The following is a 57671-nucleotide window of genomic DNA, read 5'->3' as shown; positions in this document are numbered from 1 at the left end:
CATCTGGCCAACGACAGCGGCCGTCGGACCACTGATGCCGACGTCTACCTCATCGAAAATCATCGCCGGAGTTTCCATTTTCTGTGCGGTGATCACCTGAATCGCCAGCGCAATACGTGACAGTTCACCCCCTGAGGCCACTTTACCCAGCGGCTGCAGCGGCTGGCCCGGGTTGGTGGTGACACGGAAATCAATACGGCTGGCACCTTCGGCCGTCAGCTGATCGGCATTGAATTCCAGCATGATGGCAAACTCACCGTGCGGCATGGCGAGGGTGCGCATGCTTTGCGTGATCAGCTGGCTCAGCTCCTGCGCCGAGGCAACGCGCTGCTGATGCAGGGCTTCAGCGCAGGCCAGCGCGGCCTGATGATGAGCCACGACATCGCTCTGCAGGCTTTCCTGATCGCTCTCCTGCTGCGACAGCTGTTCCGCTTCATCCAGCAGCTGCTGATACAGTACCGGCAGCGCTTCCGGTGAAACATGGTGCTTGCGTGCCAGCGCAATCTGCCGCGACAGACGCTGCTCCAGCTCGTACAGGCGATTAGGATCGAGGTCGAGCCGTTCACAGTAGTGGCGCAGCTCATCGCTGGCTTCACTCAGCTGAATCGCGGCTTCTTCCAGCAGGTTAAATACGCCGCTGACTTTATCATCCAGCGAGACCAGCTCACTCAGCATATTACGCGCGCTGTAGAGCAGGCTTTGCAGGTTGGTGTCATCGCTGTCGGCAAGAATTTGCAGCGCCTGCTGGCTGGTAGACAGCAGCTGACCGCTGTTCGCCAGGCGCTTGTACTCTTCATCAATCTGCTCAAACTCGCCTGGCTGCGGCGCAAATTCGTTGAGTTCTTTCAGCTGATACTGCAGCAGTTCGCGGCGGGCTTCACGCTCCTGCGACAGCTGCTGATGCTGTGCCAGCGCGCGGCAGCTGTGGTGCCAGCGCTGATAGTGCTGACGCATCTCCGCCAGCCGATCGTCGTGCGCGGCGTAGGCATCCAGCAGGTGTTTCTGGTGATCGGTTTTAAGCAGCAGCTGATGCGCATGCTGACCGTGGATTTGAATCAGTAACTGACCGAGTTCGCGCAGCTGCGACAGCGGTACGGACGTGCCGTTGATAAAGCCACGTGAGCGGCCATCGGCACTGATCACGCGGCGCAACAGGCATTCGTTGCCGTCGTCGAGCTGGTTCTCCGCCAGCCAGCGCTGGGCTGAGGGTGACGCTTTCAGCTGGAAGCGCGCACAGATATCTGCGCGGCTGGCCCCCTGACGCACCATGTCTGCTTCAGCACGGCCGCCAAGGCACAGGCCCAGCGCATCAATCGCGATGGATTTTCCTGCGCCGGTTTCGCCGGTGATCGCTGTCATGCCACGATGAAAGTCGATCTCCAGTTCACGAACGATTGCAAAATTACTGATGGTCAGTTGTGCCAGCATACAATCACCTGTATGTAAAAACAGATATGGTTTTTCATACAGTATAAACTGGTTTTTTATCCAGTAAAGTAGCCGGCAGGCCTTTTCAGAATAATTTTTTTGACCATCCGAGTTTTGAGCTTAAGGTATTAAAATAATTATAATTTTTGGGATGAATTAAATTGAGGTGATTGGCGCTGCGGCGAATCAGCACATCTTCCCCTTCCTGAATCGGCAGGGCGATCTGGCTGTCACAGCTGATCTCCAGGTCGCTGCGCAGCGAGGAAAAACGCAGGCGAATGGTGCTGCTACTGTTGATCACCAGCGGACGCGCCGACAGCGTGTGCGGGAACATCGGCACCAGTGCAATCGCATCAAGTGACGGCGTTAATATCGGCCCGCCCGCCGAAAGCGAATAGGCGGTTGAACCGGTTGGCGTGGAGATAATCAGCCCGTCCGAGCGCTGGGAAAAGGCGAACACTTCGTCGATATAGACTTCAAATTCAATCATGTGTGCCACTTTGCCCGGATGCAGCACCACTTCATTGATGGCGCTGCCGATGCGCGGCGAACACTCTTCTTTGCATACCTGCGCTTCCAGCAAAAAGCGGCTTTCCACGAAATAATCGCCCTGCAGCACGTCATCCAGCTGCTGCTGCGCGTTATCCGGATCGAGGTCCGTGAGGAAGCCGAGATTGCCGCGGTTGATGCCAATCACCTTGATGTCGTAACGAGCCAGCACGCGCGCGGCGCCCAGCATGTTGCCATCGCCGCCGACCACCACCGCCAGATCGGCGTACTGGCCGATGTCCGCCAGGCTGCCGGTACGCACATCCTGCAAATTAAGCTCGCGGGCGATTTGCTGTTCCACGATCACGTCATAGCCTTTGTCAGTCAGCCAGCGCCAGAGCATTTCATGGGTGGTTAACGCAGTGGGATGGCGCGGATGACCGACGATCCCAATGCAGTTAAAGTGTTTGTTCATTTAGCGGGTGTTCCTCATAAGCCAAAACGGCCAGGCAATGTGATGGGTTCACTTGAAACCGTCAAACTGATCCCCATAATAAGCCAACCAGCGAGATGAATGTGCAAAACGCGGAGAAATTCATGAGTAGTAAAGAACAGAACACCCCAAACGAGCAAGTCTCAGACGAAATTCAACAGGAACAACAGCAGCCGGAAGCGGAGACAGCAACTGAGGTGGATCCGCGTGATGAGCGTATCGCCCAGCTGGAAGCGGAATTAGCGCAGGCGCAGGGTGGCGTGCGTGACGCCCAGCTGCGCGCGCAGGCTGAGATTGAAAACATCCGTCGCCGTGCCGAAATGGACGTGGAAAAAGCGCACAAGTTTGCGCTGGAAAAGTTTGCCAACGAGCTGCTGCCGGTGATTGATAGCCTGGAGCGCGCGCTGGAAGTGGCGGATAAAGAGAATACCGAGCTGGCATCGATGATTGAAGGCATCGAGCTGACGCTGAAATCACTGCTGGGTGCGGTGCGCAAGTTCGGCGTGGAAGTGGTGGGCGAAACTAATGTGCCGTTCAACCCGGACGTACATCAGGCGATGTCGATGATGGAGTCTGAAGAAGTGGCGCCAAACCACGTGCTGATGGTGATGCAGCGCGGTTACACCCTCAACGGTCGCCTGCTGCGCCCGGCGATGGTTGCGGTATCGAAAGCCAAAGGCTAAGCCGCTCCCGTGCAACAACGGCCGCTGATGCGGCCGTTTGTGTTTTCAGGGCAGCACCGGCGTCCAGTCAATGGGCGTCTGGCCGGCCTGGCTCAGCAGCGCATTGGCTTTGGAAAAATGCTGACAGCCAAAAAAGCCGCGATGCGCCGATAGCGGCGAAGGATGCGGTGCTTTCAGTACGTGATGACGCTGCGTATCAATAATGCTGCCTTTCTTCTGCGCGTGCGATCCCCACAGCAGGAAAATCACCCCTTCGCGATGGGAGTTGATGGCGCTGATCACGTTATCGGTAAAGGTTTCCCAGCCGAAACGCGCGTGCGAATGCGCTTTGCCGGCTTCCACGGTTAACACCGTATTCAGCAGCAGCACACCCTGTTTCGCCCAGCTTTCAAGAAAGCCGTGCTGCGGACGCTGAAAGCCAGGAATGTCCTGTTCCAGCTCTTTGTACATATTCAGCAGCGACGGCGGAATGGCCACGCCCGGCAGGACCGAGAACGCCAGGCCATGCGCCTGATTCGGGCCGTGGTAGGGATCCTGACCGAGGATCACCACTTTGATATCGCCCAGTTCGGTGAGACGGAACGCGTTGAAGACGTCCTTTTGCGGCGGATAGACCGTCACGCCCGCTGCTCGCTCTTCGGCTACCGCTTTCAGCGTTTCCACGAAGTAAGGTTTTTCTTTCTCTTCAGCCAGCACATCGTGCCAGGTCAGCTTCTCAGCCATCATTGACTCCCTGCAAATTGATGCCTTTAGCTTAGCGTGTCCGGCGGGGCAGCAGAAGGGTAAAAATAAGTTGAACAATTACAGAAAAAGTTAATGATAAAAATTATTATAAATCAATTTATTAGAGTGGGGGCAAAAATTCTGGCCGGACGAAATTGATACAGGTCAAAACGAGCCGGTCAGCGCGGTGATATACCAGAGCATCACATAACCCGAAGAACCGCGCTGTGCTCCTGCCGCAGCGCTAAGCCCTGGAGGCCTCTATGATTACCGGTATTCAAATTACTCAGGCACAAAATCCGCAGCTGCTGAACTCGTTCTGGCTGCTGGACAATGAGAAAGCCGAAGCCCGCTGCCTGTGCGCAAAAGGCGATTTCACGGAAGATCAGGTTGTTGCAGTCAGCGACCTTGGCGAGATTGCTTACCGTGAAATTCCACTGGAGCAGAAACCGCAGGTGCGCGTTGAAGGCGGTCAGCACCTCAACGTTAACGTGCTGCGCCGTGAAACGCTGGAAGATGCGGTGAAGCATCCGGAAAAATATCCGCAGCTGACCATTCGCGTGTCGGGCTATGCGGTGCGCTTTAACGCGCTGACGCCAGAACAGCAGCGTGACGTTATCACCCGTACCTTTACCGAAAGCCTGTAATTGATCGGCTGACGAAAACGCATACAGCAATACAAGCCGCGCCGGTGCTTACTGGCGCGGCTTTTTTTATTTCCTGAAGAGCGAAGAGGGCAGGTTGAGAGATTTTACGCCGCGAAAGTGCTTTTTCAGCAGGCCAGAAAGCAAAAAATCGCCTCAGGGAGGCGATTTAATTGCCGCGATGCTGTTTTATTCCGCACCGCTCTCCGGTGTGCTGCTGCCGCTTGGTTTGCGGCGTTTACCGATATTTTTAGTATCGCGGTGACGTTTCTTCACGCGCGGTTTCTCTTCTTCTTTCGCTTTCTTCTCTTTGCGCTTCTCAAGCGCCTTTTTCGACGGTTTACCGGTGACTTTAGCACTCGGTGCACGCGTTTCCGGACGCAGCTCATCGATTACGCGCGATTTCAGCGGCTCGTTGACGTAGCGGCTGATTTTACCCAGCAGCGGATGATCATGTGCCTCTACCAGCGAGATCGCGGTACCTTTGCGTCCGGCGCGGCCGGTACGGCCAATGCGGTGCAGATAGACATCGGCGGTGCGCGGTAAGTCATAGTTGATGACGTGGGTGACGTTATCAATGTCGATACCGCGCGCGGCGACATCGGTCGCGACCAGCACGTTAACGCGACCGTCATTCAGGCGTTTGATCGCTTCGTTACGGTTCGCCTGTACCATTTCGCCTTCGAGGTAGCTGCTGCGCAGGCCGGCTTCGTGCATCCAGGTCACCAGCTCATGCAGGCGTTCACGTTTGCGCACGAACACGATGGCGCGCTTCACTTCCGGCTGCTTCAGCAGATGCACCAGCAGTTTGGTTTTGTGTTCAAGATTGTCGGCGCGGTAATACCACTGCTGAATCTTCTTGCGCTCGCTTTTGCTCGGATCGGCTTCAATCGCTACCGGATCGTTCAGCAGGCGCTCGGCGAAATCTTTGATGTTGTCGCCTTCCAGCGTGGCCGAGAACAGCAGCGTCTGTTTGCGCCAGCGCGTTTCACCGGCAATGGTCTCGATATCCTGCGCAAAGCCCATGTCCAGCATGCGGTCGGCTTCGTCCAGAATCAGCGTTTCTACCGCGCGGCAGTCAAAGTTCTCTTCTTTGATGTACTGCAGCAGGCGGCCGGTGGTTGCGACCACGATGTCCTGATTTTCACTGAACACTTCCGCGTGGTTCATATAGGCCACGCCGCCGGTGATGGTGGCGATATCGAGATGGGTATGTTTGGCCAGCTCGCGCGCCTGGTCGGCAACCTGCATCGCCAGTTCACGCGTCGGCGTGAGGATCAGAATGCGCGGCGGCCCTGATTTTTTACGCGGGAAATCGAGCAGGTGCTGTAAAGCGGGCAGCAGGTAGGCTGCGGTTTTCCCCGTTCCGGTTGGTGCCGAACCCAGAACGTCACGGCCTTCCAGCGCGGCAGGAATGGCCTCAGCCTGAATGGCAGTCGGGCGCGTGAAGCCTTTATCCTGCAGGGCTTCCAGCAGGCTTTCGTCGAGTTCGAGTTCGGAGAATGTGGTTACGGTCATGGTCTACCTCAGTTTGGGGCGCTGATTATAGACAGTTCAGCCACAATCTTCATCTGTTTGTGTTGCACAGGTGAAGGTGAATTCACTTCGCGACCACGTTACACTTCCGGCAGGAGCAAATTCAATGGTCGTTAAGCATGTCTCAGCCGCAACCGCCAGCGCGGGCGATATTAAGAAAAGATGGGTTCACGTTTAAGCAATTTTTTGTCGCGCACGATCGCTGTGCCATGAAGGTCGGCACTGATGGGGTGCTGCTCGGCGCCTGGGCGCCGGTGGCAGGCGTACGGCGTATACTGGATATCGGCTGCGGCAGCGGCCTGATTGCGCTGATGCTGGCGCAGCGCACGCCGGATGACGTCAGTATCGATGCTGTCGAACTGGAGTGCAGCGCCGCCGCGCAGGCGCAGGAGAACGTCGCCGCGTCGCCGTGGGCGCATCGCATCACGGTGCATGCGCAGGACATCGTCAGCTGGAGTGAGCAGGCAGAAAAACGCTACTCGCTGATTGTCAGCAATCCGCCGTTTTTCACCCCGGGTATGGCCTCGGCCAGCGTCGAGCGCGATACTGCGCGCAGCACGGCAACGCTTGATCATCCCACCCTGCTGCGCTGTGCGGCACAGCTGATTGAAGAAGAGGGGCTGTTTTGCGTGGTGCTGCCCGCGGATGCCGGCGAAAACCTGATTGCACTGGCGCGCGCCGAAGGCTGGCATCTGCGTTATCGCTATGATGTGGCACCTTACGCGCAGCGACCGCCGAACCGGCTGGTGCTGGGCTTTTCACCTGCCGCAGGCGAACTCGTGCAGGAGCGTCTCGCCATTCGTGATGAGGATAAAAGCTATTCGGCGGACTGGCTGAGCCTGGTAACCGATTTCTATCTGTTCCGCTAGGCTACCGGCTGCAGCACCGTTGGCTGTGCCTCGGGCAGCGTATGCGGATAGTCGCGGGTGAAGTGCAGCCCGCGGCTCTCTTTGCGCGCCAGCGCACAGCGCACCATTAGCTCTGCCACCTGTACCAGATTGCGCAGCTCCAGCAGATTGTTGGAGAGGCGAAAGTGCGCATAGTATTCATCAATTTCCTGCTGTAGCAGCGTGATGCGGCGCAGGGCGCGCTCCAGCCGCTTGGTAGTACGCACGATGCCCATGTAATCCCACATTAACAGCCGCAGCTCGTGCCAGTTGTGCTGAATCACCACCCGTTCATCGGCATCGTCGACGCGGCTTTCATCCCACGCCGGCAGGTGATCGACGGCGTGCATCTGCGGCAGACGGCGCACAATATCTTCGGCCGCCGACCAGCCATACACCAGACACTCCAGCAGCGAATTCGATGCCATGCGGTTAGCGCCGTGCAGACCGGTGTAGCTGACCTCACCAATCGCATACAGCCCGTCGACATCGGTGCGACCATGCCGATCCACCATCACGCCGCCGCAGGTGTAATGTGCGGCGGGCACAATCGGAATCGGCTGCTGTGTCAGATCGAGGCCAAACGTCAGCAGCTTGTCATAAATCATCGGAAAGTGGGCACGCACAAAGCTGGCCGGCTGATGGCTGATGTCGAGATACATGCAGTCGACGCCCAGACGCTTCATTTCGTGATCGATCGCGCGCGCCACGATATCGCGCGGTGCCAGTTCGGCGCGCGCATCGAAATCCGGCATAAAGCGCGAACCGTCCGGGCGCAGTAGCCAGGCACCTTCGCCGCGCAGCGCTTCGGTCAGCAAAAAGTTTTGCGCCTGCGGATGAAACAGGCAGGTAGGGTGAAACTGATTGAACTCCAGATTGGCCACCCGGCAGCCGGCGCGCCACGCCATCGCGATGCCGTCGCCGGAAGCGACATCCGGATTAGTGGTGTACTGATATACCTTCGCCGCACCGCCGGTGGCCAGCACCACGCTGCGGGCGCGGCAGGTTTCAACCTGTTCGCGATTGCGATTCCAGATCCATGCGCCCACCACGCGCCGCGTTCCGGGCAGGCCAATTTTATCAGAGAGGATTAAGTCCACCGCGTTGGCACGCTCAATAACGCGAATATTGGGATGGCTGAGCGCCTGGCTGACCAGCGTGGTTTCGACCGCGCGCCCGGTAGCGTCGGCGCTGTGTAAAATACGGCGATGGCTGTGACCGCCTTCGCGCGTCAGGTGATAGCGCGCGTTACCGTTATCCTGGGGCTCGCGATCAAACGCCACGCCGTTATCGATCAGCCACTGTACGCACGGGCGCGCATTGCTGGCGATAAAATTCACCGTCTCGCGATCGCACAGGCCTGCACCGGCAACCAGCGTATCTTCGACGTGTGATTCAATGCTGTCGTTCTCATCAAACACCGCCGCAATCCCGCCCTGCGCATACAGCGTGGAGCCTTCGCTAATCTGCGCTTTACTCAGCACCGTTACCTGATAATGCGGTGCCAGCCGCAGCGCCAGAGATAAACCGGCCGCGCCGCTGCCAACAATCAGTACATCACAGCTATGATCGGGAATGGGGTTCATGGTGTTTAATTTACTAAACAAGAGGTCCCCCGAGCATAAGCCCGGACGCTGCTGGTGTGAAGTATTTTGAACAAAAAACGCGGGATAATTCGACGCAATAATCAGATTGTAATGCGATTTCAGTAAGTTATGTCTGAAAATAAGCGATTAGTGTTTTTTATACCAAACACGCTGAAAATTCAGGGAATAAAGGTGAAAAATGCGGCGTCATAGGGTACTCTGCCAGCGATTATCGGTGCCGCCAACGACACCACCAGTGCGGTAAATCGCTACACTGAAAGACCATCAACAACAATGATGTCAGGGCACCGGTACAGAAAATATCAGGTCGTGGTGAACTTCAGGCCAGAATGGGACTCTAAGCGCATGCTTGCTCACAATAAATGAGATGTGCTGGCAGTTCACTTACGCATAAAAGAGATTTGGGGAGACATTACCTCGGATGAGCGAGCAGTTAACGGATCAGGTTCTCGTTGAGCGGGTTCAGAAAGGAGATCAAAAGTCATTTAATTTACTGGTTATCCGATACCAGCATAAAGTGGCGAGCCTGGTTTCACGTTATGTCCCGTCAGGCGATGTGCCTGATGTGGTTCAGGAATCTTTCATTAAAGCGTATCGCGCACTGGAGTCGTTCCGGGGTGATAGCGCCTTTTACACGTGGCTGTACCGCATTGCGGTCAACACCGCGAAGAATTATCTGGTGGCTCAGGGGCGTCGGCCGCCGTCCAGCGATGTGGACGCGATTGACGCGGAAAATTTCGAAAGTGCGGGTGCGCTAAAAGAAATTTCGAACCCTGAGAACTTAATGTTGTCAGACGAACTGAAACAAATTGTTTTTCGGACGATTGAGGCGTTGCCTGAAGATCTGCGTATGGCCATCACCCTGCGGGAACTGGATGGTCTGAGTTACGAAGAGATCGCCGCCATCATGGATTGTCCGGTAGGTACCGTACGTTCACGTATCTTCCGGGCCCGGGAAGCCATTGATAATAAAGTTCAACCGCTTATCCAACGTCAGTGATAACGGCTACTGGAAGGGTACCAAAACATGCAGAAAGAAAAACTTTCCGCTTTAATGGATGGTGAAACTTTAGATAACGAGCTGCTGGCGTCGTTATCGAAGGATGCAGATCTACAAAAAAGCTGGGAGAGCTACCATCTGATCCGCGACACCCTGCGGGGCGATGTGGGCGAAGTGCTGCATTTTGATATCTCCGCACGCGTTGCTGCCGCGATCGAAAACGAGCCGGTGCGCAAAGTGACTTCGTTGATCCCGGAAGCACAGCCGGAGCCGTCGCGCTGGCAGAAAATGCCATTCTGGCGTCACGGTGGCGGCTGGGTTGCTCAGGTCACGCAGATTGGTGTGGCGGCCTGTGTGTCGCTGGCGGTGATCGTCGGTGTGCAGCACTACAACAGCTCACCAGCGGGTAGTGCGACGGAAACCTCGGATGCACCAGCCTTTAATACCTTACCGATGATGGGTAAAGCGTCACCGGTCAGCCTGGGCGTGCCGTCTGATGCTTTTGACACCAACAGCTCAAATCAGCAGGTGCAGGAGCAGCGTCGACGCGTGAATGCCATGCTGCAGGATTACGAACTGCAACGCCGTCTGCATGCCGATCAGGTGCAGTTTGAAAGCAATGCGCCGCAACAGGCGCAGGCTAACGTTCCCGGAACTCAGTCGTTAGGAACTCAACAGCAGTAATGAAGCAGCTTTGGTGTGCCGTTAGCCTGCTGGCAGGCAGCCTGCTTTGGTCATCTACCGCCCCGGCGCAGACATCTGCGTCCGGGGCGTTGTTACAGCAGATGGAGCAGGCCAGCCAGAACCTTAACTACGAATTCGCCTATATCAATGTCTCACGTCTGGGCATTGAATCCCTGCGTTACCGCCATGCGGTCATCGACAATCGCGTGTTCGCTCAGCTATTACAGATGGACGGACCGCGCCGTGAGGTGATCCAGCGCGGCAACGACATCAGCTATTTCGAACCGGGTCTCGATCCGTTCTCGCTGCCGGGCAACCACATTATTGATGCGCTGCCGGCGCTGATGTTCGCTGACTTCTCGCGCCTCGGCGATGCCTACGATTTTATTCCGGTAGGGCGTTCCCGCATGGCCGATCAGATGTGCGAAGTGGTGCGCATCGTGTCGCGTGACGGCACGCGTTACAGCTACGTGGTGTGGCTGGACGTCGATACCAAATTGCCGCTGCGGATTGATTTGCTGGATCGCGACGGTGAGACGCTGGAGCAGTTCCGCGTCATCAGTTTTGCCGTCGATGAAGGCGTACGCAATCTGATGCAGGGGCTGGAAAAAGCCAACCTGCCGCCGTCGCTGTCGTTACCGGCAGGCGACAAAGTGCAGCTCAGCTGGCAACCGGGCTGGCTGCCGGCCGGTATGAAGCTGATTTCGCAAAGCCGGCGTGATATTCCGGCGATGAACAAAACCGTAGAATCCCGTCTGTACAGCGATGGCCTGTTCAGCTTCGCTATTAACATCACGCCTGCCGATAAAAGCAGTTCGCCACAGTCATTGCGCACTGGGCGTCGTACGGTGCAGACCGAAGTGCGCGATAATCGTGAAATTACCGTGGTGGGCGAATTGCCGCCGACCACTGCCAAACGTATCGCGGACAGCATAGATTCAGGTGCCACAAAATGATGAGAGAATGGGCCACCGTGGTGGCATGGAAAGAGGGCGTCGCTACTCTGCATTCGGAAGCGAAAACCTCCTGCAACAGTTGTTCAGCGCGCAAAGGCTGCGGCAGCCATGCGCTCAACCAGCTGGGACCGAAAAACGCCCATGTAATGACCATCGCCAGTCCGGAGCCGCTACAGCCGGGCCAGCGTATTGAGCTGGGCATTCGCGAAAGCAGCCTGCTCGGTTCTGCGCTGCTGGTGTATATGACGCCACTGTTTGGTCTGTTCCTGGTCGCGGGCCTGTTCCAGATGCTGTTCCACAGCGACCTCGCGGCGGCCTGCGGTGCGCTGCTGGGTGGCGTTGGCGGCTTTATTGTTGCCAAAGGGGTTTCCAGCCGGTTTGGCGATCGCGAAGCGTTCCAGCCGGTGATTCTCAGCGTTGCGCTCCCGCCTGATGCGCTACGGGTGGAAAACCACAGTTGATCCCCGTTCAGGCCGCGTATTGCGCGGCCTTTTCATTTCGTCTTAATCGCTGAATTCTGTTGCGATTCCCCGCAGTTCCATTCTTTAACGCGCGGCGTTAACAGTGTAATATGCGTCGTCATTAATGAGGCTGACAGGGTTCCGGGTAAAGCTCACTTGCCTGAATGTGTCTGTGCTCACGTTTTCAACTGATTTTCTACGTGAAGATATTCATATAAATGAAGCACATACGAAATTTCTCCATTATCGCTCACATTGACCACGGCAAATCAACGCTCTCTGACCGTTTGATTCAGATTTGCGGTGGCCTGAGCGATCGTGAGATGGCGGCGCAGGTTCTGGATTCGATGGATCTGGAGCGCGAGCGCGGCATCACCATTAAAGCGCAGAGCGTTACGCTCGATTACCACGCGCCAAACGGTGAAACTTACCAGCTCAATTTTATCGACACCCCAGGCCATGTTGACTTCTCTTATGAAGTTTCCCGCTCGCTGGCGGCCTGTGAAGGGGCATTGCTGGTGGTTGATGCAGGTCAGGGCGTTGAAGCGCAGACCCTGGCGAACTGCTACACCGCCATGGAAATGGATCTGGAAGTGGTACCGGTACTGAACAAAATCGACCTGCCTGCGGCCGACCCGGAGCGCGTGGCGGAAGAGATTGAAGATATCGTCGGCATTGACGCCGCGGATGCGGTGCGTTGCTCGGCGAAAACCGGCGTCGGCGTACCGGATGTGCTGGAGCGTCTGGTGCGGGATATTCCGCCGCCGGAAGGCGATCCGGAAGGCCCGCTGCAGGCGCTGATCATCGACTCCTGGTTTGATAACTACCTCGGTGTAGTGTCGCTGATCCGTATTAAAAACGGCACGCTGCGTAAAGGCGATAAAGTGAAGGTAATGAGTACCGGACAGGTGTACAACGCTGACCGCCTCGGCATTTTCACGCCAAAACAAATTGACCGTACCGAGCTGAAGTGTGGCGAGGTAGGCTGGCTGGTATGCGCCATCAAAGACATCCTCGGCGCGCCGGTGGGCGATACCCTGACGCTGCAGCGCAATCCAGCGGATAAAGCGCTGCCGGGCTTCAAAAAAGTGAAGCCGCAGGTGTATGCCGGTCTGTTCCCGGTAAGCTCCGACGACTACGAAGCTTTCCGTGATGCATTAGGCAAGCTGAGCCTGAACGACGCCTCGCTGTTCTATGAGCCAGAGAGTTCCACCGCGCTGGGCTTTGGCTTCCGCTGTGGCTTCCTCGGCCTGCTGCACATGGAGATCATCCAGGAGCGTCTGGAGCGTGAATACGATCTCGACCTGATCACCACCGCGCCAACGGTTGTGTACGAAGTGGAAACCACTGACGGAGAAGTGGTTTACGTCGACAGCCCATCGAAGCTGCCGCCGCTGAATAATATTGCTGAACTGCGCGAACCGATCGCTGAGTGTCATATGCTGCTGCCGCAGGAGTTTCTGGGCAACGTCATTACGCTGTGTATCGAAAAACGCGGTGTGCAGACTAACATGGTTTACCACGGCAAACAGGTTGCGCTGACCTATGAGATTCCGATGGCAGAAGTGGTACTCGACTTCTTCGACCGTCTGAAATCAACGTCGCGCGGCTATGCGTCGCTGGACTATAACTTCAAACGTTTCCAGACCTCTGACATGGTGCGCGTCGACGTCCTGATTAACTCAGAACGCGTTGATGCGCTGGCGCTGATTACGCACCGTGATAACTCACAGTATCGTGGCCGCGAGCTGGTGGAGAAGATGAAAGATCTGATCCCGCGCCAGCAGTTCGATATTGCGATTCAGGCAGCAATCGGCAACCACATTATCGCTCGCTCAACAGTGAAGCAGCTGCGTAAAAACGTCCTGGCGAAATGCTATGGCGGTGACGTCAGCCGTAAGAAAAAGCTGTTGCAGAAGCAGAAAGAAGGTAAGAAGCGAATGAAGCAGGTCGGCAACGTTGAGCTGCCGCAGGAAGCATTCCTTGCCATTCTGCATGTCGGTAAAGACAGCAAATAAGGAACTTTAATGGCTAACATGTTTGCCCTGATTCTGGTGATTGCCACTCTGTTAACCGGCATCATCTGGTGTATCGATCGCTTTAAGTGGGCCCCGGCGCGCCGGGCAAAGCAGGCGGCGGCACAGGCTCAGGCAGGTAATTCGCTCGACAGCAAAACGCTGGCCAAAGTGGCCGCGCAGCCAGGCTGGGTTGAAACCGCAGCGTCGGTGTTCCCGGTGCTGGCGGTGGTACTGATCGTGCGCTCGTTTATCTTCGAACCGTTTCAGATTCCTTCTGGCTCGATGATGCCGACGCTGCTGATTGGCGACTTCATCCTGGTGGAGAAATTTGCTTACGGCATCAAAGATCCGATCACGCAAACCACGCTGATCCCGACCGGCCATCCGCAGCGCGGAGATGTCGCTGTGTTCAAATACCCGAAAGATCCGAGCGTGGATTACATCAAGCGCGTGATCGGTCTGCCGGGCGACAAAGTGGTGTTTGATCCTTACAGCAAAACCCTGACCATTAACCCAGGCTGCGGCACGGGCAAGTGTGACACGGCGCTGCCGGTGACCTATACCAACATTGAGCCGAGCGATTTCATCCAGACCTTCAGCGGCTTTGATGGTAACGAAACCGGCAACGGTTTCTACCAGGTGCCGCAGGGCGAAACGCTGCGTGGCGGCCTGCGTCTTGGCACGCGCAAAGAGACGCTGGGCAACGTCACGCACGATATCCTGCTGGTGAACGAAGCGCAGAGCCAGGCGAGCATGTATTATCAGCAGCCGGGTCAGCCGCAGGCCACGTGGATTGTGCCGCAGGGGCAATACTTCATGATGGGCGATAACCGTGATAACAGCGCCGACAGCCGCTACTGGGGCTTTGTGCCCGAGAAGAATCTGGTCGGCAAAGCGGTTGCTATCTGGATGAGCTTTGAGAAACAGGAAGGACAGTGGCCGACCGGCGTACGACTGAGTCGCATTGGCGGTATCCACTGATTTAAAAACGGTTGGCTTCCTGCGAGTCAGGGAGCCACTGCACACCAAACAGAACGTGCTGGAACTTCAGCCCTGTTTGGTATGCAGAGTCACAGACGCACAGAACAACTGGAATCGCATGAACCCCATCCTCATTAACAAGCTGCAGCGCAAACTGGGCTACACTTTTACTCATCCGGAATTACTGCAGCAGGCTCTGACTCACCGCAGTGCCAGCAGCAAACATAACGAGCGTCTTGAATTTCTTGGCGATTCTATCCTCAGCTATGTGATTGCCAACGCGCTGTATCACCGCTTCCCGCGCGTGGACGAAGGCGACATGAGCCGCATGCGTGCTACGCTGGTGCGCGGCAACACGCTGGCCGAAATGGCGCGCGAGTTTGAGCTGGGCGAATGTCTGCGTCTGGGGCCGGGCGAGCTGAAAAGCGGCGGGTTCCGCCGGGAATCCATCCTCGCGGATACCGTCGAGGCGCTGATCGGTGGCATCTTCCTCGACAGCAACATTCAGACGGTCGAGAAGCTGATTCTCGACTGGTATCAGAATCGCCTCGAGCAGATCAGCCCGGGCGATAAGCAAAAAGATCCGAAAACGCGCCTGCAGGAGTATCTGCAGGGTCGTCATCTGCCGCTGCCGTCTTATCTGGTGGTACAGGTGCGTGGCGAAGCGCACGATCAGGAATTCACCATTCACTGTCAGGTGAGTGGGATGGCTGAACCGGTAGTGGGCGTGGGCTCCAGCCGCCGTAAAGCAGAGCAGGCCGCCGCCGAACAGGCGTTAATCAAGCTCGGCCTCGAATAAATTGTCATTTCGCAGCCTCAGCAGTGAGGCTGCCCAATCAGGACCCGAATGAGCGAACTCGAAACATACAGCGGCTTTATCGCGATTGTCGGCCGGCCTAACGTCGGCAAATCCACCTTACTGAACCAGCTGCTGGGGCAGAAGGTGTCGATCACCTCGCGCAAGCCGCAAACCACGCGCCACCGCATCATGGGTATTCATACCGAAGGCGCTTATCAGGCGATCTACGTGGATACACCCGGCCTGCATATGGAAGAGAAGCGGGCGATCAACCGCCTGATGAACCGTGCTGCCAGCAGCTCCATCGGTGACGTTGAGCTGGTAATTTTTGTGGTGGAAGGCACGCGCTGGACGCCCGACGATGAGATGGTGCTGAACAAGCTGCGTGACGGCAAAGTGCCGGTGGTGCTGGCGGTGAACAAAGTCGACAACATCCAGGATAAAAGCATCCTGCTGCCGCACCTGCAGTTCCTCAGCCAGCAGATGAACTTCCTCGAGATCGTGCCGATCTCCGCCGAAACCGGTAAAAACGTGGATGCGATTGCGGAGATTGCCCGCAAGCGCCTGCCGCTGTCGGATCACCACTTCCCGGAAGACTACATCACCGATCGCTCGCAGCGTTTCATGGCCTCAGAAATCATCCGTGAAAAACTGATGCGCTTCCTCGGCGCCGAGTTACCGTATTCGGTTACCGTGGAGATTGAGCAGTTCGTCTCTAACGAGCGCGGCGGCTATGACATCAACGGTTTAATTCTGGTCGAGCGCGAAGGGCAGAAGAAGATGGTGATTGGCAACAAAGGTGCCAAAATCAAAACCATCGGTATCGAAGCGCGTAAAGACATGGAAGAGATGTTCGAGGCGAAAGTCCATCTCGAGCTGTGGGTCAAAGTGAAATCGGGCTGGGCGGACGACGAACGTGCGCTGCGCAGCCTGGGTTATACAGACGACTAATTGATGGAAGGCTGGCAACGCGCCTTTGTGCTGCATAGTCGCCCTTACAGCGAAACCAGCCTGCTGCTCGACCTGTTCAGCGAAAGTCAGGGACGCGTCCGCGTCCTTGCCAAGGGCGCACGCTCGCGCCGTTCCCAGCTGAAAGGCGCACTGCAACCCTTCACACCGCTACTGGTGCGCTGGGGCGGCCGTGGCGAAGTCAAAACCCTGCGTAACGCTGAAGCGGTATCGCTGGCGCTGCCGCTCAGCGGCATCACGCTCTACTGCGGCCTGTATGTTAACGAGCTGCTGTCGCGGGTGCTGGAGCAGGAAATCCCGTTCTCCGAACTGTTCTTCGATTATCTCTCCTGTATCCAGACGCTGGCGGCGGCCAATGGTTCGCCCGAGCCAGCGCTGCGCCGTTTTGAGCTGGCACTGCTGGGCCATCTGGGCTACGGCGTTGACTTTCTGCACTGCGCCGGCAGCGGCGAGGCGGTTGACGACAGCATGACCTACAGCTATCGCGAAGAGAAAGGCTTTATCGCCAGTCTGGTGGTCAATCAGCGCAGTTTCACCGGCCGCCAGCTGCGCGCGCTGTGGGAGCGCGAATTTCCCGACGCCGACACGCTGCGTGCCGCCAAACGCTTCACGCGCATGGCACTGAAACCTTATCTGGGCGGTAAGCCGCTGAAGAGCCAGGAGCTGTTCCGTCAGTTTGTGCCGAAAAAACGACCGAACGTGGCAAACGACGAGCGCGGGTGATGCACCTGACAGGCTCTGCGCGTTACACTGCAAACATACTGAACACATTTAAGGATTGTCATGGCTGAGTTGCTGTTAGGGGTCAACATCGATCACATCGCCACCGTACGTAACGCACGTGGCACAAACTATCCCGATCCGGTACAGGCCGCGTTTGTCGCGGAGCAGGCGGGCGCAGACGGCATTACCGTGCACCTGCGTGAAGATCGCCGTCACATCACCGACCGCGACGTGCGGATTCTGCGCGACACCATTCATACCCGCATGAATCTTGAGATGGCGGTCACCGACGAAATGGTGGGCATCGCCTGCGACATCAAACCGCATTTTGTCTGCCTGGTGCCGGAAAAGCGCCAGGAAGTGACGACGGAAGGCGGCCTTGATGTGGCCGGTCAGCAGGACAAGGTCAACGCGGCAGTCAAACAGCTGAGCGAGGCGGGCATTCTGGTGTCGCTGTTTATCGATGCCGATCAGCGCCAGATTGAAGCGGCGGTCGCCAGCGGTGCGCCTTACATTGAAATCCATACTGGCGCCTATGCTGAAGCAGCGGAAGGACTGGCACGCGATGCCGAACTGGCGCGTATCGCCAGCGCTGCGACCTTTGCCGCCAGTCGCGGCCTGAAGGTGAATGCTGGCCACGGTCTGACGTATCACAACGTCCAGCCGATTGCTGCGCTGCCGGAAATGCATGAGCTGAACATTGGTCACGCGATTATCGGTCGTGCGCTGTTCAGCGGTCTTGCTGCGGCGGTCAGCGACATGAAGACGCTGATGCGGGAAGCGCGCCGCTAATGGCCATTCTGGGGCTGGGCAGCGATATCGTCGAGATCGAGCGTATCGCCGGGGTGATTGAACGCTCTGGCGATCGTCTGGCGCGCCGCGTGCTGAGCGAAGCTGAGTGGCAGCAGTATCAGGCGCATCAGCAGCCGGTGCGCTTCCTCGCCAAGCGTTTTGCGGTGAAAGAGGCGGCGGCAAAAGCCTTCGGCACCGGCATTCGCGGCGGCTTAGCGTTTAATCAGTTTGAAGTGTACAACGATGCGCTGGGGAAGCCTGGCCTGCGCTTCTTTGAACAGGCCAAAGTGATTGCCAGCCAGCTGGGCGTGCAGCATGTGCACGTCACGCTGGCCGACGAGCGCCACTACGCCTGCGCCACGGTGATTATCGAAGATTAAGCGTGCAGCAGCACAAATTTCTCCCACAGCGCGTCGCGACTTTCCACGTGCTGTGGGTCTGAAAGAATAGTGTTATCAATCGGGCAGACGCTCTGACAGGTCGGCTCATCATAATGACCCACGCACTCGGTGCAGCGGTCAGCGTCGATCTGATAGATCGATTCACCCATGCTAATCGCCTGGTTCGGGCACTCAGGCTCGCACATGTCGCAGTTAATGCAGCGCTCAGTAATTATCAGTGCCATGGCATAAGCTCATCAGTTGCTTGTTTTCATTGCATTTTTCATGGTTAGTTCCGCTCTCCGGCGCAAAACGCCTGCTGAAATAGCGCTTTGCAGTGTGATTTTTCAATCGATGCAGGCGTAAACCAGCGGGGCGATCCCCTGAGCGGCACGCATATTATCACGCCGGGTGGCGTTCAAAAAATGACTTAGCGTAGTATTCAGCCGCCAGCAGAACGTGGCGACGTGACTGCTACCAGCCGATCTGATGTCGCGCCATAGCCAGAAAACCACGCAACGGTAAGCAGAGCCGTTGCGTGGTAAGCGAAATAAGGGCGGCGCTGGCCTTTATTTTACCGGTGCCAGCACGTGGGTGGCATCAAGCGTCAGACAGTCACCTGGACATTGATCGCTGCCGTAGATAACGGGCGCTTTTGGCAAGGAAAACTTCATCGCGTGCTCTTTTTTAATCGCGTCGGCCATACCGGCAAAGGTCCATGGCATACCCAGCGAAAGCGAACCGAACTCATCGTATTTTTTGGATTTTGCGACAGCAGGTAAGTTGTCGCTATCGATACGATAATAAAGCTGGCCAGAATATTCTGCAGGCACGCTCTCTGTGATTGCGCTGCTTAACAACTGATACTCGCGCTGCTGAGGCGTAGAAAAGCCCTTCTGAATATTCAGCATGCATGAGAGCACCGCAATGACGAGGCAAACGATACTGGCAGAAGTAGTTATCTTCAGCTTATTAAAGATCACGAATAAGCCAGCAATGAAGGCTGAGGTAGTGATTAACGACAGCGCGATAACCGTGCGATAGGCTGCCCAGTCCTCACTCACCAAAAGATTAGGAATGCCCGCCGCCAGCAGGAAAAACAGGAACAGAAAAGCTTTACGCGGTTTGAAATCGGGTGCCTTCACAATGCCCACGATGATCAGTGAGCAGGAGATGATAATACTGACAATCGAGCGCCCGGTATCAAAGTTGCACAGCGCATTTCTGAGCGGCTCAGCGATAAACCAGGTGATTTTTTTCAGCGGCGCTAAGGTGATATTGGTTCTGGCCAGTACTTCATTGAACAGCACGAGCGGCAGAACTTTCGCCAGTACCAGTGCCATCACCATGCCAAATCCCAGCATCAACATCAGCTTGATCACCGCGCTGCGCTGATAATTATTCCGGCTCATGCCCAGATCGAGCAGGGCAAAGAATAAAAAGCTCATGGCTGCGGGTTGGTAAATCGCAAAGGAAAGCGTCAGGCAAATAGCCGACAGTAGCACCCGGCCCAGGCCTTTGTTTTCCGCCAGCGTTGAATAACTGATGCCCGCCAGCAGTACGGACAGGACATAAGGAAAGCAGACTGTCCAGCCGACAAAAACCTGAAATGAGGGCAGCAAACAAATCAACGTGGCAAACGTCAGACGCTGGACCGCGCTGGCGAAAATGCTGCGACGCTCAAGGAAACGGATAATGTACCCGCCCAGTAAAATCAGGCTTAATAATGAGAGTGCACGGAGCCAGGTCAAATCCTGCACGTCATCGATCAGGAAAGCGAAGAAGTAGCGGATAGCACCATAAAAAGGTCGGCCCGATAAGATATCCCATTTGAAAATACTGAATGCATCGGTAGTGGATGCGTATAAATAGAACCAGTCGTCGGAAAATCCGTATGTTGATAAATAAACCGGGCTATAACCGATGAGTAAAGCGACGGCCAGTATCAGATACATGGCGGAGGGATGACGCTCAAAAACTGTTTTTTTCATTTCCTGCTCTTAATCACGTAGCGTGGTCTTTGTTTGGACTCAATGTAGATTCGGCCAATATATTCGCCCAGAACACCGATGCCGATAAGTTGCACTCCACCCAAAAACAGAATGGAAACCAGCAACGAAGGGTAACCCGCCACCGGATTGCCCCAGAGCAGTTTATCGATGATCATCCAGAATCCATAAAGAAAGGAGAGTAACGCGACGCTACCGCCGATGTAACTCCAGATGCGTAAGGGGAAGGTGGAAAAACTGGTTAATCCTTCTAATGCCAGATTCCACAATTTCCAGCCATTAAATTTCGACACCCCTGTGACGCGTTCAGCCCGATCATATTCCACAATCGCTGTGTTACCGCCAACCCAGGATAAAATGCCCTTCATGAACAGATTCCTTTCCGGCAGGCTTTTTATTTGTTCTACCGTCTCGCGCGACAGCAGACGAAAATCGCCAACGTTTTCCTCTATTTTCGGCGAGCTGATTTGGTTGTGGAAGTGATAAAACCACTCGGCTGTTTTACGTTTGACATGCCCATCGGCGCTGCGATCTTTCCGTTTAGCCAGAACCACATCGGCACCCGCTTGCCAGCGTTCAACCAGTTGATGGATAACGGCGATGGGATCCTGCAGATCAACATCAATCGGGATAACCGCGTCGCCGGTGGCATGCTCCAGTCCGGCAAACAACGCGGGCTCTTTGCCGAAATTGCGGGTAAATGACAGCGCAATGACCAGCGGATCCGAGATGGCCAGGGCATTGATGATGTTTTCGCTGCCATCGCTACTGCCGTCATTGATAAAAACAATTTCCACCTGATAGCCGGCTAATTCATGACGAACCGCCTGATAAAAGAGCGGAATGGTTTCCTCTTCATTGAAGACGGGCACGACGAGAGACAATTTCATTTTACTTCCCTGAAAACGATGTAATTAGAGTAGATGAAGCCGCAACCCAGGCTAATAAAGGAAAAGAGTATCAGGGTAACCACCGGGGAAAGCGAGCAGGCGTCGGCCATCCAGCCAACCAGCGCCGCCATGCCTCCCATAAAGCTGACATAAAGCAGGTAACGCAAGGGCGTGGCTGCAGAAGAGAAGGTCCAGCGGGCATTAGCAAAAAAGGAAAACGTCACCGCAACGCAGAATGCTCCAAAGTTAGCCATAGCCTGACCTGACTCGAACAGCTTGAGAATAAGCGCAAACACCGTCCAGTGAATCGCGGTATTGATAACGCCAATTCCTGCATAACGGGAAATAAGTTTCAGCATGACGAGAGAGATGAGTAAATTTGCCCTGATCATATACATCGGAAATTATCCTGCAAGCCCGATGCTGAAAATGCGTTTAATCGGGCCGAAAAGGATAGCGACAGGCAACAAAATCATTGCCCCGCCCGATGATCAATTTCGGGCTAAGGCAGGGGGGAATATCCTGATCATGGGGCAATCAGACCAGCTTTTTCACCAGCTCCTCGCTGTGACGAATATGGCTGGAGGCGCGTTCCGGATCGTTCTGCACCAGCGCCATAAACAGCAGATCGGTCAGCGCCAGCTGGGCGCTGGTGGAGGAGATGGCCGCGCTGCGCGTGCTCTGCTCCTCGGCGACGGTGTACAGGCAGACCGTCGCGCACTGCTGCAGCGAATTCGGGGTAAAGCCGGTGAACGCCAGCACATCGGCGCCAATGGCTGCGGCTTCCTGTGCCGCGAGGTTGATCTCGCGACGTTCGCCGGTGTAGGAGATTGCCAGCAGCACATCGCCGGGTGCCATCGCCTGAACGCTGGCCAGCAGCGCGTGCATGTCCTGCTCGGCGACGGCGTTGATGCCAATCTTCATCAGCTTCCACGAAAAATCTTTCGCCACCAGCCCGGAAGCGCCAATGCCGACCAGCAGAATGCGGTTGGCGTTTTTCAGCAGCTGCAGCGTTTCCGTGAGTTTCTCTTCGCTGTTGATATCCAGCGTGGCGCGAATCGCCGAAATTTTTTCCGTCAGCAGCTTTTCGCCGACAACTTTAAGCGGATCGTCACTCAGAATGTGGTTGTGCACGGTGATGGCATCGCGGTCGGCCAGCGACTCACTCAGCGCCAGCTTCAGCGCCGGAAAGCCTTTGTAACCCAGTTTCTGGGCGAACTTCACCACGCTCGACTGGCTGACGCCTGACTCTTCCGCCAGTTTTTGTGAACTCAGATGCCGTGCCCGATCAGGCTGCGACAGCAAAAAATCCGCCAGCCGACGCTCGTTCAGCGCCAGGCGTGGGTAGAGCTGGCGAATTCGCAGCAATGAACTCATGTCCGATCCTTAATCCATAGTCCCGCACACAGCTTAGCCGCTCGCGGAAGGAAATGTCTGGCCAGGAATGTCAGATGACATCGCGCCGACGCAGAGAATAAACTATTCAAATGGCATTGTAGCCACTGGAATTAAAAATGACAGCTTTCGCCCCGGCGCGCGATGCTGGCTACACTGTAGAGCAGGTATCGCCGCGTTTAGAAAAAGGAGTCGGGTTTGACAAAGGGTTCGCATCGCCGCGTGGTATTTTTTGACCTGGACGGCACGCTGCATCAGCAGGACATGTTTGGCACATTTATGCGTTATCTGTTGCGCCGCCAGCCGCTCAATCTGGTGCTGGTGGTGCCGCTGCTGCCGGTCATCGGCATGGGTATGCTGATAAAGGGCCGCGCCGCGCGCTGGCCGATGAGCCTGCTGTTGTGGGCTATCACCTTTGGCCATCGTGAGGCCACGCTGCGCCAGCGTGAGGCCGAATTTGCCCGCTGGTTTCGCGAGCGCGTTACCGCGTTTCCGGTGGTGCAGCAGCGGCTGACTGACTACCTCAGTAGCGAAGACGCCGATGTCTGGCTGATTACCGGCTCGCCGCAGTCGCTGGTGGAGCAGGTCTATTTTGATTCCGCGTTTCTGCCGCGCGTGAAGCTGATCGCCAGCCAGATGAAGCCGGGCCGTGGTGGCCGGGTATTAGCCATGCGCTGTCTCGGCCATGAAAAAGTGGCGCAGCTCGAGGAAAAAATCGGTACGCCGCTACAGCTGTACAGCGGCTACAGCGACAGCAAGCAGGATAACCCGCTGCTGTTTTTCTGCCAGCATCGCTGGCGCGTGACGCCGCGCGGTGAACTGCAACAGCTGGAGTGAATCGCAGCTGGATTCCGTCTATAATGCGCCGCCTTGTTAATCCGCAGGAGTTGCCCGTTGAACCCACAAACTGATGAATACTGGATGCGCCACGCGCTTGAACTGGCGCGGCGTGCGTGGGAGCAGGGCGAAGTGCCGGTCGGTGCGGTGCTGGTGCAGGGTGACCGAGTGATTGGCGAGGGCTGGAACCGGCCGATTAGTCAGTGCGATCCCACCGCGCATGCCGAGATTATGGCGCTGCGTCAGGGCGGAAAAGTGATTGATAATTACCGGCTGCTCGACACCACCTTATACGTGACGCTGGAGCCGTGCGTGATGTGTGCAGGTGCCATGGTGCACAGCCGGATTACCCGTCTGGTCTATGGCGCGAAGGATGAGAAAACCGGTGCCGCCGGTTCGCTGCTGGATGTGATCGGCCATCCGGGCATGAATCATCAGATAGAGATTGCGCATGGCGTGCTGGCCGAAGAGTGCGCCACGCTGCTGAGCGACTTCTTCCGTATGCGCCGGGAACAGAAGCGCGCGCAGCGGCAGGCGCTGCGCGCCGATTAGTTCATCGCAATCTTCGGTTCGACGGCCGGATAACCGGCACCGAGTTCCGCTTCAAGTGCCGACTGCTGTGCCAGCCGTTTCTCCTGCTCCTGCAGATAGCCTACCAGGCTGATCTGATACTTACGGATGTTCTCAACGTAGTTATAAGCTTCGTGGCCGCGCGCATAGCCGTAAGTGGTCTGCGCGTAATAGCGCTTCTGGCTCAGCATCGGCAGGCGCAGCTTAACGTCGGCCCAGCTGTCCGGATTGCCACCCTGTTTGAGGGTCAGCCGGCGTGCATCCAGCATATGTGCGTAGCCCATGTTATAGGCCGCCAGCGCAAACCAGATGCGTTCATCTTCCGGAATGGTCTCCGGCACTTTTTCCATCATGCGCCGCAGGTATTCGCTTCCGCCGCGAATGCTCTGTTCCGGATCGAGACGATCGTTCACGTCGAGGCTGTCAGCGGTATTGCGCGTCAGCATCATCATGCCGCGCACGCCGGTGGGCGAGGTCGCCTGCGGATTCCAGTGCGACTCCTGATAGGAAATCGCCGCCAGCAGTCGCCAGTCGATACTGGACGCGTACTTCTCAAACAGCGGCTTGATATCCGGCAGCGTGTTATCAATCGCCCGCAGGAAGGTGCGGGTATCGACATAATCAAAGGTGCCGACGTGGCCGAGATACTTCTCTTCCAGCCGCGCCATAGTGCCTTCTTCCCCCATCTGACTGTAGAAGTCGAGCATGGCGGCGTTCAGGCTATCGTCATCGTTACGCGGCAGATACCAGGTCACCGGCTCTTCATCGGTAATATCAAACGCCACCGCCAGCTGTGGATGGATACGCTGCAGCAGGCCGATGGTCACCGAATCTCCCACGGTATAGTCGAGCTTGCCGTCGGCAACCGCTTCCAGCAGCGCTTTCTGGCCCATATCGGTGGAAATGGCCCAGTCGAGATCGGGATAGCTGTCCGCTTTGGCGGAACGTAACGTTGACAGATAGGCTGAACCGGACTGCACAATCAGCCGGCCTTTCAGATCACCAAGGTTTTTGGGCCGCGGCTTGTCGATGCGATACACCAGCTGCTGCGACACGGAATAGTAGCTCGGGCCACTCTGATAACGGCTGAGGCGCTCGCTGTTGTAGATCAGCCCGGCGGCCAGCAGGTCGGCTTTGCCGTCGTCGAGATCGTCAAACAGGTCGCCGAGGTTGGGCCGCACCGTGACTTCCAGCTTCACGCCAAGATAATCGGCGAAGCGCTTCGCCAGCTCGTAGTCCATACCGGCTGGTGCATTATTGATGGTGTAGTAAGTCAGCGGCGAGTTGACGGTACTGATGCGCAACACTCCCCGCGATTTGATCTGTGATAACGCGTCTTTTCCGCCCCCGTACCAGGGGATGGACGGCCACAGCGCCAGCGCAAGCAGCACGGTGATCAGACCGATAAACAGATAATTTAATTTCAGGCGTTTCAAATAGTTGTCTCGTAATGGCTCACAGGCCTCTGTCTTTTAAAGGCAGTATTTATGTTGTTTTGCACTCCCAGAGCGTGGGGCATTTTGCGCAACAAAGCGTAACAGGGCAACTTATATAGCAAGATTTGCGCAAAATTCAGGCAAATCCTGAGGCTCAGTTTTTCTGCGCAAACGGTTTCGTAACCCGTGCCATTTCTCTATAATACCGCCCGTTTTCCCTGTTGCGCCCCATGAAGCGTCGCCCGGCGCTTCGAAGACGAGAGATCTTTAATGATGGAAATTCTGCGTGGTTCGCCCGCTCTGTCGGCATTTCGTGTAAACAAACTGCTGACCCGCTTTCAGGACGCTCATCTGCCGGTGAGTGATATTTACGCCGAGTACGTCCATTTCGCCGATGTCAGCGCACCGCTCAGCGCGGAACAGCAAGCCCGCCTGCAGCGTCTGCTGAAATACGGTCCTTCTCTCGCCGAACATGCGCCACAAGGGCGTCTGTTGCTGGTGACGCCGCGTCCCGGCACCATTTCTCCCTGGTCATCGAAAGCCACCGATATCGCCCACAACTGCGACCTGCCACAGGTATTGCGCCTGGAGCGCGGTCTGGCCTTCTATGTACAGGCACCGCAGCTGACTGACGCGCAGTGGCAGCAGCTGGCCAGCCTGCTGCACGACCGCATGATGGAAACCGTGTTCACGGAGCTCAGCGCGGCAGAACAGCTGTTCGCGCATCATGAGCCGCAGCCGCTGAAAAGCGTAGACGTGCTGGGCGGAGGGCGCGAGGCGCTGGAACAGGCTAACCGCACGCTCGGCCTGGCGCTGGCCGATGACGAAATTGATTACCTGCTCGATGCCTTCACCAGACTGGGCCGCAATCCGAACGACATCGAGCTCTATATGTTCGCTCAGGCAAACTCCGAGCACTGTCGTCACAAGATTTTTAACGCCGACTGGATTATCGACGGCGAAAAACAGCCAAAGTCGCTGTTTAAAATGATTAAAAACACTTTTGAGCAGCATCCGGAACACGTCCTGTCGGCGTATAAAGACAATGCCGCGGTGATGGAAGGCTCCGAGGTCGGGCGTTTCTACGCGGATGCGCAGCAGGGCGAATACGAGTTCCATCAGGAAGCCGCGCATATCCTGATGAAGGTGGAAACCCACAACCACCCGACGGCCATTTCGCCATGGCCAGGTGCCGCCACCGGTTCCGGCGGGGAAATCCGTGACGAAGGCGCCACCGGACGCGGCGCGAAGCCGAAAGCGGGTCTGGTCGGCTTCTCGGTTTCCAACCTGCGTATTCCCGGCTTTGAACAGCCGTGGGAAGAGGATTTCGGCAAGCCGGATCGCATTGTTACCGCGCTGGATATCATGACCGAAGGCCCGTTAGGCGGCGCCGCGTTTAACAACGAATTTGGTCGCCCGGCGCTGAACGGCTATTTCCGTACTTATGAAGAGCAGGTCAACAGCCACAACGGCGTTGAGCTGCGCGGCTATCACAAGCCGATCATGCTGGCCGGCGGCATTGGTAACATCCGCGCCGATCACGTGCAGAAGGGTGAGATCGTGGTTGGCGCGAAGCTGATCGTGCTGGGCGGTCCGGCGATGAATATCGGCCTTGGCGGCGGTGCGGCGTCTTCTATGGCGTCCGGCCAGTCGGATGCCGATCTCGACTTCGCCTCGGTGCAGCGTGACAACCCGGAGATGGAGCGTCGCTGTCAGGAAGTGATTGACCGCTGCTGGCAGCTGGGCGAAGCCAACCCGATTCTGTTTATTCACGACGTCGGTGCCGGTGGCCTGTCTAACGCCATGCCGGAGCTGGTGAGCGACGGTGGCCGCGGTGGCAACTTCAACCTGCGCGACATCCTCAGCGATGAACCAGGCATGAGCCCGCTGGAAGTGTGGTGTAACGAGTCGCAGGAGCGTTATGTGCTGGCGGTTGCGCCGGACAAACTGGCGCTGTTCGATGAGCTGTGCCAGCGCGAACGTGCGCCGTACGCGGTGATTGGTGAAGCGACCGAAGAGCAGCACCTGAACCTTGCCGACAGCCACTTCGATAACAAACCGATCGACATGCCGCTCGACGTGCTGCTGGGTAAAACGCCAAAAATGACGCGCGACGTGGCCAGCCAGCAGGCTAAAGGTGACGCGCTGGTGCGGGACGGCATTACCATTGCCGATGCGGTAAACCGTGTGCTGCACCTGCCAACCGTGGCGGAGAAAACCTTCCTGGTGACCATCGGTGACCGCAGCGTAACCGGCATGGTGGCGCGCGATCAGTTGGTCGGGCCGTGGCAGATCCCGGTGGCGAACTGCGCCGTGACCACTGCCAGCCTTGACAGCTACCACGGTGAAGCGTTTGCCATGGGCGAACGTGCGCCGGTAGCGCTGCTTGATTTCGCTGCGTCCGGCCGTCTGGCGGTGGGCGAAGCGCTGACCAACCTGGCCGCGACCGCGATCGGTTCACTGAAGCGCGTGAAGCTGTCGGCAAACTGGATGGCTGCGGCCGGTCACCCGGGCGAAGACGCAGGCCTGTACGCTGCGGTGAAAGCGGTGGGCGAAGAGCTGTGCCCGGCGCTGGGGATCACCATTCCGGTGGGTAAAGACTCCATGTCGATGAAAACCCGCTGGCAGCAGGGCACTGAACAGCGCGAAATGACCTCGCCGCTGTCGCTGGTCATTACGGCTTTTGCACGCGTTGAAGATGTGCGTCGCACCGTGACGCCACAGCTGCAGCCGGAAGGCGACAACCTGCTGCTGCTGGTGGATCTCGGCAACGGCGCCAACACCCTCGGCGCCACGGCGCTGTCGCAGGTGTATCGCCAGCTGGGCGACAAACCGGCCGACGTGCGCGATGCCGCGCAGCTGGCTGGCTTCTTCAATGCAATTCAGACGCTGGTCAGCGAGCAGAAACTGCTGGCTTACCACGACCGCTCGGATGGCGGTCTGCTGGTCACGCTGGCTGAAATGGCCTTCACCGGCCACTGCGGTGTTGAGGCGGATATCGCCGCGCTGGGCAGCGATGCGCTGGCAGCACTGTTTACGGAAGAGCTGGGCGCCGTACTGCAGATTAACGCTGCCGACCGCGCGGCCGTGGAAAAAGTGTTTGCCGATCACGGTCTGAGCAGCAATGTTCACGTCATCGGTAAAGCGCTGCCGGGTGACCGTTTTGTTATCCGCTCCGGCGACAGCGCGGTGTACAGCGAAAGCCGTACCACCCTGCGTACCTGGTGGGCTGAAACCACCTGGCAGATGCAGCGCCTGCGCGATAACCCGGCCTGTGCCGATCAGGAACATGAAGCGAAGAAAGACGATAACGATCCTGGCCTGAACGTGCAGCTGACCTTCCGTCCGGAAGAGGATGTGGCGGCACCGATGATCGCCACCGGCGCGCGTCCGCGCGTTGCCGTGCTGCGCGAGCAGGGCGTAAACTCGCACGTTGAGATGGCCGCTGCCTTCCACCGCGCAGGCTTTACCGCGGTTGACGTGCACATGAGCGATCTGCTGGCGGGCCGTCGTGGTCTGGAGGAATTCCACGCACTGGTCGCCTGTGGCGGCTTCTCCTACGGCGACGTGCTGGGTGCGGGCGAAGGCTGGGCGAAATCGATTCTGTTCAACAGCCGCGTGCGTGACGAGTTTGAAAACTTCTTCCATCGTCCGCAGACGCTGGCGCTGGGCGTGTGTAACGGCTGCCAGATGATGTCGAATCTGCGTGAACTGATTCCGGGCAGCGAGCTGTGGCCACGCTTTGTGCGTAACCAGTCCGAGCGCTTTGAAGCACGCTTCAGCCTGGTGGAAGTGGCCGCCAGCCCGTCACTGCTGCTGGACGGCATGGTCGGTTCACGCATGCCGATTGCCGTCTCGCACGGTGAAGGTTTTGTTGAAGTACGTGACGGTGCGCATCTGGCTGAGCTGGAAGCGAAAGGGCTGGTGGCGCTGCGCTTCGTCGATAACTTCGGTAAAGTCACCGAGACCTATCCGGCGAACCCGAACGGCTCACCGAACGGCATCACCGCCGTGACTAACGAAAGCGGGCGCGTCACCATTATGATGCCGCATCCGGAGCGCGTGTTCCGTACCGTCAGCAATTCGTGGCATCCGGCGGAGTGGGGCGAAGACAGCCCGTGGATGCGCATTTTCCGCAACGCGCGCAAGCAGCTGGGTTAAACCTGCATCCTGTCTCTTACCGGTGCCCATTCACGGGCACTGTGAAAAGGCCGCTCAACGCGGCCTTTTTTATTTTTTGCCGCGTGGGCACCGCTGTCGATCCGCTGTGATTCCCTGACATCTGTGGCATGTCGGAAAATGACGACAATCCCATGACTGAATTGTCGCTAAAAGGTGACATTTAAATCCTTGTTTTTTATAGGCGCAAAGTTAGCGCGTTAAAGCCGTTGCTAATCGGCGACACTTTTTCCAGACCAGCCGGTCCGAAAGCGTCGTTAATTCCCTCTCTGAGCTGGCAGTATGCTGATTAACAAGGCTATTTATTTTCTGGCACGATAGTTGCTATACTCATTACGTTGCTCATTCTCCTGTCTATGATTGCCCCGCACTGCGGTTGAGCTCATAAAATATCGAATGACGCACCAAACGGAGCCTGCCGTCCACCCAACCGATAATCGCTTGCTTTGCAACGTTATCAGGCACCGGACGCAACGTTGAGTTAGGCTCCACCTATTTTGCAGGCGATGCTGCGGCGTCGCTCTCACGGCAGGCCAAAAGGCCTGCCGTTTTCGTTTTCAGCCTTTCTAACCTTGCCGGACTTCGCTAGCATGCCTGCAACTCACCTCAAAGGAAGCGCGGTTGTGAAGAGATGGCGTCTGTTTCCCCGATCCCTGCGGCAACTGGTTCTAATGGCCTTTCTGCTGGTGCTGCTGCCGCTGCTGGTGCTGGCATGGCAGGCGTGGGAAAGCCTTTCAGCATTGAGTAATCAGGCGGCGGACACCAACCGCAACACCTTCACCGACGTGCGTCGCAGCGAGGCGATGGCGCGCACGGCGCTGGAGCTGGAGCGTAGCTATCGCCAGTATTGTGTGCTGGGCGATGCCAGTCTGGCACGCCTGTATCAAACGCAGTGGAGCCGCTACGGCCAGATGCTCAGCAGCCATGCCGCCAGCCTGCCCGATTTGCCCACGTTCAAAATATTGCAGAGCGCGCTGCCGCAGCTGGAAAAGCTGCAGTGTGATAACGGCAATCTGCTGGCACCGGCGGCGAGCGCGCTGGAGGCATTCTCCGCCGCCAACACCCGCATGGTACAGGCCACGCGTGAAGTGGTGTTTTCACGCGGCCTGCAGCTGCAGCGCGAAATTGCCGATCGCGGCCAGTTTTTTGGCTGGCAGGCGCTGATACTGTTTTTAATCAGTCTGGTGCTGGTACTGCTGTTCACCGGCATGATTATCGGCCCGGTTAAGCGCGTCGAACGCATGATTAACCGGCTGGGCGAGGGGAAAACGCTGGGCAATAGCGTCAGTTTCCGCGGGCCACGCGAAATTCGCTCGCTGGGACAGCGCATTGTCTGGCTCAGCGAACGTCTTAGCTGGCTGGAGGCACAGCGGCATGAGTTTCTGCGCCACCTGTCGCACGAACTCAAAACACCGCTGGCCAGCCTGCGCGAAGGCACCGAACTGCTGGCCGACCAGGTTGCCGGCCCGCTCAATGCGGAGCAGCAGGAAGTTGTCGCCATTCTCGATACCAGCAGCCGTCATCTGCAGCGGCTGATTGAACAGCTGCTCGACTACAATCGCCGGCTGGCGGAGAGTCCGCTGCGGCTGGAACCGGTGGCTATCGACGCTATCATTGATAGCGTCGTCAGGGTGCACTCACTGCCCGCCAGCGCGCGCCAGATGCAAACGCATATCGATCTGCAGGCCCGCTATTGTCTGGCGGAACCGACGCTGTTGCAGCGGGTGATTGATAACCTCTACTCGAACGCCGTGAACTACGGTAGCGAATCCGGTAACATCTGGCTGCAGAGCCAGCAGAAGGGCAACCAGGTGTGGATTGAGGTGGCCAACACCGGCACGCCGATTCCGGCTGAAGAGCAGGCGATGATCTTTGAGCCATTTTATCAGGGGAGCCAGCAGCGCAAAGGGCCGGTAAAAGGCAGCGGGCTGGGATTAAGCATCGCCAAAGATTGCCTGCGCAGGATGCAGGGTGATTTGCAGTTGGTCACGCGCACGGACGCGGACGTCTGTTTTCGTATCATTTTGACTACCAGCGCCGGGAATGCCTGATTAATGAAACTCACATCCAGCCGATTTCTCGTCGGCGCACTGATCGTCATCGGCCTGAGCGCCTGTCAGGCGCCTCCCCAGAGCAGTACGCCGCGCGGTGCGGTGAACCTGCCGGAGCCGGACGTGCGCCTGGCGGATTATCTGGCCACCGATTGCCAGAATGTCTGGCAGATTGAAGCACCGGCGGCCATGAGCAATCCACTTTACTGGCAGCGCGCTATCGACTGCGGTGAGCGGCTGTCGGCGGCCGAAGCGCGGGCGGAAGCGCGGCGCTGGCCGGTACAGAACTGGGCGCGCGCCTTTAAGCAGGGCATCCTGCTGGCGAACGGCAACGTGACGCCGGTGGAGCGCCGTCAGTACGTTGATACGCTCGACAGCTACAGCGCGGATTATCCGGCGGCGGTGCGTCCGCTGCTGCAGCTGTGGCGCAGTAACCAGGCCGCGCAGCTGGAGCTGAGCGAGGCGCGCGGCCGCTACGCCGCGCTGCAGCAAAGCAATGACGCCGAACTGGATCGCCTGCGTCAGCAGCAAACGCAACTGCGGCAAACGCTGGACGATACCCAGCGTAAACTGCAGCGACTGACTGACATCGAGCGTCAGCTGTCATCGCGCAAAGCGCCGGACAGCGGCGACAGCACACACGGTGCCAGCGATGCCCAAAGCGAGGAGCAGTAACCATGAAACAGGCCGCACGCTTACTGCTGGTGGATGACGATCCGGGCTTACTCAAGCTGCTCGGTATGCGTCTCAGCAGTGAAGGTTATCAGGTAGCGACCGCGGCCAGCGGGCCGGAAGCCCTGCGTCATCTGCAGAAAGAGAAAGTCGATTTGGTGATCAGCGATCTGCGCATGGATGAAATGGATGGCCTGGCGCTGTTTGCTGAAATCCAGAAGCGCCATACCGGACTGCCGGTCATCATCCTGACCGCGCACGGCTCGATTCCGGACGCGGTAGCCGCCACGCAGCAGGGCGTGTTCAGCTTTCTGACCAAACCGGTCGACCGCGATGCGCTATACAAAGCGATTGACGAAGCACTGGCGCAGCGCGCGCCGGTCAGCGATGACGGCTGGCGCGAAGCGATCGTCACGCGAAATCCGCTGATGCTGCGGCTGCTGGAGCAGGCGCACATGGTGGCGCAATCTGACGTCAGTATATTGATCAACGGCCAGAGCGGCACCGGTAAAGAGGTGCTGGCGCAGGCGATTCATGCTGCCAGTCCGCGCGCTGGCAAACCTTTCATTGCCATCAACTGCGGCGCGCTGCCGGAACAGCTGCTGGAGTCTGAGCTGTTTGGCCACGCCAAAGGCGCCTTCACCGGTGCCGTAAGTGCGCGCGAAGGGCTGTTTCAGGCGGCGGAAGGCGGCACGCTGTTTCTCGATGAGATTGGCGACATGCCGCAGGCGTTGCAGGTGAAGCTTCTCCGCGTGCTGCAGGAGCGCAAAGTGCGCCCGCTGGGCAGCAACCGCGATCTCGACATCAACGTGCGCATCATCTCTGCCACGCACCGCGATCTGCCGAAGGCGATGGAGAAGAAAAGCTTCCGCGAAGATCTCTACTATCGTCTCAACGTGGTGAATCTCAGGATCCCGGCACTGCACGAACGCGCCGAAGACATCCCGCTGCTGGCCAACCATCTGCTGCGCCAGTCGGCCGATCGCCACAAACCGTTTGTGCGCAGCTTCTCGGTCGATGCGATGAAACGGCTGGTGAGTGCCAGCTGGCCGGGAAATGTGCGCCAGCTGGTTAACGTGATTGAGCAGTGCGTGGCGCTTACTACGTCGCCGGTAATTGGTGACGCGCTGGTAGAGCAGGCGCTGGCTGGCGAGAACACGGCGCTACCGACCTTTGTCGAAGCACGCAACCAGTTTGAGCTTAACTATCTGCGCAAACTGCTGCAGATGACCAAAGGTAATGTGACGCATGCGGCGCGTCTGGCTGGACGCAACCGTACCGAGTTTTATAAGCTGCTGTCGCGCCACGAACTGGACGCCAGCGAATTTAAAGAGTAGCTTGCTGCGGCAGCGTCAGGAACACTTATACTCATAGTTACCCGTCCATCATGGAGGGAGCGAAAAAAGGATCTGTGATGAAAAAGATCGATGCAATTATCAAACCATTCAAACTCGATGATGTGCGTGAAGCCTTAGCGGAAGTGGGCATCACCGGGATGACGGTCAGCGAAGTGAAAGGCTTCGGACGTCAGAAAGGCCACACCGAGCTGTATCGCGGTGCCGAATACATGGTCGATTTTCTGCCAAAAGTGAAAATCGAGATGGTGGTGGGCGATGATATCGTCGATACCTGCGTAGAAACCATCATGAAAACCGCGCAGACCGGTAAAATCGGCGACGGCAAAATCTTTGTCTTTGACGTGGCGCGCGTCGTGCGTATTCGTACCGGCGAGGAAGACGAAGAGGCCATCTGAGCCCTTCGCTCCTCACCAGACACAAAGCCTGCCGCGTGCAGGCTTTTTCATTTACAGCACCTTGTGCGGACCGAACACCTCGTAGTGAATGCGGTCGGCGCTGATGCCGGCGTCGGTCAGCTGGCGCGCGACAAACTGCATGAATGCCAGCGGGCCGCAAATCCAGAACTCACCCTCGGACTGGGTCAGGGCGGTTGAGACGGTGGCTAAATCCATCAGACCCTGCGCGTCGTAACGTCCCGCGTCGTCAGCTTGCGGCTGGCGATACCAGACGTGGCGGCTAAAGCGCGGTAGTTGCGCACCCAGCGCCGCGACTTCATCAGCAAACGCGTGCTGGGCGCCGTTTTCGGCGGCGTGCAGCCAGCATACCGCGGCCGGATGCTGCTGCTCCGCCAGGCTGGCCAGCATGGCTAACAGCGGCGTTTGCCCGACGCCTGCTGAGATCAGCGTCACCGGCGTCTGCGCTGCTGCCTGCAGGAAGAAATCCCCGGCCGGCGCGGCGCACTGCACGATATCGCCAACCTTCGCATGCTGATGCAGCCAGCCGGAGACGCTGCCCTGCGCTTCGTGCTTCACCGCAATGCGATAGGCTTTGCTATCCGGCAGATGCGTCAGCGAATACTGGCGGTGCTGAATGTAGTCGCTGTCCGCCGGGCGCAGACTGAGGGTCAGATACTGACCGGGCAGGAAGTCCGCCACCGGCTCTCCATCATTCGGCACCAGCTCAATACTCTTGATCACCGAGCTCTGCGCGGTAATCGCACGGATACGGAAATCGCGCGCGCCGCGCCAGCCGCCGACCTTTTCTTCTGACGCACGGTAAATCGATGCTTCACGCTGGATAAACACCTCAGCCAGCACGCCATAGGCTTTGCCCCACGCCGCCAGTACCTCATCGCCTGGATTGAGCAGCTCTTTAATCGTCGCCAGCAGGTTTTCCCCGACAATCGCGTACTGCGCCGGCTGAATATTCAGGCTGGCATGCTTCTGCGCAATTTTCTCCACCGCCGGCAGCAGCACCGCAAGATTTTCCAGGTTGCTGCCGTACGCGCAGATGGCGTTAAACAGCGCTTCACGCTGATTGCCGCTGCGCTGGTTGTTCATGTTAAACACGTTCTTCAGCTCGGGATGCTGCGTCAGCATCCGCTGATAAAAGTGACCGGTCAGCTGCGGGCCGAGTTGAGCAATCGCGGGCAGGGTAGATTTCACGGTGGCGATGGTTTGCGCGTCAAGCATGGGCTGATCCTCAGGGTAATTTTAAACATGTATTTTAAATGAATGTTATGCCTGTTGCCGCGCACTGTAAATCCCCGGTTTTGTCCGGGGTGACGAGTGACAATCTGCTGGCGGGCGCGCAAAGCTGAAAAATTTTCCCGCTGCTGATGAACAAATATCCGGTTTTCTTCCCCGGCTAAAAAGCGTAAAAATCCCGTGCCAGCGCCTTGCCAATCGTTTGCGTAAAAAGAGGGGATTGGCGCTACCGTCCCCTGGCAAAACCGTTTACACTGTTGGCCTTCGCCCCTTAGCCGGGGCTTAAACTGCCGTTAAAAAGTTGCTGAGTCAGGAGATGCGGATGTTAAAGCGTGATATGAACATTGCCGATTATGATGCCGAGTTGTGGCAGGCTATGGAGCAGGAGAAGGTGCGTCAGGAAGAGCACATTGAACTGATTGCTTCGGAAAACTACACCAGCCCACGCGTTATGCAGGCGCAAGGTTCACAGCTCACCAACAAATATGCCGAAGGCTATCCGGGCAAACGCTACTACGGCGGATGTGAATATGTGGATATCGTTGAGCAGCTGGCGATCGATCGCGCCAAAGCGCTGTTCGGCGCGGATTACGCTAACGTGCAGCCGCACTCCGGCTCCCAGGCTAACTTCGCGGTGTACACCGCGCTGCTGCAGCCGGGCGACACCATTCTGGGCATGAACCTGGCACACGGTGGTCACCTGACCCACGGTTCGCCGGTCAACCTGTCCGGTAAGCTGTACAACGTTATCCCTTACGGCATCGATGAAACCGGCAAAATCAATTACGAAGAGCTGGCCGAACTGGCGCAGACTCATAAGCCAAAAATGATCGTGGGCGGCTTCTCTGCTTACTCTGGCGTGTGCGACTGGGCAAAAATGCGTGAAATCGCCGACAGCATCGGCGCCTGGCTATTTGTTGATATGGCCCACGTTGCCGGTCTGATCGCTGCTGATGTGTACCCGAACCCGGTACCGCACGCGCACATCGTAACCTCGACCACGCACAAAACGCTGGCCGGCCCGCGCGGTGGCCTGATCCTGGCGAAAAACGGCGACGAAGAGCTGTACAAGAAACTGAACTCCGCGGTGTTCCCGGGTGGTCAGGGCGGCCCGCTGATGCACGTTATCGCCGGTAAAGCCGTCGCGTTCAAAGAAGCCATGGAGCCGGAGTTCAAGGCTTATCAGCAGCAGGTCGCGAAGAACGCCAAAGCGATGGTGGAAGTGCTGCTGGAGCGCGGTTACAACATCGTCTCAGGCGGTACTTACAATCACCTGTTCCTGATCGATCTGGTGAGCAAAGGTCTGACCGGTAAAGAGGCGGATGCCGCTCTGGGCCGCGCTAACATCACCGTGAACAAAAACAGCGTACCTAACGATCCGAAGAGCCCGTTTGTGACCTCGGGTGTGCGTATCGGTACGCCAGCAGTGACCCGTCGCGGCTTCAAAGAAGCGGAAGTGCGCGAACTGGCGGGCTGGATCGCTGACGTTCTCGACAACATCAACGACGAAGCCACTATCGAGCGCACCAAACAGAAAGTGCTGGATATCTGTGCCCGTCTGCCGGTTTATGCCTGATAAGCGCTGAACCGCAGTGAGAAGAAGGATGGCGCAAGCCATCCTTTTTTTATTCCCTTTCGCAGGCGGCTTTGAGAAAGTAACGGCCATTCCGCGCACGGCGGAGCGTCAACAGGAGGAAACATGACCATCGGATCGGCCAGGTGGCTGGGACTGAGCTACTTTACCTACTTTTTCTGCTATGGCATCTATCTGCCGTTCTGGAGCGTGTGGCTGAAAGGCAACGGGCTGGATGCGGAAAAAATTGGCCTGCTGCTCGGCTGTGGCATGGTGGCGCGCTTTGCCGGCAGCCTGTTGATTGCTTCGCAGGTGAAAAATCCAGCGCAGCTGATTGTTGCGCTGCGCCTGCTGGCGCTGGTGACCTGTCTGTTCGCGCTCGGTTTCTGGCTGGGCGGTCAGTGGCTATGGCTGCTGCTGGTGATGATTGGTTTTAACCTGTTCTTCTCGCCGCTGGTGCCGCTGAGTGATGCGCTGGCGGCCACCTGGACACAGCAAATCGGGCTGGCCTATGGTCCGGTACGGCTGTGGGGCTCGCTGGCGTTTGTTATCAGCTCGGCGCTTACCGGTATGCTGGTCAGCGCCTGGTCATCGCAGGTGATTCTGCTGCTGCTGACCGCAGGCGCGCTGGCGATGCTGTCAGGCATGCTGCTGCCGCCACAAACCCGACCGCAGGGTGAGCTACGCCAGGGCGCGAGCGGTGGCTGGGCGGCATGGCGCGACCTGCTGCGCGAAAACAGCGTCTGGCGTTTCATGCTGTGCGTAACGCTGATGCAGGGCGCGCACGCCGCGTATTACAGCTTCAGTGCCATCTGGTGGCAGGAAGCGGGCTACTCCGCGTCGGTCGTGGGCTATCTGTGGTCGCTGGGCGTGGTGGCCGAAATCGTGATTTTTGCCCTGAGTAACCGGCTGTTTCGCCGCTGGAGCGCGCGCGATCTGCTACTGCTGTCCGGCGTGTGCGCGCTGGTGCGCTGGACGCTGCTGGGTGCCAGCACAGCGCTACCGCTGTTGATTGTGGCGCAGATCCTGCACTGCGGCAGCTTTACCGTCTGCCATCTGGCGGCGATGCGCTTTATTGCCGCGCGCAAAGGCGCAGAAGTGATTCGTCTGCAGTCGCTCTATTCGGCGCTGGCAATGGGCGGCGGCATCGCGGTGATGACGATGGTGTGCGGCGTGCTGTTTACCCACCTGCACGGCCAGCTGTTCTGGGTGATGGCGCTGGTGGCGCTGCCGGCGCTGTTCCTGCGGCCACGCGCAGCTTAAGACTCCAGCAGCTGACGAATGCGCTGCTGCTGGTGATCGCTCAGCGGCAGCTCAGCGTGGATCAGCGGCGGCGAATAGAGCGGCAGGGCGGTGGCGTAGGGCGTCACCACCAGCGCCACATCGCGCGGTGCGCCTTCACGCTGAAAGTGCAGCATATCCTGATAGGTAATATTTATTGGCAACAGCATCATTTCCCGCAGCTGCTGCTCCAGCAGCTGTTCCAGCGCCGCGTCAGCGCCGGTCAGTAACAGCACCTGTTTCTCCTGTAGCGCGCTCTCCTGCATCAGCCAGCCACCAAACTGCACCGCCACTAGGCTCACTTCTTCTGCGCTAAACTGCGTGCCGAAATCGCTGCTGAAGTGCTGCAGCGCGCGCGCCGTGGTGCGCAGCAGGCGCGGATAGAGACGCGCCACGTCCAGCGCCACGCTGTTATCAATGCCGATGGCAAAGTGGCTACGATCCAGCGCCTGCGCCAGGTGAGTATAGAGCTGCAGCTTAAGCTGCTGCTGATTTTTGATGCGCGTCTGCGCCAGTTGCTCAAAGCGGGCAATCAGCGCTTCCACCGCAGCCATCAGCTTGTGTGCCTGACTGTCCGCCAGCTGGCTGCCGTCTGGCGCGTGAATCAGGCTGAACAGCAGCGTCCAGAAATCGGTTTCGCTGACGTCCGGTGCCAGATGGCAACGTTTTTGCCAGTGATGGATCACGTCATCCGCTGCGCTGCGTTCAATCTTCGCCGCCAGCCAGGCGCGCTGGCGCTCGCTGAACAGCGCCGTCTGACGCTGACACAGCGCATATTTCATGAAGATTTGCAGAAACAGCCGGTCGCGAGGCGTGAAATCGCGCGCCAGCCGCAGGCTGCAATGCTGGATCAGCGCCTGCAGATTGGTTTCATCCCACAGCGCTTTCTCAATTTTCAGCACCTTCAGCCGCTGGCGCAGTGCCGGCGCAAAATGCGTGCAGACGAAATCCTGCGACAGGCGCAGCGCGCGGCGCAGCCAGTGCAGCAGGCACAGACGCCGGTCCAGTTCCGTGCCATGAATGCGAAAGCTGCCATCCACCATCTGGTGTAATTCCAGCTGGTGAAAGCGCTGTATCTCATCTCCGACATCCGCGATATCCTGTCGGGCGACAACAGGGTCCACGCCATTCAACTGGCAGAGCTTTTCAAGCGTTAACGCGGGAGCAGGCAGAAACAGCAGCAACAGCAGATGGCAACGACGCTGGGCGCGGCTGAAGAGGGGAGCAGTAGAATGCGCTGAACTCATCAATCGTGTTATCCGCAGGTCATTTTTCAGCTAAGAATAGCCAACTCCACGCGCTGACCCTGGCCTTTGTCATGACTTTTGTTCAGAGCTTCAGGGCGGGTCACAGTTTTTTCTGGCCCGGTATCCTTCTGACTTTAAAATTTGTTACTTTATAACATATGAAAATTGCGCTCGTTAGCTTTACGCTGTTGTTCAGCGGCGCCGTGTGGGCGCATCCACACAGCTTTATTGATATGCAGACCGAACTGATCGGTAAGGACGATCATCTCAGCGCGATGAAGATGGTATGGACCATGGATGAAATCACCTCCGCCGATCTGCTGTACGATGCCGGCAACGCCAAACCCGGCGAGGTGGTGTGGAAAAAGCTGGCGGCACAGGTAATGGCCAATGTGCTGGGCCAGCACTATTTTACCGAAGTGTGGCAGAATAAAAATCGGGTGAAATTTCTCAACCTGCCGCAGGAGTATCAGCTGTCGCGCAAGGGCAATAAAGCGGTGCTGGAGTTCATTGTGCCGTTCGGTGAACCGCAGTCGCTGAGTGCCAGGCAGTACCGCATCCAGACGTTCGATCCCAGTTACTTTGTTGATATGTACTACGACAATCCGCAAGCCATCACCATGGATGAGACCGTGAAAGCCCATTGCCAGTTTGACTTACACACGCCCAAACCCAATGACTCGCTAAAGCAGTACGCGCTGTCGCTGGATAAAGCCGACGCACCGCCGGAGGATATGGATCTCGGCCAGCAGTTTGCCCAGACGGTGACCCTGACATGTCGTTGATTTCACTGCCTGGCGCGTCGCGCCGCTGGTGGCCGCTGTGGCTGCTGGCGGCACTGTTGATGATCGCCGGCGCACTGCTGTGGCTGCACTGGCCGCAGATTTTGCTGCAAAGCGTGCTGTGGCAGAAAGTGTTGCACCGCGAGATGACGCAGCTGCTGCAGCAGGTGGCGCAACAGCCGCAGCAGGCCGGTGTCACGCTGATGCTGTTTAGTCTTGCCTACGGCGTGCTGCATGCGCTGGGACCGGGCCACGGCAAAGTGGTGATCAGCACCTTTCTCGCTACCCATCCGGCGCAGCTGAAAACCAGCATGAAGCTGACGCTGCTGGCGGCGCTGTTGCAGGGCACGGTGGCGATTGCTCTGGTGACGCTGATGCTGGTAGTGCTGCAAACCTCGTCGCGCCAGCTGCATCTCACCAGTTACTGGCTGGAGAAAGGTAGCTATTTGCTGGTGATGGCGCTCGGCGTCTGGGTGGGCTGGCGCGCGCTGCAGGGGTTACGCCGCGCGTTCCGTCCGGCAACCGGGCTCCAGATTCGCGCGGTACGGCCGCATCATCAGCACCATGCTGACTGCGGCTGCGGTCATGCCCACCTGCCGAGCGCGCAACAGCTGGCCGGTGCGGTGAGCGGCAAAACCCAGGCGCTAGTGGTGCTGTCCATGGGGCTGCGGCCCTGTTCCGGTGCCATCATGATGCTGTTGTTTGCCAAAGTGATTGGCGTGTATGGCTGGGGCGTGGCCTCGGCGCTGACCATGGCGCTGGGCACCGCGCTCACCGTGTCGCTGCTGGGTTTGCTGGTGCAGCGCTCGCGCGTGCTGGCGGTGCGCCTCGGCAGAGTCAGCAGCCGAGGGGCAGCGCAATGGTTGTTGCCGACCGTGATGCTGGCTGGCAGCCTGCTGTTGCTGCTGGCCGGCTTTATTTTATGGCACAGTGCGTCGCCCGGTTTTGGTGGCGGTCTGCGTCCATTTTAATTAATACGCATTAAAAAATAAGCGCAGCATGTTCCCTGAATATGCTGCGTTTTTTTCTGCCCGTTACGCAGAGTTAAATTTCTGTTGCCTGGCGATCTGGTGAAAAGAGTTTTCTCTGTCTACGCTAGATAATATCAAAAAGGACAGGGTGTGCTCTTATATGCGTTACTCTTTATCGTCAATGTTCGCGAGGAAATAAATATGCCTGAAACCTGGACTAATAATGGCAGCACGGAAACGGTAGTGGAAACGCATGCCGGTGTTCCGTTAAAACGCATTTCCTGGAGTGCCGTATTTGCAGGGGTGATTGCGGCCTTAATCATTCATATTCTGCTGGGGCTGCTGGGGACCGCGATCGGGGCCACGACTATCGATCCGCAGCAGGAACAAAATCCGCTGGAGCACCTTGGCACTGGCGCGCTGATCTGGACCGGCGTCAGCATGCTGATTGCGCTGGCGGTCGGTAGCTACGTTGCCGGGCGGCTGGCACAGCGCGAAGGTGCGCTGCACGGCCTGCTGATGTTTGGCGTCAGCACATTGATTACGCTGTGGCTGGCGATTTCACTTGCCAGCGGTATTATCGGCGGCGCCTTTAATATTTTAGGCTCCGGTTTTAATGCCCTGGGTAACGGTATTTCTGCAGTAGCGCCATCGGTGACCAATATGGCGAAAGAGAAGCTGCAGGAAAATAATATCAACCTGGATGATTTGCAAAATGAATTGCAAACCACGCTGCGTCAGACCGGCAAACCGGAACTGCAGCCGGAAAATTTACAGCAGGATGTAAATAGCGAAGCGAATAATGCGCAAAACCAGGCGAAACAGACGGCACAGAATCCACAGAATGCCGACAATGATATTGCCAATTGGATCCGTGGTGTACTGAGTCGTCATGCCGATACGCTGCAGGCTGCAGACCGTGATGCGCTGAAAAACATTATTAAAGCGCGGACCGGAAAAAGCGATCAGGAAGCGGAGCAGATCGTTAATCAGACTGAGCAGAGCTATCAACAGGCGATGCAGAAATATCAGCAACTGAAGCAGGAAGCGGAGCAGAAAGCGCGTGAAGCCGCAGAGAAAGCCGCGGCGGCAACGGCGAAAGCCAGCTGGTTTGCCTTCTTCATGATGCTGATCGAGGCGGTGCTGGCGGCGGTCCTCGGCGGTGTCGGTCGGCGTACCCAGCCGCGCACCGTGTTAACCCACGAGCGTCGGTAACAAAGTCGGTAATAAAAAAGGCGGCTGATTTAGCCGCCTTTTTTTGCTTAGCGCTTCAGCGCTTCGCTCAGTTCTTCGCGCATGCTGGCCAGCATCGCCTTCACCACACGCGGGTTACCGGCCACCAGGTTGCCAGACAGCATATAGCCGTGGTTACCGGTGAAATCAGTCACCAGACCGCCCGCTTCACGCACCAGCAGTTCACCGGCAGCGAAATCCCATGGCTTCAGGCCAATCTCAAAGAAACCGTCAACGCGACCTGCGGCCACATAGGCTAAATCCAGCGCAGCAGAGCCGGTACGGCGGAAATCAGCGCACTGGGTAAACAGTTTTGCCACGATGTTGATGAACGGCGTAGCGTGCTGCTTCAGCTTGAACGGGAAGCCGGTAGCCAGAATGGTGCCGTCGAGGTCACGCGCCGTGCTGCCGCGCAGGCGATAGCCGTTAAGCTGCGCGCCCTGACCGCGTACAGCGGTGAACAGTTCGTTACGCATTGGATCGTAAACCACCGCCACTTCGGTGCGGCCTTTGATGCGCACGGCGATAGAAACAGCAAAGTGGGGCAGACGTTTGATGAAGTTGGTGGTGCCATCCAGGGGATCGATTACCCATTGAACATCCTGATCGTCGCCCGCCAGCTCACCGCTTTCTTCGGTGATGATGGTGTGTTGCGGGTAAGATTTGCGAATCACTTCGACAATCAGACGTTCTGCGTCGCGGTCAACATTGGTAACGAAGTCGTTGCTGCCTTTCTGGCTGGCTTCGACGGCGTCCGGGGTTTCATAATTCTTGGCAATTAAATTTCCGGCCTTGCGCGCTGCGCGCACGGCGATGTTGAGCATCGGATGCATCGGTATCTCTCACTGGATGTTAAAGAACGGGGTGAAAACGGCGCGGAGTATATCAGGGTGTTCAGCAAATGTCCTGCTTTTATGTTAGGATGCGCGCCATCATTTCCTTATCGCTATCTATTATGCTGCAAAATATCCGAATCGTACTGGTAGAAACCTCGCACACCGGCAACATGGGTTCCGTTGCCCGCGCCATGAAAACCATGGGCTTAAGCAACCTGTATCTGGTCAATCCGCTGGTGAAACCGGACTCGCAGGCCATTTCACTGGCTGCCGGTGCCAGCGATGTGATCGGTGAGGCGAAGATCGTCGATACGCTGGATGAGGCGATTGCCGGCTGTAGCCTGGTGGTGGGTACCAGCGCACGTTCGCGCTCGCTGCCGTGGCCGATGCTTGACTCGCGTGAATGCGGCATCAAAAGCGTGGAAGAGGGCCAGCAGGCGCCGGTGGCGCTGGTGTTTGGTCGCGAGCGCGTGGGCCTGACCAACGAAGAGCTGCAGAAGTGCCACTATCATGTTGCCATTCAGGCCAACCCGGAGTACAGCTCGCTCAACCTGGCGATGGCGGTGCAGATTATTGCCTATGAAGTGCGCATGGCGTGGCTGGACGCGCAGGAGAAAGCCAGTCCGCAGCCGCAGTATGAAGCCTCACCGTATCCGCTGGTTGACGATCTGGAGCGCTTCTATCAGCACATCGAGCAGATGATGCTGAACAGCGGTTTTATCCGCCAGGGCACACCGAGCCAGGTGATGAGCAAACTGCGTCGCCTATATACGCGTGCGCGTCCGGAGCGCGATGAACTCAACATTCTGCGCGGCATGCTGTCGTCGTTTGAAAAACCTAAAAACGACAAGGGTAATAGTTGAGTAAAACACCAGGTTAAATAGTTGAGCGAAATACTCGGTTAAATAGTTGACCAAAATACTCGGGAATGTCAGACTGGCCTCCATTCTTCAGATAACCCGCCGACTCGCTGGCGGACGCTTACGAGGTTGTATGCTATGAGACTGACATCCAAAGGACGTTATGCCGTAACCGCTATGCTGGACGTTGCCCTGCACTCGCACGAGGGCCCGGTACCGCTGGCCGATATTTCAGAGCGTCAGGGCATTTCGCTCTCCTATCTGGAGCAGTTATTCTCGCGTCTGCGTAAGCATGGTCTGGTGGCCAGCGTGCGGGGTCCGGGTGGCGGTTATCTGTTAGGCAAAGACGCCGGCGCGATTGCAGTTGGTGCGGTGATCACCGCGGTGGACGAATCCGTTGACGCCACCAAATGCCAGGGTAAAGAGGGTTGCCAGGGCGGCGAGCGCTGCCTGACCCACGTCCTGTGGCGCGACCTGAGCGAGCGCATCAGCGATTTCCTCAACAACATCACGCTGGCGGAACTGGTGAATAACCAGGAGATCCTCGACGTGGCCGATCGCCAGAACAGCGTTGATAACCGTCGCTTCCAGCAGCATCGCGTGCAGGAAACCATCAACGTCAATCTGCGCGCCTGATCCTCTCCCGTTCAGCCTCTGCTGTTAACCCAGGAGAGGCTGAATCGTGCTATAAAGACGTATGATTTTTTATACGGAGTTTTAGCGCAATGAAATTACCGATCTACCTGGATTACGCAGCGACAACGCCTGCGGATCCGCGTGTCGCCAGCAAAATGATGCAGTTCCTCACTTTGGATGGCACCTTCGGTAACCCCGCTTCCCGTTCCCACCGTTTTGGCTGGCAGGCTGAAGAGGCCGTTGACGTGGCGCGCAACCAGGTTGCCGAACTGATCAACGCCGATCCACGCGAAATCGTGTTTACCTCCGGTGCCACAGAAGCCGATAACCTGGCGCTCAAAGGCGCGGCGCAGCAGCATCAGGCGCGCGGTAAACTCATCATCACCAGTCAGACCGAACACAAAGCGGTGCTCGACAGCTGTGCTCAGCTGGCGCGCGAAGGCTTTGACGTCACCTTTCTGCAGCCCGGCGCGGACGGCATCGTCACGCCTGCGATGCTGGAAGCGGCACTGCGCGACGACACCGTGCTGGTGTCGCTGATGCACGTCAATAATGAAACCGGCGTGATTCAGGACATCGCCGCACTGGGCGCGCTGTGTCACGCGCGCGACATCCTGTTCCACGTGGACGCCACGCAAAGCGTGGGCAAACTGCCGCTCGACGTCAGCGCGCTGCCGGTGGATTTGATGTCGTTCTCAGCGCATAAGCTGTACGGGCCGAAAGGCATCGGCGCGCTGTGGGTGCGGCGTAAACCAAAACTGCAGATCGACGCGCAGATGCACGGCGGTGGTCACGAGCGCGGCATGCGTTCGGGGACCTTGCCGGTGCATCAGATTGTCGGCATGGGCGAAGCCTATCGCATCGCGCGCGAAGAGATGGCGGACGAGAGTGCGCGTCTGGCTACGCTGCGCCATCGTCTGTGGCAGGGCATCAGCACGCTAAGCGACGTACAGCTCAACGGTTCACTCGAACAGGGCGCGCCGAATATCCTCAATATCAGTTTTGCCCACGTCGATGGCGAATCGCTGATCATGGCGCTGAAAGATCTGGCGCTGTCGTCGGGATCCGCCTGTACTTCTGCCAGCCTTGAACCTTCCTACGTTCTGCGCGCCATGGGCGTGGATCAGCAGCTGGCCTACAGCTCGCTGCGCTTTTCGCTGGGTCGCTTTACCACGCAGGAAGAGATCGATTATGCCATCGGGGTGGTACATAAGGCAGTAACGCGCTTACGGGCGCTGACGCCGGCCACTTCCCGCTAAATTTTCGCCCTGCGCCGGTCAGTGCGCAGGGATAACAAACGCAAACGGAGCCACGCGATGACAACACAACCCATGACGATTACGCTCAGCTCCCAGGCCGCCGACGCGCGCTGGGGCGAGAAAGCCTTGCTGAGCAGCAATGAAAGTGGCATGACCGTTCACCTGACCGGTGCCGATGCGCTGATGAGCATTCAACGTGCCGGACGCAAGTTGGACGGTCAGGGCATCCGCCACGTCGCGCTGAGCGGCGAAGGCTGGGATCTGGAGAAATGCTGGGCGTTCTGGCAGGGTTTCCGCAGCCCGAAAGGCCAGCGTCAGGTCGAATGGCCGACGCTGAGTGAGGCCGATCAGGCCGAATTTGATCGTCGCCTGAAGATCGTTGACTGGGTGCGCGACACCATCAACCTGCCCGCGGAAGATCTGAGCCCGGAGCAGCTGGCGCACAGCGCCATCGATCTGATCAGCGAAGTAGGCGGTGACGCGGTGAGCTATCGCATCATCAAAGGTGAGGATCTGCGTGAGCAGGGCTATGCCGGGATTCATACCGTGGGCCGCGGCTCGACGCGTCCGCCAGTGATGCTGACGCTGGACTTTAACCCTGGCGGCGACGACAGCACACCGGTGTACGCCTGCCTGGTGGGCAAAGGCATCACCTTTGATACCGGCGGCTACAGCCTGAAGCAGAGCGCATTTATGGATTCGATGAAATCCGACATGGGCGGCGCAGCAACGGTGACCGGTGCGCTGGCGCTGGCGATTGCGCGCGGCCTGGATAAACGCGTGAAGCTGTTCCTGTGCTGCGCCGATAACATGGTAAGCGGCAACGCGTTCCGCCTTGGCGACATCATCCGCTATCGCAACGGGAAATCCGTTGAAGTGATGAACACCGACGCCGAAGGGCGTCTGGTACTGGCCGATGGACTGATCGACGCCAGCGAACAGCGTCCGCAGCTGCTGATTGATGCGGCCACGCTGACCGGTGCCGCGAAAACCGCGCTGGGCAACGATTATCATGCGCTGTTTACCTTTGACGACGTGCTGGCGGAGTCGCTGCTGGGCAGCGCCACCAGCGAAAACGAAGCCTTCTGGCGTCTGCCGCTGGCCGAGTTCCACCGCAACCACCTGCCGTCCAATTTTGCCGATCTGAATAACATCGCCAGCGCAGCCCACGCGGCGGGCGCCAGCAGCGCGGCAGCGTTTCTCTCGTGGTTCGTCAGCAACTATCAGCAGGGCTGGCTGCACATTGACTGCTCCGCGACCTATCGCAAAAGCGCGGTGGATCAGTGGTCCGCCGGTGCGACAGGCCTTGGCGTGCGGACCATTGCCAATCTGTTACTGAAATAATCCCGACAACGGCAGGCTGCAACCTGCCGTCTTTTTTGGAAGCCTATCCCTTATGAGTAACCGTCTTGAAGAGGTGCTGAAGCTGGCGGCCACCGAGCCTGCGCACCGTCCGGAATTTTTTCAGCTATTGCTGGAGGCCGATGTCTGGGTGCCGGGCGAAAGTCCCGCGGAGCAGTTTGATGCCACCTCGCCGGTAGAATTACAGCACTGGGAGAAAGAGGGCGGCGGCAGCGTGATCCCTTTCTTTACCTCAGAAGCAGCGATGAGCGAAGCCATCCAGGGTGAGCAGCCGTACCTGCGTTTACCGACGCGCACGCTGTTTGAAATGACGCTGGGCGAAACGCTGTTCCTCAATCCGAAACTGCCGGCCGGCAAAGAGTTTTCACCCGGCGAGATCGCGCATCTGCTGGGCGAAGAGGGCAGTGCGCTGAGCCAGCAAACGGTGCTGGAGGGCGGTCATGCATTGCTGCTGTCCGAAGTGGCCGAGCCGCCAGCGCAGATGATCGATTCGCTGACCCAGCTGTTTGCGAAATACAAACAGGTGCGTCGCGCCTACGTTGCCAGCATTCGTGAGCGTGCCGATGAACAGGCGAATCTGTTGATTGGGATTGAAGCCGACAGCGATATTGATGCGATTATTCAGGCGGCCGGCAGCGTGGCGACTGATACGCTGCCCGATGACGCGCCAATTGATATCTGTGAAGTGGTCAGCAACGAGCAGGGTGTCAGCCATTTCTTCACCGCGCACATTACGCCGTTTTATGAGCGCCGCTGGGGCAGTTTCCTGCGCGATTTCAAAGGCAGCCAGCGGATTATCTAGTGCCGGTGCGCATCAGTGCGCCGGTAAATCGCACCGATGCTACCAGGTGCGCATAAATGCGCACCCTACACGTAGGGTCGCCGTTTACGGCGACCGGATAAATGTGTGTAACATCCGACAACGCGCACCTTACGGCGACCGGATAAATGTGCACAACATCCGACAACGCGCACCTTACGGCGACCGGATACACTTATTTCTCAATCGGTAAATCGTCGCGGCTGCCCCATTCTCCCCACGAACCGTCGTACAGCGTCACATCACGCACGCCCAGCGCGGTCAGCGCCAGAATCACCACCACCGCCGTCACACCGGAGCCGCAGCTGGCGACAATCGGCTGATCCAGCTTAATGCCTGCCTTTGCAAACAGATCGCGCAGCTCGGCGGCCGGTTTCAGCTCACCGTTGGCCACCAGATCGTTCCACGGCATATTCAGGCTGTGCGGGATATGGCCGCGCAGCAGGCCGGGACGCGGCTCATCCACTTCGGCATTGAAACGGTTGGCCGCGCGCGCATCGACAATCTGCGCGCCGCCCTCGTGGCTGATCAGCAGCACATCGGTCAGGCGCTTCACCTGGCTGCTGTCGTATTGCGCGTCAAACTCGCCTTCAGGCAGATTCACCGGACCGGTAGCCAGGCTGAAGCCAGCGGCTTTCCAGCCCTGCAGGCCGCCCGCCAGAATCGACACCTGTTCACAGCCAAAGGCGCGCAGCATCCACCAGGCGCGCGGCGCGGAGAACAGATTGCCTTCGTCGTACACCACCAGATGTTTATCCTGGCTGATGCCGAGCTCGCGCATCGCCACGGCAAAGGTCTCTGCGCGCGGCATCATATGCGGATACGGGCTGGTGTGATCGGACAGCGCTTCGATGTTGAAAAAAGGCGCATCCGGCAGATGCCCGGCCAGATACTCCGCCGTGATATCGCGCACCGCTTCCTGACCTGGCGGCAGCATGCGGGCATCCAGCACCTGCAAACGCTCTTCGTGGTAATGTTCATTCAACCAATCAGCGGACACAAACATGGCTGTCATAGCAACCTCTTCTCCATCAGCGGCAAAGGCCCAGTGTCCGGGAATGTGAAGGCTATCTCAAGGGTAACATTGCTAAAGTTGGCGGCTTGATGTGAAATTGCGCAGCACAACACGTTTAACCTTTTGGGGCTGGTGAGGGAATTACCATGGCAAGATGTGTAAAACGACTGCTGTTCAGCGTGCTGATCGGCGGCGCATTACTGGGCGGCGCGCAGCCGTCGCTGCAGGCGGCTGATACGCCTGCGCCGCAGGCCGCGACACACGCTCTCGCGGTGATCGACCTTTCCGAGCTGCAGCTGGACGGCGCGGCGGCGCTGGTACTGACCTTCAACCGCGCGCTCGACGGTCAGCAGGATTTCAACCATTGGATCAGCCTCACCGATGACAGCAGCGGCAAGGTCGACGGAGGCTGGGAGCTGGCGCAGAACGGCAAAGTGCTGCGCTTCCGTCATCCGCAGCCGGCGCGCAAGCTCACCGTCACCGTCAATGCCGGCCTGAAGGCCGCGGATGGCAGTGCCTTAGCCAGCCCATTCAGCCAGACACTCACCACGCTCGACATCCAGCCGATGGTCGGTTTCGCCAGTCGTGGCTCGCTGCTGCCGCTGCGCCTGGCGCAGGGACTGCCGGTGCTGGCGCTCAACGTTAACCAGATCGATGTTGATTTCTTCCGGGTGAAAAATGCCACGCTCGCGGATTTTCTCGCCCAGTGGAATTACGGCAACAATTTGTCGTACTGGGAATCGCGCGATCTGCTGAAAAACGCCGATCTGGTTTACAGCGGCCGCTTCGATCTCAACCCGGCACGCAATACGCGGGAAAAAATGCAGCTGCCGCTCGGCGACGTCGCGGCGCTGAAACAGCCGGGTGTCTATCTGGCGGTGATGAAACAGGCCGGCACCTACAACTACACGCAACCGGCGACACTGTTCACGTTAAGTGACATTGGTTTGTCGCTGCATCGCTTCCCGGGCCAGCTCGAACTCTTTAGCCAAAGTCTTGCCAGCGGTGCGCCGTTAGAAGATGTCACCATTCAGCTACTGGATGAGAAAGGCCAACAGCTGGCGACTGGCAGCAGCGACAGCGAGGGTCATTTGCGTTTAGCGGCTAACGCCAAAGGCAAGCTGCTGCTGGCGACCAGTAAAGGCCAGACTTCGCTCATCGACCTTAATCGCCCGGCGCTGGATCTGGCCGAATTCCCGATTGATGGCCCGCAAGGCTACGACAAACAGTTCTTCATTTTTGGCCCGCGCGATCTCTATCGCCCTGGCGAAACGGTCATTGTTAATGCGCTGCTGCGCGATGCCGATGGCAAACCACTGCCGCCGCAGCCGGTGAAAGCTGAAGTGGTGCAGCCGAATGGTGAAGTGGCACAAACCTTCGTCTGGCAGCCAGAGAACGGCGTTTATCAACAACGTTTTGCCTTACCGGCCTCGGCGATGACCGGTAAATGGACGCTGCGTATTAACAGCGGCGACAACCAGCCGCGCAGCTGGCCGTTCAATGTAGAAGATTTCCTGCCCGAACGGATGGCGCTGTCGCTTAAAAGCAACACTCAGCCACTGTCGCCAGATGCCGACGTCACCTTTGATATCGAAGGTCGCTATTTGTATGGTGCGCCAGCGGCAGGCAACGAACTTCAAGGCCAGCTGTTCCTGCGTCCGGCGCGTGAAGCGGTCGCTGCGTTGCCAGGTTACCAATTTGGCGACATCACTGAAGAACTGAAACGAAGCCTTGATGATGTGGATGAAAAGCTGGACGACAGCGGCAGGTTGCAGCTTAAGGTCGAAAGCAGCTGGGCGGAGAGCCACTCTCCGCTCAACCTGATTTTGCAGGCCAGCCTGCTGGAGACCGGCGGTCGTCCGGTAACGCGCCGCGCCACGCAAGCGATCTGGCCTGCGCCAGCGCTGCCGGGCATACGCCCATTGTTTAACAGCGAATCAGTGTACGACTATCGCACCGATCGTTATAACGATGAGCCAACCGTGCCGGAAAACAGCCTCGCCGAATTTGACGTGGTGTACGCCAATGCGCAGGGCGAAAAGCTGGCGGCGCAGGATCTTGATGTGCGTTTGATCCACGAACGTCGCGACTACTTCTGGAGCTTCTCCGACAGCGAAGGCTGGCAGTCACGTTACGATGAAAAAGATCTGCAGGAAGAGCAGCAGCGCATCAGCGTTGCGGCGGGCGGCAGCCAGAAAGTCAGCTTCCCGGTAGAGTGGGGCACCTATCGTCTTGAAGTGCATGCCGGTGACAACGTCGTCAGCAGCGTGCGTTTCCAGGCAGGCTACTGGTGGCAGGACAACACCAACGGCACCGGCGCGCTGCGTCCAGATCAGGTCAAACTGAAGATCGACAAAGCCGCCTATCAACCCGGCGACACCGCACGTGTCACGGTGGAATCCCCGGCGGCCGGCAAAGGCTATCTGCTGGTGGAGTCGAGCAGCGGCACCTTGTGGTGGCAACCGCTGGATGTACCGGCGGGCGGCGCAACCATTAATGTGCCAGTCAGTGCGGAGTGGAAGCGCCACGATCTGTATCTCAGCGCGATTGTGGTGCGCGCCGGCGACAAAGCGAACGGCACCACGCCAAAACGCGCGGTCGGCTTGTTGCATCTGCCGATGGCAACCGCCGCGCGCCGCCTGACGCTGGCGCTTGAGGCACCGGACAGGATTCGGCCGGAACAAACCGTGCAAGTCAAGGTTAAAGCCCGCCGCGAGGGCGGTGCGCTGCCGCAGCAGGTGCAGGTATTGTTGTCGGCGGTGGACAGCGGCGTGCTGAGCATTACCGACTATGCCACCCCCGATCCGTGGAACGGCTTCTTTGGCCGCAAGCGCTACAACGCCGATCAATATGACGTATTCGGGCAGTTGATTGAGGGCGGTGGCAAACTGGCGGCGCTGCGTTTTGGCGGTGACGGGGATGATGCCGATGCGCTGTCGCGCGGCGGTAAAAAGCCGGTCACCGAGGCGCAGATTGTGGCGCAGCAGCTGCAACCGGTGACGCTGGATGCCAGCGGCGAGGGCACGCTGGAACTGCCGGTACCGGCCTTCAACGGCGAGCTGCGGCTGATGGCGCAGGTGTGGAGCGAAGACAGTTTCGGCGCGGCGGATCGTAAAATGGTGGTCGCCGCACCGCTGGTAAGCGAACTGGCGACGCCGCGCTTTCTTGCCAGCGGCGATCAATCAACACTGGCGCTGGATTTGACCAACCTCACCGATCAACCTCAAACGTTGAACGTCGCGGTCAACGCAAGTGGCTTGATTGCACTCAACGGCCAAATCCCGGCCAGGGTGCAGCTGGCGAAGGGGGCGCGAACCACGCTGGCGATTCCGGTTAAAGCGCAGGACGGTTTTGGTGAGGGCGACGTGCAGGTGACCGTTTCGGGGCTGAGCCTGCCGAACGAGACGCTGGCACCGAGCGTGCGCCGCTGGAAGATTGGCGTGCGTCCGGCTTATCCGGCGCAAACCCTGAGTTTCGATAACGTAATGAACAGCGGGCAGCGCTGGCAGGTGATGGCAAGCGCTTTCAACGGCCTGCAGGCTGGCACGCTGAGCGGCCAGCTGTCGCTGAGTTCTCAGCCGCCGCTGAATATCGCCAGCTACATCAGCCAGCTTTACGCTTATCCCTATGGCTGTCTGGAGCAGACCGCCAGCGGTATCTGGCCTTCACTCTTCACTAATCACGCCCAGCTCAGCGCGATGGGCATCAAAACCAGCAGCGATGAGGCGCGCCGCGCGGCAATTGACACCGGCATTGCGCGCCTGGCCGGCATGCAGCGCGGTAACGGCAGCTTTGGCCTGTGGAGCAAAGAAAGCAGCGAGGAGTTCTGGCTCACCGCTTACGTCACTGACTTCCTGCTGCGCGCCAGCGAAGCAGGCTACAGCGTGCCGGAGGGCGTGATTAATCGCGCCGACCAGCGCCTGCTGCGTTATTTGCAGGATCCGGCGCAAATCGAAACCAGCTGGAGTAGCGATGCCGATGCGCTGCGTTTTAGCGTGCAGGCCTATGCGGGGCTGGTGCTGGCGCGTCAGCAGCAGGCGCCGCTCGGCGCGCTGCGGGCGCTGTATGACCAACGCGCCCAGGCGAAGTCCGGACTGGCGCTGGTGCAGCTTGGCGTGGCGCTAAAGCAGATGGGCGATACGCAGCGCGCGCAGCTGGCGCTGATGCAGGGCATCGCGCTGCAACGCCAGCCTGACATGTGGCTGGGCGATTACGGCAGTCCGCTGCGTGACCGCGCGCTGACCCTGGCGCTGCTGACGGAAAATCAGCTGCTGCCGGCGCAGCAGGGGCCATTGCTGATTGAACTGGCGCAAACGCTGCACGGGCAGCGCTGGTTCTCTACGCAGGAGAACAATGCGCTGTTCCTCGCCGCGCGGACGCTGCAGCAGCATCCGGGTGAAGCCTGGCGGGCCACGCTGCAGGACCAGCCGCTGCGCAGCGATCGGCCGCTGAGTCTCGGGCTGAGCGCGCCGCAGTTGCAGCAGGGCCTGACGCTGACCAGCGACACGCCGTCGCCGCTGTACGGCACGCTCAATGTGGTCGGCTATCCGCGCACTGCGCCGTCACCGGTCAGCAACGTGCTCAGCATCAGTCGCGAATACTTCACGCTGGACGGCAAACCGGCCGATCTCAATAACCTTAAGAGCGGCGAGCTGCTGGTGGTGCGGCTGAAGGTGGGCGCCAGTCAGCGCGTCAGCGATGCGCTGGTGGTGGATCTGCTGCCGGCCGGACTGGAGCTGGAAAATCAAAACCTGAGCGACAGCAGCGCCAGCCTGGGCGACAGTGCCGATGCGCTGAAAGAGAGCATGATGGACATGCAGCAGGCCAACATTAAACATCTTGAGTTCCGCGACGACCGCTTTGTCGCCGCGCTGGCGCTGGATGGCTACACGCCCGGCACGCTGCTGTATCTGGCGCGCGCGGTGACGCCGGGCAGTTATCGTCTGCCGCCACCGCAGGTGGAGTCGATGTATGTGCCCGCGTGGCGCGCCATCGGCACCACGCCGGAAAAACTTCATGTGCGTTAAGCGCCCGTGACGCAGCGCCACCGACGCCTGTGCGGGCTGGCGCTGCTGTTACTGCTGCTGGTGGGTGCAGTATGGCTGCTGGACCGGCTCGATCCGCTGCCGCTGCGCCAGTTACAGCCGGCGCGGGTGGTGGTAGCGGAAGATGGCACGCCGCTGTGGCGCTTTGCCGATCGACAGGGTGTGTGGCGCTATCCGGTGACGCTGGACGAGGTGTCACCGGCTTATATTGAGGCGCTGCTGACCTACGAAGACCGCTGGTTCTGGCACCATCCTGGCATTAACCCGCTGGCGATAGTGCGCGCCGTCGGGCAAAACCTGCTGCAGCACGACATTGTCTCCGGCGGCAGCACGCTGACTATGCAGGTGGCGCGGCTGATTGATCCGCAGCCGCGTACCCTGCGTGGCAAAGTGGTGCAGGCGTGGCGTGCGCTGCAGCTGGAGTGGCATCTGTCAAAGCGCGAGATCCTCACGCTGTATCTCAACCGCGCCCCGTTTGGTGGCACGGTTGAGGGCGTCGGCGCTGCCAGCTGGATGTGGCTGGGCAAACCGGCGTCGCAGCTTACCCGCGGCGAGGCGGCGCTGCTGGCGGTGCTGCCGCAGGCACCCAGCCGTTTGCGCCCGGACCGCTGGCCGCAGCGCGCTGAAGCTGCCCGCAATAAAGTGCTGGATCGCCTGGCGCAGTATCAGGTGTGGCCGGCGCATACCGTCGCCGAAATCAAACAGGAGCCGGTATGGCTGCCGCCGCGCCAGCTGCCGCAGCTGGCACCGCTGCTGGCGCGCCGGCTGCTGTCGCTGTCGCCCGACAGCAAAATTACCTCCACGCTGGATGTGTCGCTGCAGCGTGAACTGGAGAACCTCGCTGCGTCGCTGCAAACCCGGCTGCCGCCGCGCACCTCGCTGGCACTGCTGGTTGTCGACCACAGCACCATGAAGGTGCGCGGCTACGTCGGCTCGGTGTCTTTCAATGACGATAGCCGCTTTGGCCATGTGGATATGATTGCCAGCGTTCGTTCGCCGGGATCGCTGCTCAAGCCGTTTGTCTACGGCATGGCGCTGGATGATGGCCTGATTCATGGCGAATCGCTGCTGCAGGATGTGCCACGCCGCTTTGGCGACTATCGTCCCGGCAATTTCGACAGCGGCTTTCACGGCCCGGTCAGCGCCAGCGAAGCGCTGCAGCGTTCGCTCAATCTGCCGGCGGTGCAGCTGCTGGAGGCGCTTGGACCGAAAAACGTCGCCGCGCGGCTGCGCAACGTCGGCCTGAATCTGCGCTTTCCGGCGGGCGGTGAACCGAATCTGTCGCTGGTGCTGGGCGGCACCGGCGCGCGGCTGGACGACATTGTCGCCGCCTACAGCGCCTTTGCCCGCCACGGTAATGCTGCGCAGCTGCGCTGGCTGCCGCAGCAGCCGCTGCTGCAGCGTCCGTTACTGTCGCCCGGCGCGGCGTGGATTGTACGCCGCATCCTCGCCGGTGAGGCGCAGCCTGCCGCCAGCGGGGCGGTCGCCGATATCGTGCCGCTGGCGTGGAAAACCGGCACCAGCTACGGCTATCGCGACGCCTGGAGCGTCGGTATCACGCCGCGCTATCTGATTGGCGTCTGGGTGGGCAGGCCGGATGCCACGCCGGTTGCCGGCCAGTTCGGTTACGCGTCGGCGGTGCCGGTGATGCAGCAGGTTAATCACCTGCTGGCGGGACACCTGCCGGCGCGCGGCGTACCCGGCGATGCGCGCCCGGCGACGGTCAGCGCCGTCAGTATCTGCTGGCCCGGCGGCCAGCCGTTGCCCGCCGGCGATGAGAACTGCCGGCAGCGGCGTTACAGCTGGGTGCTGAATCAGACCGTGCCGCCAACGCTGCTGGCGCCGGGTCAGGAAGGCGTCAATGGCTTACGCCAGCGCTTCTGGCAAAACAGCAAAGGGCTGCGCGTGGCGGCGGATTGTCCGGATGCGCAAAGCCGGGAACGCGTGATGTGGCCGCTGCCGCTTGAGCCGTGGCTGCCACCGGGCGAACGGCGGGCGCAGCGCCTGCCGCCAGTGGATGCGACCTGCCCGCCGCTGAATCAGGGGGACAGCGCGCCGCTGCTGGTGACCGGCGTGATCAATGACCAGCGCGTGCAGCCGCTGCCCGGTAAGGCCGTCTTGCTGCTGCCGGTGGCGGTGCAGGGCGGGCAGGGTACGCAGCGCTGGTGGTTTTTAAACGGGCAGCCGGTGGAGCTGGCGGCGGGAAAAAGCAGCGCCTCGCTGGTGCTGCGCGAGCCCGGTCGTTATCAGCTGGTGGTGATGGATGAGGCCGGGCAGCTGGCTTCGGTGTCTTTCACGCGCGGCTAAACGCAGCGCTATGGCATATTTTTTGCGTGTTTGCCCCGACAGAAATCAATTATTTTCAATAATTCCTCTCTTCACTCATAGGCAAGGCGCGCCGATCTCCCTATAATCGGCGCGTTTTCTTACCGGGAGCGGGTTCCCGGTTTCTTCAGGATGCTAATCAGAGGTAATCATGGCAATCGAACGCACTTTCTCCATCATCAAACCAAACGCCGTCGCTAAGAACGTGATTGGTGCTATCTACAACCGTTTCGAAAGCGCTGGCTTCAAAATCGTTGGTGCGAAAATGCTGCACCTGACCAAAGAGCAGGCTGAAGGCTTCTACGCGGAGCACAAAGGCCGTCCGTTCTTTGATGGTCTGGTTGAGTTCATGACTTCTGGCCCGGTTGTGGTATCTGTTCTGGAAGGCGAAAACGCTATCCAGCGTCACCGCGATCTGATGGGTGCAACTAACCCGGACAACGCGCTGGCCGGTACGCTGCGTGCTGACTACGCAGACAGCTTCACCGAAAACGCCACCCACGGTTCTGACTCTGCAGAATCTGCGGCACGCGAAATCGCTTACTTCTTCGCAGAAAACGAAGTCTGCCCACGTACCCGCTAAGTGCGCGGTAGCGGATGCGGACAGGGGTCTTTACACCTTGTAACCGGTGGCTAAGACGTTCCCCTGGCATCACGCAGCAGATGTAGTACAATTATGCGCCCTTGTTGAGCCTGGCTCAGCGAGGGCGCTGTTTTTTTCCTATTCTTAACCAGAGCCGTAACGTGTAACAACGAGGCCAGAGAACATTATGTCCGAACAGATTGTGACGCCGTCGTCCGCTTCCCCCGTGGTTGTTTCCCCGAAAAACGAAAAAATTAACCTGCTGGATCTTAACCGTCAGCAGATGCGCGAATTCTTTGTTGAGATGGGCGAAAAACCGTTCCGTGCCGATCAGGTCATGAAGTGGATGTACCACTACTGCTGCGATGATTTCGAGCAGATGACAGACATCAATAAAGTGCTGCGTGGCAAGCTGATGCAGCGCGCTGAAATTCGTGCGCCGGAAGTGGCGGAAGAGATGCGCTCCAGCGATGGCACCATTAAGTGGGCGATTCGCGTCGGCGATCAGCTGGTGGAAACCGTGTATATCCCGGAAGCCGACCGCGCC

The 57671-nt window shown here is 58.4% G+C and carries 50 protein-coding genes (2 of these 50 only partly in view); 35 read left to right on the top strand and 15 right to left on the bottom strand.

What is annotated here, in order from left to right:
- Together recN and nadK are read right to left on the bottom strand one after the other, a co-directional pair.
- Window positions 1–1428, bottom strand: partial view of a DNA repair protein RecN gene (recN, locus tag C1Y43_RS14980; RefSeq protein WP_058775634.1) — the 5' portion only. It extends 234 nt beyond the left edge of the window; the window shows 1428 of its 1662 coding nt (coding positions 1–1428); the start codon lies at window positions 1426–1428; the stop codon falls past the left edge of the window.
- 85 nt (window positions 1429–1513) lie between these two features.
- Window positions 1514–2392: an NAD(+) kinase gene (nadK, locus tag C1Y43_RS14975; RefSeq protein WP_058758272.1), complete on the bottom strand. Its 879-nt coding sequence runs from the start codon at window positions 2390–2392 to the stop codon at window positions 1514–1516.
- A gap of 122 nt (window positions 2393–2514) precedes the next feature.
- On the opposite strand from nadK, the gene grpE reads away from it, so the two are divergent.
- Window positions 2515–3093 (top strand): nucleotide exchange factor GrpE, encoded by a 579-nt coding sequence (gene grpE, locus C1Y43_RS14965; protein WP_031279366.1) that lies wholly within the window; start codon window positions 2515–2517, stop codon window positions 3091–3093.
- Between the two features lie 45 nt (window positions 3094–3138).
- Here grpE and ung read toward each other — a convergent pair whose 3' ends face one another.
- Window positions 3139–3816, bottom strand: coding sequence for a uracil-DNA glycosylase (gene ung / locus C1Y43_RS14960; protein ID WP_058770869.1), 678 nt, complete (start codon window positions 3814–3816; stop codon window positions 3139–3141).
- Between the two features lie 263 nt (window positions 3817–4079).
- On the opposite strand from ung, the gene grcA reads away from it, so the two are divergent.
- On the top strand, window positions 4080–4463 hold the full coding sequence (gene grcA, locus C1Y43_RS14955; protein ID WP_021506514.1) for an autonomous glycyl radical cofactor GrcA: 384 nt from the start codon (window positions 4080–4082) through the stop codon (window positions 4461–4463).
- Window positions 4464–4649: 186 nt separating this feature from the next.
- Here grcA and srmB read toward each other — a convergent pair whose 3' ends face one another.
- Window positions 4650–5978 (bottom strand): ATP-dependent RNA helicase SrmB, encoded by a 1329-nt coding sequence (srmB, locus tag C1Y43_RS14950; RefSeq protein ID WP_021506515.1) that lies wholly within the window; start codon window positions 5976–5978, stop codon window positions 4650–4652.
- A gap of 137 nt (window positions 5979–6115) precedes the next feature.
- Here srmB and C1Y43_RS14945 point away from each other — a divergent pair, with 137 nt between their 5' ends.
- Window positions 6116–6865 (top strand): tRNA1(Val) (adenine(37)-N6)-methyltransferase, encoded by a 750-nt coding sequence (locus C1Y43_RS14945; protein ID WP_104188710.1) that lies wholly within the window; start codon window positions 6116–6118, stop codon window positions 6863–6865.
- Here C1Y43_RS14945 and nadB read toward each other — a convergent pair.
- Window positions 6862–8469, bottom strand: coding sequence for an L-aspartate oxidase (gene nadB / locus C1Y43_RS14940; protein ID WP_104188798.1), 1608 nt, complete (start codon window positions 8467–8469; stop codon window positions 6862–6864). The two genes, C1Y43_RS14945 and nadB, sit on opposite strands and share 4 nt — an antisense overlap.
- A gap of 442 nt (window positions 8470–8911) precedes the next feature.
- Here nadB and rpoE point away from each other — a divergent pair, with 442 nt between their 5' ends.
- The 11 genes from rpoE to acpS all read left to right on the top strand — a co-directional run bounded on the left by rpoE (window position 8912) and on the right by acpS (window position 18253).
- Entirely contained in the window at window positions 8912–9490 is a 579-nt protein-coding gene (gene rpoE, locus C1Y43_RS14935) for an RNA polymerase sigma factor RpoE (protein ID WP_010617748.1), read from the top strand.
- Window positions 9491–9517: 27 nt separating this feature from the next.
- Window positions 9518–10174, top strand: coding sequence for an anti-sigma-E factor RseA (rseA, locus tag C1Y43_RS14930; protein WP_104188708.1), 657 nt, complete (start codon window positions 9518–9520; stop codon window positions 10172–10174).
- The gene (rseB, locus tag C1Y43_RS14925) at window positions 10174–11130 is read left to right on the top strand and encodes a sigma-E factor regulatory protein RseB (RefSeq protein WP_031279374.1); all 957 of its coding nucleotides are present in this window, start codon (window positions 10174–10176) and stop codon (window positions 11128–11130) included. The genes rseA and rseB overlap by 1 nt, the downstream gene beginning before the upstream one ends.
- Window positions 11127–11591 (top strand): SoxR-reducing system protein RseC, encoded by a 465-nt coding sequence (gene rseC, locus C1Y43_RS14920; protein WP_021506520.1) that lies wholly within the window; start codon window positions 11127–11129, stop codon window positions 11589–11591. Before rseB ends, rseC begins: the two co-directional genes overlap by 4 nt.
- Before the next feature lie 218 nt (window positions 11592–11809).
- Window positions 11810–13609, top strand: coding sequence for a translation elongation factor 4 (gene lepA / locus C1Y43_RS14915; RefSeq protein WP_031279376.1), 1800 nt, complete (start codon window positions 11810–11812; stop codon window positions 13607–13609).
- Between the two features lie 9 nt (window positions 13610–13618).
- Complete coding sequence (lepB, locus tag C1Y43_RS14910) at window positions 13619–14590, top strand: signal peptidase I (protein WP_021506522.1); 972 nt, start codon at window positions 13619–13621, stop codon at window positions 14588–14590.
- 118 nt (window positions 14591–14708) lie between these two features.
- A complete protein-coding gene (gene rnc / locus C1Y43_RS14905; RefSeq protein WP_021506523.1) occupies window positions 14709–15389 on the top strand; it encodes a ribonuclease III in 681 nt (226 codons plus the stop codon).
- 48 nt (window positions 15390–15437) lie between these two features.
- Window positions 15438–16340 (top strand): GTPase Era, encoded by a 903-nt coding sequence (gene era, locus C1Y43_RS14900; RefSeq protein WP_058758278.1) that lies wholly within the window; start codon window positions 15438–15440, stop codon window positions 16338–16340.
- A gap of 3 nt (window positions 16341–16343) precedes the next feature.
- On the top strand, window positions 16344–17081 hold the full coding sequence (gene recO / locus C1Y43_RS14895; RefSeq protein ID WP_058775641.1) for a DNA repair protein RecO: 738 nt from the start codon (window positions 16344–16346) through the stop codon (window positions 17079–17081).
- A 60-nt stretch (window positions 17082–17141) separates the two neighbouring features.
- On the top strand, window positions 17142–17873 hold the full coding sequence (pdxJ, locus tag C1Y43_RS14890) for a pyridoxine 5'-phosphate synthase (RefSeq protein WP_104188706.1): 732 nt from the start codon (window positions 17142–17144) through the stop codon (window positions 17871–17873).
- Window positions 17873–18253: a holo-ACP synthase gene (gene acpS, locus C1Y43_RS14885; RefSeq protein WP_010617758.1), complete on the top strand. Its 381-nt coding sequence runs from the start codon at window positions 17873–17875 to the stop codon at window positions 18251–18253. The genes pdxJ and acpS overlap by 1 nt, the downstream gene beginning before the upstream one ends.
- Here the strand turns inward: acpS and C1Y43_RS14880 are convergent.
- The 5 genes from C1Y43_RS14880 to C1Y43_RS14860 all read right to left on the bottom strand — a co-directional run bounded on the left by C1Y43_RS14880 (window position 18250) and on the right by C1Y43_RS14860 (window position 22529).
- A complete protein-coding gene (locus C1Y43_RS14880; RefSeq protein ID WP_010617759.1) occupies window positions 18250–18498 on the bottom strand; it encodes a YfhL family 4Fe-4S dicluster ferredoxin in 249 nt (82 codons plus the stop codon). The two genes, acpS and C1Y43_RS14880, sit on opposite strands and share 4 nt — an antisense overlap.
- Before the next feature lie 324 nt (window positions 18499–18822).
- Window positions 18823–20244 (bottom strand): glucosyltransferase domain-containing protein, encoded by a 1422-nt coding sequence (locus tag C1Y43_RS14875; RefSeq protein ID WP_233209838.1) that lies wholly within the window; start codon window positions 20242–20244, stop codon window positions 18823–18825.
- Window positions 20241–21152 carry a glycosyltransferase family 2 protein gene (locus C1Y43_RS14870; RefSeq protein WP_058781719.1) on the bottom strand — a complete coding sequence of 304 codons (912 nt, stop codon included), beginning with the start codon at window positions 21150–21152 and terminating at the stop codon, window positions 20241–20243. Before C1Y43_RS14870 ends, C1Y43_RS14875 begins: the two co-directional genes overlap by 4 nt.
- Window positions 21149–21511 carry a GtrA family protein gene (locus C1Y43_RS14865; protein WP_104188794.1) on the bottom strand — a complete coding sequence of 121 codons (363 nt, stop codon included), beginning with the start codon at window positions 21509–21511 and terminating at the stop codon, window positions 21149–21151. Before C1Y43_RS14865 ends, C1Y43_RS14870 begins: the two co-directional genes overlap by 4 nt.
- A gap of 178 nt (window positions 21512–21689) precedes the next feature.
- A complete protein-coding gene (locus C1Y43_RS14860) occupies window positions 21690–22529 on the bottom strand; it encodes a MurR/RpiR family transcriptional regulator (RefSeq protein ID WP_021506531.1) in 840 nt (279 codons plus the stop codon).
- Window positions 22530–22745: 216 nt separating this feature from the next.
- Between C1Y43_RS14860 and yfhb the strand changes: the two genes are divergently transcribed.
- Complete coding sequence (yfhb, locus tag C1Y43_RS14855; RefSeq protein WP_010618503.1) at window positions 22746–23384, top strand: phosphatidylglycerophosphatase C; 639 nt, start codon at window positions 22746–22748, stop codon at window positions 23382–23384.
- A gap of 57 nt (window positions 23385–23441) precedes the next feature.
- Window positions 23442–23936 carry a tRNA adenosine(34) deaminase TadA gene (gene tadA / locus C1Y43_RS14850; RefSeq protein WP_071813580.1) on the top strand — a complete coding sequence of 165 codons (495 nt, stop codon included), beginning with the start codon at window positions 23442–23444 and terminating at the stop codon, window positions 23934–23936.
- Here tadA and mltF read toward each other — a convergent pair.
- Window positions 23933–25390, bottom strand: a complete 1458-nt coding sequence (gene mltF, locus C1Y43_RS14845; protein WP_021506534.1) for a membrane-bound lytic murein transglycosylase MltF — start codon at window positions 25388–25390, stop codon at window positions 23933–23935. The genes tadA and mltF overlap by 4 nt on opposite strands.
- Window positions 25391–25660: 270 nt before the next feature.
- On the opposite strand from mltF, the gene purL reads away from it, so the two are divergent.
- From purL to glnB, 5 genes are all read left to right on the top strand, one after another.
- Window positions 25661–29551, top strand: coding sequence for a phosphoribosylformylglycinamidine synthase (gene purL, locus C1Y43_RS14840; protein WP_104188704.1), 3891 nt, complete (start codon window positions 25661–25663; stop codon window positions 29549–29551).
- A gap of 641 nt (window positions 29552–30192) precedes the next feature.
- Complete coding sequence (locus C1Y43_RS14835) at window positions 30193–31620, top strand: HAMP domain-containing sensor histidine kinase (RefSeq protein WP_104188702.1); 1428 nt, start codon at window positions 30193–30195, stop codon at window positions 31618–31620.
- Between the two features lie 3 nt (window positions 31621–31623).
- Window positions 31624–32295, top strand: a complete 672-nt coding sequence (gene qseG / locus C1Y43_RS14830; protein WP_104188701.1) for a two-component system QseEF-associated lipoprotein QseG — start codon at window positions 31624–31626, stop codon at window positions 32293–32295.
- Window positions 32296–32297: 2 nt separating this feature from the next.
- Window positions 32298–33629 carry a two-component system response regulator GlrR gene (gene glrR, locus C1Y43_RS14825; RefSeq protein ID WP_058758284.1) on the top strand — a complete coding sequence of 444 codons (1332 nt, stop codon included), beginning with the start codon at window positions 32298–32300 and terminating at the stop codon, window positions 33627–33629.
- A 77-nt stretch (window positions 33630–33706) separates the two neighbouring features.
- Window positions 33707–34045: a nitrogen regulatory protein P-II gene (glnB, locus tag C1Y43_RS14820; RefSeq protein WP_007886217.1), complete on the top strand. Its 339-nt coding sequence runs from the start codon at window positions 33707–33709 to the stop codon at window positions 34043–34045.
- 51 nt (window positions 34046–34096) lie between these two features.
- On the opposite strand, the gene hmpA is transcribed toward glnB, so the two are convergent.
- Window positions 34097–35281: an NO-inducible flavohemoprotein gene (gene hmpA / locus C1Y43_RS14815; protein ID WP_104188699.1), complete on the bottom strand. Its 1185-nt coding sequence runs from the start codon at window positions 35279–35281 to the stop codon at window positions 34097–34099.
- 337 nt (window positions 35282–35618) lie between these two features.
- On the opposite strand from hmpA, the gene glyA reads away from it, so the two are divergent.
- Window positions 35619–36872, top strand: a complete 1254-nt coding sequence (gene glyA, locus C1Y43_RS14810) for a serine hydroxymethyltransferase (protein WP_021506540.1) — start codon at window positions 35619–35621, stop codon at window positions 36870–36872.
- Between the two features lie 123 nt (window positions 36873–36995).
- Window positions 36996–38132: a 3-phenylpropionate MFS transporter gene (locus tag C1Y43_RS14805; RefSeq protein ID WP_104188697.1), complete on the top strand. Its 1137-nt coding sequence runs from the start codon at window positions 36996–36998 to the stop codon at window positions 38130–38132.
- Here C1Y43_RS14805 and csiE read toward each other — a convergent pair.
- Window positions 38129–39397: a stationary phase inducible protein CsiE gene (csiE, locus tag C1Y43_RS14800; protein ID WP_058770857.1), complete on the bottom strand. Its 1269-nt coding sequence runs from the start codon at window positions 39395–39397 to the stop codon at window positions 38129–38131. The genes C1Y43_RS14805 and csiE overlap by 4 nt on opposite strands.
- Before the next feature lie 158 nt (window positions 39398–39555).
- On the opposite strand from csiE, the gene C1Y43_RS14795 reads away from it, so the two are divergent.
- From C1Y43_RS14795 to C1Y43_RS14785, 3 genes are all read left to right on the top strand, one after another.
- Window positions 39556–40182, top strand: a complete 627-nt coding sequence (locus tag C1Y43_RS14795; protein WP_104188695.1) for a DUF1007 family protein — start codon at window positions 39556–39558, stop codon at window positions 40180–40182.
- Window positions 40173–41150 (top strand): nickel/cobalt transporter, encoded by a 978-nt coding sequence (locus tag C1Y43_RS14790; RefSeq protein WP_104188693.1) that lies wholly within the window; start codon window positions 40173–40175, stop codon window positions 41148–41150. The genes C1Y43_RS14795 and C1Y43_RS14790 overlap by 10 nt, the downstream gene beginning before the upstream one ends.
- 201 nt (window positions 41151–41351) lie before the next feature.
- A complete protein-coding gene (locus tag C1Y43_RS14785; protein WP_104188691.1) occupies window positions 41352–42365 on the top strand; it encodes a hypothetical protein in 1014 nt (337 codons plus the stop codon).
- A gap of 47 nt (window positions 42366–42412) precedes the next feature.
- Here the strand turns inward: C1Y43_RS14785 and suhB are convergent, their stop codons facing one another.
- A complete protein-coding gene (gene suhB, locus C1Y43_RS14780; RefSeq protein WP_058758291.1) occupies window positions 42413–43216 on the bottom strand; it encodes an inositol-1-monophosphatase in 804 nt (267 codons plus the stop codon).
- 122 nt (window positions 43217–43338) lie between these two features.
- Here suhB and trmJ point away from each other — a divergent pair, with 122 nt between their 5' ends.
- From trmJ to sseB, 5 genes are all read left to right on the top strand, one after another.
- Entirely contained in the window at window positions 43339–44082 is a 744-nt protein-coding gene (gene trmJ, locus C1Y43_RS14775; protein ID WP_031279390.1) for a tRNA (cytosine(32)/uridine(32)-2'-O)-methyltransferase TrmJ, read from the top strand.
- A gap of 135 nt (window positions 44083–44217) precedes the next feature.
- Window positions 44218–44715 carry a Fe-S cluster assembly transcriptional regulator IscR gene (gene iscR, locus C1Y43_RS14770; protein ID WP_031279392.1) on the top strand — a complete coding sequence of 166 codons (498 nt, stop codon included), beginning with the start codon at window positions 44218–44220 and terminating at the stop codon, window positions 44713–44715.
- A gap of 89 nt (window positions 44716–44804) precedes the next feature.
- Window positions 44805–45974: an IscS subfamily cysteine desulfurase gene (locus C1Y43_RS14765; RefSeq protein ID WP_104188690.1), complete on the top strand. Its 1170-nt coding sequence runs from the start codon at window positions 44805–44807 to the stop codon at window positions 45972–45974.
- A gap of 57 nt (window positions 45975–46031) precedes the next feature.
- Complete coding sequence (gene pepB, locus C1Y43_RS14760) at window positions 46032–47318, top strand: aminopeptidase PepB (RefSeq protein ID WP_104188688.1); 1287 nt, start codon at window positions 46032–46034, stop codon at window positions 47316–47318.
- Between the two features lie 52 nt (window positions 47319–47370).
- Window positions 47371–48138, top strand: coding sequence for an enhanced serine sensitivity protein SseB (sseB, locus tag C1Y43_RS14755; protein ID WP_058758294.1), 768 nt, complete (start codon window positions 47371–47373; stop codon window positions 48136–48138).
- 193 nt (window positions 48139–48331) lie between these two features.
- Here the strand turns inward: sseB and sseA are convergent, their stop codons facing one another.
- Complete coding sequence (sseA, locus tag C1Y43_RS14750; RefSeq protein ID WP_021506552.1) at window positions 48332–49171, bottom strand: 3-mercaptopyruvate sulfurtransferase; 840 nt, start codon at window positions 49169–49171, stop codon at window positions 48332–48334.
- Window positions 49172–49317: 146 nt separating this feature from the next.
- On the opposite strand from sseA, the gene C1Y43_RS14745 reads away from it, so the two are divergent.
- From C1Y43_RS14745 to C1Y43_RS14730, 4 genes are all read left to right on the top strand, one after another.
- Complete coding sequence (locus C1Y43_RS14745) at window positions 49318–54198, top strand: alpha-2-macroglobulin (RefSeq protein WP_104188686.1); 4881 nt, start codon at window positions 49318–49320, stop codon at window positions 54196–54198.
- Between the two features lie 6 nt (window positions 54199–54204).
- Window positions 54205–56523 (top strand): peptidoglycan glycosyltransferase PbpC, encoded by a 2319-nt coding sequence (gene pbpC / locus C1Y43_RS14740; RefSeq protein ID WP_104188684.1) that lies wholly within the window; start codon window positions 54205–54207, stop codon window positions 56521–56523.
- A gap of 169 nt (window positions 56524–56692) precedes the next feature.
- Window positions 56693–57124, top strand: coding sequence for a nucleoside-diphosphate kinase (gene ndk, locus C1Y43_RS14735; protein WP_021506555.1), 432 nt, complete (start codon window positions 56693–56695; stop codon window positions 57122–57124).
- A gap of 187 nt (window positions 57125–57311) precedes the next feature.
- Window positions 57312–57671, top strand: the 5' portion of a protein-coding gene (locus tag C1Y43_RS14730; RefSeq protein ID WP_021506556.1) for a bifunctional tRNA (adenosine(37)-C2)-methyltransferase TrmG/ribosomal RNA large subunit methyltransferase RlmN. It continues 810 nt past the right edge of the window; only the first 360 of its 1170 coding nucleotides appear in the window; it begins with the start codon at window positions 57312–57314; its stop codon lies off the right edge, out of view.

Source organism: Pantoea sp. ICBG 828 (assembly GCF_002928355.1).
GTDB classification, from domain to species: Bacteria; Pseudomonadota; Gammaproteobacteria; order Enterobacterales; family Enterobacteriaceae; genus Pantoea; species Pantoea dispersa.
This window is presented reverse-complemented; position numbering and strand designations above follow the sequence as displayed.

Coding starts and splice junctions, on each gene's coding strand:
- C1Y43_RS14765 (WP_104188690.1), top strand. CDS start 44,805: ATGAAATTACCGATCTACCTGGATTACGCAGCGACAACGCCTGCGGAT.
- ung (WP_058770869.1), bottom strand. CDS start 3,816: ATGGCTGAGAAGCTGACCTGGCACGATGTGCTGGCTGAAGAGAAAGAA.
- C1Y43_RS14790 (WP_104188693.1), top strand. CDS start 40,173: ATGTCGTTGATTTCACTGCCTGGCGCGTCGCGCCGCTGGTGGCCGCTG.
- rnc (WP_021506523.1), top strand. CDS start 14,709: ATGAACCCCATCCTCATTAACAAGCTGCAGCGCAAACTGGGCTACACT.
- pdxJ (WP_104188706.1), top strand. CDS start 17,142: ATGGCTGAGTTGCTGTTAGGGGTCAACATCGATCACATCGCCACCGTA.
- C1Y43_RS14805 (WP_104188697.1), top strand. CDS start 36,996: ATGACCATCGGATCGGCCAGGTGGCTGGGACTGAGCTACTTTACCTAC.
- glrR (WP_058758284.1), top strand. CDS start 32,298: ATGAAACAGGCCGCACGCTTACTGCTGGTGGATGACGATCCGGGCTTA.
- C1Y43_RS14880 (WP_010617759.1), bottom strand. CDS start 18,498: ATGGCACTGATAATTACTGAGCGCTGCATTAACTGCGACATGTGCGAG.
- grcA (WP_021506514.1), top strand. CDS start 4,080: ATGATTACCGGTATTCAAATTACTCAGGCACAAAATCCGCAGCTGCTG.
- iscR (WP_031279392.1), top strand. CDS start 44,218: ATGAGACTGACATCCAAAGGACGTTATGCCGTAACCGCTATGCTGGAC.
- sseA (WP_021506552.1), bottom strand. CDS start 49,171: ATGACAGCCATGTTTGTGTCCGCTGATTGGTTGAATGAACATTACCAC.
- trmJ (WP_031279390.1), top strand. CDS start 43,339: ATGCTGCAAAATATCCGAATCGTACTGGTAGAAACCTCGCACACCGGC.
- recO (WP_058775641.1), top strand. CDS start 16,344: ATGGAAGGCTGGCAACGCGCCTTTGTGCTGCATAGTCGCCCTTACAGC.
- nadB (WP_104188798.1), bottom strand. CDS start 8,469: ATGAACCCCATTCCCGATCATAGCTGTGATGTACTGATTGTTGGCAGC.
- C1Y43_RS14860 (WP_021506531.1), bottom strand. CDS start 22,529: ATGAGTTCATTGCTGCGAATTCGCCAGCTCTACCCACGCCTGGCGCTG.
- era (WP_058758278.1), top strand. CDS start 15,438: ATGAGCGAACTCGAAACATACAGCGGCTTTATCGCGATTGTCGGCCGG.
- C1Y43_RS14865 (WP_104188794.1), bottom strand. CDS start 21,511: ATGCTGAAACTTATTTCCCGTTATGCAGGAATTGGCGTTATCAATACC.
- hmpA (WP_104188699.1), bottom strand. CDS start 35,281: ATGCTTGACGCGCAAACCATCGCCACCGTGAAATCTACCCTGCCCGCG.
- rseA (WP_104188708.1), top strand. CDS start 9,518: ATGCAGAAAGAAAAACTTTCCGCTTTAATGGATGGTGAAACTTTAGAT.
- qseG (WP_104188701.1), top strand. CDS start 31,624: ATGAAACTCACATCCAGCCGATTTCTCGTCGGCGCACTGATCGTCATC.
- glnB (WP_007886217.1), top strand. CDS start 33,707: ATGAAAAAGATCGATGCAATTATCAAACCATTCAAACTCGATGATGTG.
- rseC (WP_021506520.1), top strand. CDS start 11,127: ATGATGAGAGAATGGGCCACCGTGGTGGCATGGAAAGAGGGCGTCGCT.
- nadK (WP_058758272.1), bottom strand. CDS start 2,392: ATGAACAAACACTTTAACTGCATTGGGATCGTCGGTCATCCGCGCCAT.
- lepA (WP_031279376.1), top strand. CDS start 11,810: ATGAAGCACATACGAAATTTCTCCATTATCGCTCACATTGACCACGGC.
- acpS (WP_010617758.1), top strand. CDS start 17,873: ATGGCCATTCTGGGGCTGGGCAGCGATATCGTCGAGATCGAGCGTATC.
- C1Y43_RS14785 (WP_104188691.1), top strand. CDS start 41,352: ATGCCTGAAACCTGGACTAATAATGGCAGCACGGAAACGGTAGTGGAA.
- grpE (WP_031279366.1), top strand. CDS start 2,515: ATGAGTAGTAAAGAACAGAACACCCCAAACGAGCAAGTCTCAGACGAA.
- sseB (WP_058758294.1), top strand. CDS start 47,371: ATGAGTAACCGTCTTGAAGAGGTGCTGAAGCTGGCGGCCACCGAGCCT.
- srmB (WP_021506515.1), bottom strand. CDS start 5,978: ATGACCGTAACCACATTCTCCGAACTCGAACTCGACGAAAGCCTGCTG.
- csiE (WP_058770857.1), bottom strand. CDS start 39,397: ATGAGTTCAGCGCATTCTACTGCTCCCCTCTTCAGCCGCGCCCAGCGT.
- lepB (WP_021506522.1), top strand. CDS start 13,619: ATGGCTAACATGTTTGCCCTGATTCTGGTGATTGCCACTCTGTTAACC.
- rpoE (WP_010617748.1), top strand. CDS start 8,912: ATGAGCGAGCAGTTAACGGATCAGGTTCTCGTTGAGCGGGTTCAGAAA.
- pepB (WP_104188688.1), top strand. CDS start 46,032: ATGACAACACAACCCATGACGATTACGCTCAGCTCCCAGGCCGCCGAC.
- ndk (WP_021506555.1), top strand. CDS start 56,693: ATGGCAATCGAACGCACTTTCTCCATCATCAAACCAAACGCCGTCGCT.
- purL (WP_104188704.1), top strand. CDS start 25,661: ATGATGGAAATTCTGCGTGGTTCGCCCGCTCTGTCGGCATTTCGTGTA.
- C1Y43_RS14795 (WP_104188695.1), top strand. CDS start 39,556: ATGAAAATTGCGCTCGTTAGCTTTACGCTGTTGTTCAGCGGCGCCGTG.
- suhB (WP_058758291.1), bottom strand. CDS start 43,216: ATGCATCCGATGCTCAACATCGCCGTGCGCGCAGCGCGCAAGGCCGGA.
- C1Y43_RS14870 (WP_058781719.1), bottom strand. CDS start 21,152: ATGAAATTGTCTCTCGTCGTGCCCGTCTTCAATGAAGAGGAAACCATT.
- rseB (WP_031279374.1), top strand. CDS start 10,174: ATGAAGCAGCTTTGGTGTGCCGTTAGCCTGCTGGCAGGCAGCCTGCTT.
- glyA (WP_021506540.1), top strand. CDS start 35,619: ATGTTAAAGCGTGATATGAACATTGCCGATTATGATGCCGAGTTGTGG.
- C1Y43_RS14945 (WP_104188710.1), top strand. CDS start 6,116: ATGTCTCAGCCGCAACCGCCAGCGCGGGCGATATTAAGAAAAGATGGG.
- C1Y43_RS14875 (WP_233209838.1), bottom strand. CDS start 20,244: ATGAAAAAAACAGTTTTTGAGCGTCATCCCTCCGCCATGTATCTGATA.
- C1Y43_RS14745 (WP_104188686.1), top strand. CDS start 49,318: ATGGCAAGATGTGTAAAACGACTGCTGTTCAGCGTGCTGATCGGCGGC.